Origin of the sequence: Acinetobacter sp. NIPH 542, from assembly GCF_000369825.1 — a bacterium.
Lineage (GTDB): Bacteria > Pseudomonadota > Gammaproteobacteria > Pseudomonadales > Moraxellaceae > Acinetobacter > Acinetobacter oleivorans.
On the sequence record NZ_KB850209.1, the window covers coordinates 203,465 to 261,135 of the forward strand.

52 protein-coding genes and 3 pseudogenes (2 of these 55 running past the window's edge) are annotated in these 57,671 nt (G+C 39.1%); 31 read left to right on the plus strand and 24 right to left on the minus strand.

Annotation, left to right across the window (positions count from 1 at the left end):
• A protein-coding gene (locus F886_RS19205) for a two-component system sensor histidine kinase PmrB (protein ID WP_005309951.1) crosses the window boundary here: on the plus strand, positions 1-340 show its end. 995 nt of this gene lie to the left of the window's left edge; only the last 340 of its 1,335 coding nucleotides appear in the window; the start codon falls outside the window, past its left edge; its stop codon occupies positions 338-340.
• 1 nt (position 341) lies between these two features.
• Here the strand turns inward: F886_RS19205 and F886_RS19210 are convergent.
• From F886_RS19210 to F886_RS19220, 3 genes and pseudogenes are all read right to left on the minus strand, one after another.
• A pseudogene (locus F886_RS19210) lies at positions 342-1,050 on the minus strand (phosphatase PAP2 family protein).
• Positions 1,051-1,274: 224 nt separating this feature from the next.
• On the minus strand, positions 1,275-2,462 hold the full coding sequence (locus F886_RS19215) for an ammonium transporter (RefSeq protein ID WP_005309960.1): 1,188 nt from the start codon (positions 2,460-2,462) through the stop codon (positions 1,275-1,277).
• A gap of 302 nt (positions 2,463-2,764) precedes the next feature.
• Positions 2,765-3,649 carry a LysR family transcriptional regulator gene (locus F886_RS19220; protein WP_005309962.1) on the minus strand — a complete coding sequence of 295 codons (885 nt, stop codon included), beginning with the start codon at positions 3,647-3,649 and terminating at the stop codon, positions 2,765-2,767.
• Between the two features lie 115 nt (positions 3,650-3,764).
• On the opposite strand from F886_RS19220, the gene F886_RS19225 reads away from it, so the two are divergent.
• The 3 genes from F886_RS19225 (at position 3,765) to F886_RS19235 (ending at position 6,601) form a co-directional block, all read left to right on the plus strand.
• A complete protein-coding gene (locus tag F886_RS19225; RefSeq protein ID WP_005309964.1) occupies positions 3,765-4,670 on the plus strand; it encodes an AEC family transporter in 906 nt (301 codons plus the stop codon).
• Positions 4,671-4,798: 128 nt separating this feature from the next.
• Entirely contained in the window at positions 4,799-5,815 is a 1,017-nt protein-coding gene (locus tag F886_RS19230; RefSeq protein ID WP_005309967.1) for a hypothetical protein, read from the plus strand.
• A gap of 183 nt (positions 5,816-5,998) precedes the next feature.
• Positions 5,999-6,601: a hypothetical protein gene (locus F886_RS19235; protein WP_005309970.1), complete on the plus strand. Its 603-nt coding sequence runs from the start codon at positions 5,999-6,001 to the stop codon at positions 6,599-6,601.
• A gap of 187 nt (positions 6,602-6,788) precedes the next feature.
• Here the strand turns inward: F886_RS19235 and F886_RS20715 are convergent.
• Positions 6,789-6,935, minus strand: a pseudogene (locus F886_RS20715) (hypothetical protein); the annotation flags it as partial.
• A gap of 85 nt (positions 6,936-7,020) precedes the next feature.
• Between F886_RS20715 and F886_RS19240 the strand changes: the two are divergent.
• Positions 7,021-7,599 (plus strand): methyltransferase domain-containing protein, encoded by a 579-nt coding sequence (locus tag F886_RS19240; RefSeq protein WP_005309973.1) that lies wholly within the window; start codon positions 7,021-7,023, stop codon positions 7,597-7,599.
• 64 nt (positions 7,600-7,663) lie between these two features.
• Here the strand turns inward: F886_RS19240 and F886_RS19245 are convergent, their stop codons facing one another.
• Positions 7,664-10,561: a valine--tRNA ligase gene (locus F886_RS19245; RefSeq protein WP_005309976.1), complete on the minus strand. Its 2,898-nt coding sequence runs from the start codon at positions 10,559-10,561 to the stop codon at positions 7,664-7,666.
• 196 nt (positions 10,562-10,757) lie between these two features.
• On the opposite strand from F886_RS19245, the gene F886_RS19250 reads away from it, so the two are divergent.
• The 3 genes from F886_RS19250 to F886_RS19260 are packed head-to-tail and all read left to right on the plus strand — an operon-like array spanning position 10,758 to position 12,752.
• Positions 10,758-11,429 (plus strand): hypothetical protein, encoded by a 672-nt coding sequence (locus F886_RS19250; RefSeq protein WP_005309979.1) that lies wholly within the window; start codon positions 10,758-10,760, stop codon positions 11,427-11,429.
• 27 nt (positions 11,430-11,456) lie between these two features.
• Complete coding sequence (locus F886_RS19255; protein ID WP_005309982.1) at positions 11,457-12,263, plus strand: SDR family NAD(P)-dependent oxidoreductase; 807 nt, start codon at positions 11,457-11,459, stop codon at positions 12,261-12,263.
• 54 nt (positions 12,264-12,317) lie between these two features.
• Complete coding sequence (locus F886_RS19260) at positions 12,318-12,752, plus strand: nuclear transport factor 2 family protein (protein WP_004789364.1); 435 nt, start codon at positions 12,318-12,320, stop codon at positions 12,750-12,752.
• Here F886_RS19260 and F886_RS19265 read toward each other — a convergent pair.
• The 8 genes from F886_RS19265 to sdsA form a co-directional block, all read right to left on the minus strand.
• Positions 12,749-13,183 (minus strand): YbjQ family protein, encoded by a 435-nt coding sequence (locus tag F886_RS19265; protein ID WP_005309986.1) that lies wholly within the window; start codon positions 13,181-13,183, stop codon positions 12,749-12,751. The genes F886_RS19260 and F886_RS19265 overlap by 4 nt on opposite strands.
• A 7-nt stretch (positions 13,184-13,190) precedes the next feature.
• On the minus strand, positions 13,191-13,541 hold the full coding sequence (locus tag F886_RS19270) for a YbjQ family protein (RefSeq protein ID WP_004789368.1): 351 nt from the start codon (positions 13,539-13,541) through the stop codon (positions 13,191-13,193).
• Positions 13,542-13,650: 109 nt separating this feature from the next.
• Entirely contained in the window at positions 13,651-15,105 is a 1,455-nt protein-coding gene (adeK, locus tag F886_RS19275) for a multidrug efflux RND transporter outer membrane channel subunit AdeK (RefSeq protein ID WP_005309989.1), read from the minus strand.
• Positions 15,105-18,281 carry a multidrug efflux RND transporter permease subunit AdeJ gene (adeJ, locus tag F886_RS19280; RefSeq protein WP_005309992.1) on the minus strand — a complete coding sequence of 1,059 codons (3,177 nt, stop codon included), beginning with the start codon at positions 18,279-18,281 and terminating at the stop codon, positions 15,105-15,107. Before adeJ ends, adeK begins: the two co-directional genes overlap by 1 nt.
• Positions 18,282-18,293: 12 nt before the next feature.
• Positions 18,294-19,541, minus strand: a complete 1,248-nt coding sequence (gene adeI, locus F886_RS19285; protein ID WP_005309994.1) for a multidrug efflux RND transporter periplasmic adaptor subunit AdeI — start codon at positions 19,539-19,541, stop codon at positions 18,294-18,296.
• A 23-nt stretch (positions 19,542-19,564) separates the two neighbouring features.
• On the minus strand, positions 19,565-20,191 hold the full coding sequence (locus F886_RS19290; RefSeq protein ID WP_005309997.1) for a phosphatase PAP2 family protein: 627 nt from the start codon (positions 20,189-20,191) through the stop codon (positions 19,565-19,567).
• 183 nt (positions 20,192-20,374) lie between these two features.
• Complete coding sequence (locus F886_RS19295; protein ID WP_005310000.1) at positions 20,375-22,435, minus strand: site-specific recombinase; 2,061 nt, start codon at positions 22,433-22,435, stop codon at positions 20,375-20,377.
• A gap of 14 nt (positions 22,436-22,449) precedes the next feature.
• On the minus strand, positions 22,450-23,427 hold the full coding sequence (gene sdsA / locus F886_RS19300) for an All-trans-nonaprenyl-diphosphate synthase (RefSeq protein ID WP_005310003.1): 978 nt from the start codon (positions 23,425-23,427) through the stop codon (positions 22,450-22,452).
• 443 nt (positions 23,428-23,870) lie between these two features.
• Between sdsA and rplU the strand changes: the two genes are divergently transcribed.
• The 7 genes from rplU to F886_RS19335 all read left to right on the plus strand — a co-directional run bounded on the left by rplU (position 23,871) and on the right by F886_RS19335 (position 29,659).
• The gene (gene rplU / locus F886_RS19305) at positions 23,871-24,182 is read left to right on the plus strand and encodes a 50S ribosomal protein L21 (protein WP_004639133.1); all 312 of its coding nucleotides are present in this window, start codon (positions 23,871-23,873) and stop codon (positions 24,180-24,182) included.
• Between the two features lie 18 nt (positions 24,183-24,200).
• Positions 24,201-24,458, plus strand: coding sequence for a 50S ribosomal protein L27 (gene rpmA / locus F886_RS19310; RefSeq protein ID WP_002116037.1), 258 nt, complete (start codon positions 24,201-24,203; stop codon positions 24,456-24,458).
• A 240-nt stretch (positions 24,459-24,698) separates the two neighbouring features.
• Positions 24,699-25,394, plus strand: coding sequence for an outer membrane lipoprotein periplasmic chaperone LolA (gene lolA / locus F886_RS19315; protein WP_005310008.1), 696 nt, complete (start codon positions 24,699-24,701; stop codon positions 25,392-25,394).
• Between the two features lie 116 nt (positions 25,395-25,510).
• Positions 25,511-26,311, plus strand: coding sequence for an RsiV family protein (locus tag F886_RS19320; RefSeq protein ID WP_005310010.1), 801 nt, complete (start codon positions 25,511-25,513; stop codon positions 26,309-26,311).
• Positions 26,312-26,429: 118 nt separating this feature from the next.
• Positions 26,430-27,701: a serine--tRNA ligase gene (serS, locus tag F886_RS19325; protein WP_005310013.1), complete on the plus strand. Its 1,272-nt coding sequence runs from the start codon at positions 26,430-26,432 to the stop codon at positions 27,699-27,701.
• 67 nt (positions 27,702-27,768) lie between these two features.
• Positions 27,769-29,142, plus strand: coding sequence for a siroheme synthase CysG (gene cysG, locus F886_RS19330; protein WP_005310016.1), 1,374 nt, complete (start codon positions 27,769-27,771; stop codon positions 29,140-29,142).
• 43 nt (positions 29,143-29,185) lie between these two features.
• Positions 29,186-29,659, plus strand: coding sequence for a tRNA (cytidine(34)-2'-O)-methyltransferase (locus F886_RS19335; protein ID WP_002116042.1), 474 nt, complete (start codon positions 29,186-29,188; stop codon positions 29,657-29,659).
• Positions 29,660-29,718: 59 nt separating this feature from the next.
• Here the strand turns inward: F886_RS19335 and F886_RS19340 are convergent, their stop codons facing one another.
• Positions 29,719-31,284, minus strand: coding sequence for a PT dipeptide repeat lipoprotein (locus tag F886_RS19340; protein WP_005310020.1), 1,566 nt, complete (start codon positions 31,282-31,284; stop codon positions 29,719-29,721).
• A 101-nt stretch (positions 31,285-31,385) separates the two neighbouring features.
• On the opposite strand from F886_RS19340, the gene F886_RS19345 reads away from it, so the two are divergent.
• From F886_RS19345 to F886_RS19355, 3 genes are all read left to right on the plus strand, one after another.
• On the plus strand, positions 31,386-32,576 hold the full coding sequence (locus F886_RS19345) for a cupin-like domain-containing protein (RefSeq protein ID WP_005310023.1): 1,191 nt from the start codon (positions 31,386-31,388) through the stop codon (positions 32,574-32,576).
• Positions 32,577-32,661: 85 nt separating this feature from the next.
• Positions 32,662-33,471 (plus strand): DUF6502 family protein, encoded by an 810-nt coding sequence (locus F886_RS19350; RefSeq protein ID WP_034591634.1) that lies wholly within the window; start codon positions 32,662-32,664, stop codon positions 33,469-33,471.
• Between the two features lie 16 nt (positions 33,472-33,487).
• A complete protein-coding gene (locus F886_RS19355) occupies positions 33,488-34,120 on the plus strand; it encodes a hypothetical protein (protein ID WP_081402329.1) in 633 nt (210 codons plus the stop codon).
• Between the two features lie 70 nt (positions 34,121-34,190).
• On the opposite strand, the gene F886_RS19360 is transcribed toward F886_RS19355, so the two are convergent.
• Positions 34,191-34,571: a winged helix-turn-helix transcriptional regulator gene (locus tag F886_RS19360; protein WP_005310032.1), complete on the minus strand. Its 381-nt coding sequence runs from the start codon at positions 34,569-34,571 to the stop codon at positions 34,191-34,193.
• A 116-nt stretch (positions 34,572-34,687) separates the two neighbouring features.
• Between F886_RS19360 and F886_RS19365 the strand changes: the two genes are divergently transcribed.
• Positions 34,688-35,248: a flavodoxin family protein gene (locus F886_RS19365; protein ID WP_005310035.1), complete on the plus strand. Its 561-nt coding sequence runs from the start codon at positions 34,688-34,690 to the stop codon at positions 35,246-35,248.
• A gap of 37 nt (positions 35,249-35,285) precedes the next feature.
• On the opposite strand, the gene F886_RS19370 is transcribed toward F886_RS19365, so the two are convergent.
• From F886_RS19370 to rpoD, 6 genes are all read right to left on the minus strand, one after another.
• Complete coding sequence (locus tag F886_RS19370; protein ID WP_013196978.1) at positions 35,286-36,671, minus strand: APC family permease; 1,386 nt, start codon at positions 36,669-36,671, stop codon at positions 35,286-35,288.
• A gap of 266 nt (positions 36,672-36,937) precedes the next feature.
• Complete coding sequence (locus tag F886_RS19375; protein ID WP_004789399.1) at positions 36,938-38,122, minus strand: iron-containing alcohol dehydrogenase; 1,185 nt, start codon at positions 38,120-38,122, stop codon at positions 36,938-36,940.
• Position 38,123: 1 nt separating this feature from the next.
• Positions 38,124-38,657: a hypothetical protein gene (locus tag F886_RS19380; protein ID WP_004789401.1), complete on the minus strand. Its 534-nt coding sequence runs from the start codon at positions 38,655-38,657 to the stop codon at positions 38,124-38,126.
• 81 nt (positions 38,658-38,738) lie between these two features.
• Positions 38,739-39,392, minus strand: a complete 654-nt coding sequence (gene lipB, locus F886_RS19385; protein ID WP_005310047.1) for a lipoyl(octanoyl) transferase LipB — start codon at positions 39,390-39,392, stop codon at positions 38,739-38,741.
• Between the two features lie 206 nt (positions 39,393-39,598).
• Positions 39,599-39,886: a YbeD family protein gene (locus F886_RS19390; RefSeq protein ID WP_002116017.1), complete on the minus strand. Its 288-nt coding sequence runs from the start codon at positions 39,884-39,886 to the stop codon at positions 39,599-39,601.
• 97 nt (positions 39,887-39,983) lie between these two features.
• Positions 39,984-41,867 carry an RNA polymerase sigma factor RpoD gene (gene rpoD / locus F886_RS19395; RefSeq protein ID WP_005310050.1) on the minus strand — a complete coding sequence of 628 codons (1,884 nt, stop codon included), beginning with the start codon at positions 41,865-41,867 and terminating at the stop codon, positions 39,984-39,986.
• A 358-nt stretch (positions 41,868-42,225) separates the two neighbouring features.
• Here rpoD and F886_RS19400 point away from each other — a divergent pair, with 358 nt between their 5' ends.
• Complete coding sequence (locus F886_RS19400; RefSeq protein ID WP_002116495.1) at positions 42,226-42,432, plus strand: PA3496 family putative envelope integrity protein; 207 nt, start codon at positions 42,226-42,228, stop codon at positions 42,430-42,432.
• Between the two features lie 74 nt (positions 42,433-42,506).
• Positions 42,507-43,031, plus strand: coding sequence for a YecA/YgfB family protein (locus F886_RS19405; protein WP_004789407.1), 525 nt, complete (start codon positions 42,507-42,509; stop codon positions 43,029-43,031).
• A gap of 296 nt (positions 43,032-43,327) precedes the next feature.
• On the opposite strand, the gene F886_RS19410 is transcribed toward F886_RS19405, so the two are convergent.
• Positions 43,328-44,260 (minus strand): oxygen-dependent tRNA uridine(34) hydroxylase TrhO, encoded by a 933-nt coding sequence (locus F886_RS19410; RefSeq protein WP_005310055.1) that lies wholly within the window; start codon positions 44,258-44,260, stop codon positions 43,328-43,330.
• Positions 44,261-44,371: 111 nt separating this feature from the next.
• Here F886_RS19410 and F886_RS19415 point away from each other — a divergent pair, with 111 nt between their 5' ends.
• A complete protein-coding gene (locus F886_RS19415) occupies positions 44,372-44,857 on the plus strand; it encodes a DUF1289 domain-containing protein (protein ID WP_005310058.1) in 486 nt (161 codons plus the stop codon).
• 80 nt (positions 44,858-44,937) lie between these two features.
• On the opposite strand, the gene gltA is transcribed toward F886_RS19415, so the two are convergent.
• Both gltA and F886_RS20720 read right to left on the minus strand, forming a co-directional pair.
• Positions 44,938-46,212: a citrate synthase gene (gene gltA, locus F886_RS19420; RefSeq protein ID WP_004789414.1), complete on the minus strand. Its 1,275-nt coding sequence runs from the start codon at positions 46,210-46,212 to the stop codon at positions 44,938-44,940.
• Between the two features lie 364 nt (positions 46,213-46,576).
• Positions 46,577-46,657 (minus strand): annotated as a pseudogene (locus tag F886_RS20720) (hypothetical protein); the annotation flags it as partial.
• A gap of 497 nt (positions 46,658-47,154) precedes the next feature.
• Between F886_RS20720 and sdhC the strand changes: the two are divergent.
• The 9 genes from sdhC to sucC all read left to right on the plus strand — a co-directional run.
• Positions 47,155-47,556, plus strand: a complete 402-nt coding sequence (gene sdhC, locus F886_RS19425; protein ID WP_081399112.1) for a succinate dehydrogenase, cytochrome b556 subunit — start codon at positions 47,155-47,157, stop codon at positions 47,554-47,556.
• The gene (gene sdhD, locus F886_RS19430; RefSeq protein WP_003655454.1) at positions 47,556-47,921 is read left to right on the plus strand and encodes a succinate dehydrogenase, hydrophobic membrane anchor protein; all 366 of its coding nucleotides are present in this window, start codon (positions 47,556-47,558) and stop codon (positions 47,919-47,921) included. Before sdhC ends, sdhD begins: the two co-directional genes overlap by 1 nt.
• 12 nt (positions 47,922-47,933) lie before the next feature.
• Positions 47,934-49,769, plus strand: a complete 1,836-nt coding sequence (sdhA, locus tag F886_RS19435) for a succinate dehydrogenase flavoprotein subunit (RefSeq protein ID WP_005310063.1) — start codon at positions 47,934-47,936, stop codon at positions 49,767-49,769.
• 14 nt (positions 49,770-49,783) lie between these two features.
• Positions 49,784-50,494, plus strand: coding sequence for a succinate dehydrogenase iron-sulfur subunit (locus F886_RS19440; protein ID WP_005310066.1), 711 nt, complete (start codon positions 49,784-49,786; stop codon positions 50,492-50,494).
• 283 nt (positions 50,495-50,777) lie between these two features.
• Positions 50,778-50,906, plus strand: coding sequence for a hypothetical protein (locus F886_RS19445; RefSeq protein ID WP_002116082.1), 129 nt, complete (start codon positions 50,778-50,780; stop codon positions 50,904-50,906).
• Positions 50,907-51,063: 157 nt separating this feature from the next.
• Entirely contained in the window at positions 51,064-53,904 is a 2,841-nt protein-coding gene (locus F886_RS19450) for a 2-oxoglutarate dehydrogenase E1 component (RefSeq protein ID WP_004789422.1), read from the plus strand.
• Positions 53,904-55,094 (plus strand): 2-oxoglutarate dehydrogenase complex dihydrolipoyllysine-residue succinyltransferase, encoded by a 1,191-nt coding sequence (gene odhB / locus F886_RS19455; RefSeq protein WP_005310070.1) that lies wholly within the window; start codon positions 53,904-53,906, stop codon positions 55,092-55,094. Before F886_RS19450 ends, odhB begins: the two co-directional genes overlap by 1 nt.
• 61 nt (positions 55,095-55,155) lie before the next feature.
• The gene (lpdA, locus tag F886_RS19460; RefSeq protein ID WP_005310073.1) at positions 55,156-56,589 is read left to right on the plus strand and encodes a dihydrolipoyl dehydrogenase; all 1,434 of its coding nucleotides are present in this window, start codon (positions 55,156-55,158) and stop codon (positions 56,587-56,589) included.
• Between the two features lie 147 nt (positions 56,590-56,736).
• Positions 56,737-57,671 carry the 5' portion of an ADP-forming succinate--CoA ligase subunit beta gene (sucC, locus tag F886_RS19465; protein WP_003655470.1) on the plus strand. The gene runs 232 nt beyond the window's last position, so the window shows 935 of its 1,167 coding nt (coding positions 1-935); its start codon is at positions 56,737-56,739; its stop codon lies off the right edge, out of view.

Sequence of the window (57,671 nt, forward strand, 5' to 3'; positions counted from 1 at the left end):
CTCAATTATTTTTAACTTAATTGATAATGCAATTAAATACACGCCTCATGAAGGAATGATTAACATCTCAGTCTTTACTGCTAAAGATGGCGATGCGTGTATACAAATTGAAGATAGCGGTGCAGGGATTGACCCTGAACATTACGATAAAGTTTTAAAACGTTTTTATCGTGTACACCACCACCTTGAAGTGGGTAGTGGTTTAGGTTTATCAATTGTTGACCGAGCGACTCAGCGTTTAGGTGGAACTTTGACACTAGATCGAAGCTTAGAGCTTGGCGGACTTTCAGTTTTAGTTAAATTGCCTAAAGCTCTACATATTCATGAAGCAAGAACTTGATTTAAGCAAGCTCTTGTTTGATTCGTTTTTCAAACTCAAAGCGGTGAATACATATTTTATAAAATAGAATATTCACTGCCCAAACGATCCAGCCTGTCCATAAATTGTGGCTCAGGAAATGGGCGCCACGCATCATTTGTCCCCAGCCCATTAGAAAGCCTAAGATAATGCCAGCGATCAGATAAAAATAGGCACGTTTAGGTTGCTCAAGGCGATAAACAAAAAAGCCTGTCATTAAAATAAAGCCTGCACTTGCGTGACCACCTGGAAAACAATGGCCATGCGTAGCGGTAAAGTCCCATACATAACTTAAAGCAGTCGGATGAACCATGTTCCAAGGGCAAGCGTGAGCAGATTGCGATTTTAATAGGCCAACTACACCGCTACCAATCATGCTCACAAAAAACATATAGCCATATTGCCAGCGATAAAGCTTCAATTTTTCTACTTTAAATGACGCAATCCACAGAAATAAAAAGATCACATAAACGGTGGTAATGATCTGTTTTACGATTTCATGGTTAACTCTGACAAGGTACCAATTGTCCCGATTAAAGAAATGACCCGTTGAATCCATCCAAGGCTGGATGAAATACATATCAATTTTCCCACCCACTGGAAATATAAATAAAATTATAAAAAAACTAAGGGCAAGAAAAATAAGCTGAAGTTGAAAAAATTGTTTTTGTTGGTTCATTGCCATGCAACATCAATTTGAGTGTGAGTTGAAGGCATTACATAAAATAAAACTTAAATTGTTCTTAAACTAAACAAAATTTAATGTTGAAATAAAGTTGCGACTTAAAAAATAATATTGATGATTCATAGATATATATTATTTATTTGGAATTTTTTTTTAATTAATTTGAGTAGTTAAGGACTTTAAAACTTAATGATAAGCAGGATATTTTGATCCTGCTTATCAGCTGTTGAATTAGAACATGCCTTCTTCAGAATTTGCAGAAATTTTATGAATAGATAAATCCGCACCTCTAAACTCATCTTCTTGAGATAAACGAATGCCAATAGTTGCTTTGAGTAAGCCGTAAACAATAAAGCCGCCAGCGAGCGCAATAGCAATCGCAAGTACTGTGCCAATGAGCTGTGAAGCAAAAGATACACCGCCTAAACCACCAAGCCACTTTTGACCAAATAAACCCACTGCAATACCACCAAATGCGCCACATACGCCGTGTAAGGGCCATACACCCAGCACATCATCAACTTTAAGCTTGTTTTGGGTGTAGGTGAATAGATACACGAACATTGCACCAGCTGCACCACCAATAACAAGCGCACTGACTGGATGAACAATGTCAGAACCCGCACAGATTGCAACTAAGCCCGCAAGTGGTCCGTTATGTAAGAAACCAGGGTCATTTTTCCCAATCGCATTTGCTGTAATGGTTCCGCCGACCATAGCCATGAGTGAGTTAATGGCAACCAGACCAGAAATAGCATCAACACGCTGTGCACTCATCACATTAAAGCCAAACCAGCCGACAATTAAAATCCATGAACCGAGCGCTAAAAATGGAATAGAAGATGGCGGATGAGCACTTACACGGCCATCTTTCTTATAACGACCAGAACGTGCACCCAATAAAATCACGGCAGCAAGTGCAATCCAACCACCCATAGCATGCACCACGACTGAACCTGCAAAGTCATGAAAAGCTGCACCAAAAGTTACTTCTAACCATTTTTGCAGACCGTAGTTACCATTCCAGACCATGCCTTCGAAAAATGGATAAACCAGTGCAACTAAAGCGAGTGTCGCAATTGCTTGTGAACGCATTTTTGCACGTTCAGCAATACCACCCGAAATAATGGCAGGAATAGCCGCAGCAAACGTCAGTAAAAAGAAGCAACGCATTAAGTTGTAGCCATGATCACTTGCGAGGCTTGTGCCATCATGGAAGAAGTGCTGACCATAGGAAATGTAGTAGCCAACAAAGAAATATGCGATTGCAGAAAGGGCAAAGTCAGTCAGAATTTTACTAAGTGCGTTCACCTGATTTTTATGGCGAACCGTACCAAGTTCCAAGAATGCAAAACCTGCGTGCATGGCAAGAACCAAAACAGCACCAAGTAATAAGAAAAATAGATCTACATTTTGCATAGCATGCTCGAAAAAAGTGCTAAATCCCATTTTGGAACAAATCTGGGTCTGTAAATTGCACCAAAATAGATTTAAGGAATCTAAAAACCTAAGTTTGTCGAAACAAACTCAATTGCATAAAAGTGAATATGCAATAAGTGCACCAATTTGAATTGGAAAAGTGGTTTTTGGCGATAAATGGTGCGTTGGTTTGGTTAAGATAGGGCGGTTATGGCGCTTTTTACGTTACAAGTCATCTAATGCGCTTATAAATTGACCTGAAAAAGTTCGTTATCAAATTCCTAAAAATTATTCGTAATCATTTAATGATTTGACCAAACCGATTGGGCAACTTCAATAAATGCTTTCACAGCGGGACTCATGTGCTTTTTATTTTTGACTGCGAGACCAATCGAACGTTTAAGGTTCGGTTTAAAAGGGCGTTTAACTACGTTTGGATAAAGTGAGAGTAACTCTTTGGTGATGACCATATCAGACACAATAGACACCCCTAATTGGTTGTGAACCATGCTAACGATACTTAAAATTTGTGACACATAAAATTTGATGTCTGGTTTCACATTAAAGTTTTTTAAAATTAATTCGACCTGATATCGACTCCCAGCCATTGTCATGATGAAAGGACAGTTTTCTAGTTGTGCTGGATCAATATAGAGTTGTTGCGCGAGTGGAAATTGATTGGGAATTAAGGCAACAAAACGATCTTCAATTAGAGGGAATGTATCAAAACGCTCATCTGGCATAATCAAAAAACCAACCTCTATGCGCCGTTCTAATAACCACTGAGCAACTTCTTTATCTTCACCTTCATCAATATAAATTTCGATTTTAGGATAGCGCTGCCGAAAGGTTTCTAAAATTTCAGGCAATAGATAAATAGATGATGATGCCCCAAAAGAGCCGATACGTAATGTGCCTTCGTTTAAACCGTGGATGGCTGCCACTTCTTTTTCTAATGTATCGGAAATACTCAATAACTCTTTTACATGAGTAAGTAGCTGCTGACCTGTTGTGGTGAGCTCAATATCACTCTGGGTTCTTGAAATCAGGTTAATGCCCCATTGTTGTTCTAATGATTTAAGTGCATGGGAAACTGCCGACTGTGAAATTCCCAGCTTTTCTGCGGTAGCTGTAAAACTTTTCAGTTCGGCAATGAGTGCGAAAATTTCAAGCTGGGTAAATGTCATGTTGTATTTGTTATGAGCAAAAACTCATTTTATCATGAGTTCTCATTATCTTTAATATATGAGTAAGCCAAGGTAGTTGCCAAACAGCAAGCCCCCACAAAACTCGAGTAAAGAAATGAATAGCATTGTTTTATCTCTTTTTCCTTTAGTTGCATTAATTGCATCGGGATACTTATTTAAAAAATATCGTTTTTTTAGCGATGAGTTTTGGGCTGGGGCAGAGAAGCTCAATTACTATATTTTATTTCCTGCTTTGCTTTTTAGTACGTTATCAACCGCAAAAATTGACTTACAGAGCTTAAGTACAGCCATTATTGCGATGTTGATTGTGGTTTTGGCAGTAACCGTCTTTTTATACATACTTCGAATGTTTTGGCACATACCGCCTGCACGTTTTGGTGTACATGTACAAAGTATGGTTCGCTTTAATACCTATATTGGTTTGGCTTTAGTGACTTCGCTTTTTAAAAGTGAAGGAATGGCAATTCTGGCAATTTTATTGGCGCTTTGCATTCCGCTTGTGAACATTATTTCGGTGCTTGCTCTCACCTCTAAAGAACACATGGCAATTAAACCTGTTTTGATTGCACTGCTTAAAAACCCTTTAATTGCATCGTGTGTAGTCGGGGCCGCAGTAAATGCGCTTCATATTCCTATTTGGGAAGGCTTTACTCAATTTATTAAGCTTTTTTCATTGTCGAGTTTGCCTTTGGGTTTGTTATGCGTGGGTGCAGCTTTACAGTTTATGCAAATTAAAAAAGACATTGTGGTATTGGCAGTAGACACGTTTGCACGACTTTTAGCAGTGCCTGCTTTGGCTTACGCGGTCTGCATGTGGTTTGGTTTACCAAGCTTACAAACACAAATTTTAGTCATTTTCTTTGCATTACCGACTGCTTCTGCATCATACATTTTAACCAAAGTTTTGGGTGGCGATAGTCAGCTCATGGCAGCTGTGATTAGCTTCCAAACTTTATGTGCTGCCGTGACTTTGCCATTAGTGATTTGGTGGATCTCTTAATGTATAAACTTTAGTTAAGTCGCATTTTATTTTCTAAAAATGAATAGGCTGATTCTGACTTAAAGAATGCTTTGCTACCTTACTCATCTGATTATTGCTACACTTTTTTCTTTTTCAGGTAGATGAGTATGTCCTTTGATCTTAAAGTCAGCTTACAGCAAAGGTCTGAACCATCTGCACAGCAGAAAAAAATGAATCGCCTGATTGATAAAATAGAGCAACAAAAAGTTAGCCTGAGCACATGGCAAAATGCACAAGCTGAGATTCAACAGCACATACGCCAAAAACTGATGCCTGTGTATGGCGATTTGCACGAGGTCTTATTTCAACAGTTAGAGCAACTCTGGAATATGTTGCATAGCCATGAGTTTTCCAAAGCAGACATGCAACAATTAGATGAAAAAATTGCCCAGCTTGCACAAATGTTGAAGCGCTCCAAAATGCTATCTGCTGAACAGTTAGAGTTGGTGAAGCAGATTGATACCTTTTATCAGCAACATGCGGGGGAGTCGGTAAAAAAGAATAAAAAAGTTCAGCCAATAAAATCTGAATATGATGAAAGTGCTGAGCAAAGTGCAGAGTTAGAAGAAGACTTTGAGCGATATGCTGCCGAGCAACAACAAGCGCGAGAACAAGCCAAACAGCAAAGACAGCAACAGAAACGTGAACAAGCCGAGCAAATGGCAACGCAGTCGTTAAAAACAGTTTATTTAAAAATTGCTGCGATGATTCACCCAGACCGTGAGCAAGATGAAACCAAAAAAGAAGAAAAAACCGAATTGTTTCAACAGGCAAGTCAGGCCTATGAAAAGCAGGATTTGTTTTATTTACTCAAACTCCAGTTACAGCTTGAACAGAATAAAGGGCTAGGCGCTAAAGAACTATCTGCTGAGCAGTTGCGGTTTTATAAACTTGCTTTAGATGCACAAAGTCAGCAGCTTGAAAGTCAAATTGCTGAGATTTTGGACTCTTTTCAGTTAGCCAAGAATGTAAAAGCAGAGCATGTACACATTAGTGATGTTTATAAAACTGTAGATGCTGACTGTGCTGAGCTAAAGCAGCAGGTGAAGTGGGAAAAGGAACGTTTAAAGCATATGAAAAAAGTGAGTGGAATAGAGATGTTGTTGGGGCATGGGATGCTTTAGTTTCTTTGGCAAACTCTCTAAAATTATTAATTAATAACACCAATAATTAACTTTCAGAATTTATATGGTGCTGTGAGATTAGTAGTGATGATTTGGGGAATTTTAAAAAATTGGGGGCTATTTAATATAGCTGTAAGAAATTAGGCCTATGGGGGCCTTTTCTAGTTTTGAAGTTGAGTTTTTATGCTAAAAAATTTTTTAAGTATAATTTTAATGTTAGTAATTTATGTCTTTATTTCAATTGTAAGTTTTTTAATTGTAATAATTTTTTTAGTATGTATGGCGGATAATTTTTTTGAAGAGAGTTTAAATAAGAAAAGATTGAAAAATAGTATTTTATATGATCATAAAATCTTTCCTAATCTGACAAAATCAATATTTTTTTATCAAAGGCTAGATTCATCTGACGATGGTTATTGGATTGTAGTCTATCCCTTAGATAATAAAACTAAAGTAAATTTTTTATCTAAAAAGCAGTTGCAAGGCCAGAAGAAAATTACCTATTCAACAGTTGAATGTATTAAGCCAACTATAAAAAAACGTTGGAAAACATTTAACTCCAACATTCATTATGTTCAACCACCTGAATTGCTAAGGGATCATGATGATTTTGAAAGACATGATTCTTTTAATGTGTATGGTTCAGAAAAAAATATTGGTTTAGTTGAACAAGTTTGCCAGCAAAATAAATTCATTATTTTAGAAGAAAGTCAGAAAAATGATCACTTATATTGGGCAATCTCTGCAAATGGAAAACTATTATTTAGTGTGTATAAAATTGATTGATATTTTTAAGACATTAAATTAATAGGTTAAGATTTTATTGAATTTATATTTTTGATCAATATTTGACTTAGTTATCTAATAGGTTTATATCAAAGCTTGAAAATATATGTCTTTCTGAACTGAGTTGTAATTATTTCCAACAAAAATCCCCTCACTAAGAGGGGATTTTTTGAATCAAACTACTGTATTAAAGCGCAGCAATCTGCTCCATATTCGCCTTAACTTTCTCTAACTGGGCAGCAAACTCAGCAAGCTTCGCTTTTTCACCTTCAACAACCGCTGCCGGTGCTTTAGATACAAAGCCTTCATTTGCAAGTTTGCCCGTGATATGGTCGGCAGCTTCTGAAATAAGAAATCGTTGAGATTGGATTTTTTATAAAATATAGTGTGGGAATTATAAAAATTAAAAGATCGGATTTATGAATGAAAAATTTATTCAATTATCAAAAGAACTTAAACATAGACCTATTTTAGAGAAGGCTTTAGGTCATTTTCCTAACTTACCTTTAATTGCTATAGATTGCGGCTGTGGCGCTGGCAATGAATCTGCTTATCTACTCTCAAAGGGATTTAATGTTCATGCTTTTGATATTTCAATTGATGCACAAAAAGTCTGTGCTGAGCGATTCAAAGATGACTCTAAATTTATTTTGTATCATGAATCTTTTGAAGACTTTAATTTCCCGTCTGCAAGCTTAATTATTGCCTCATCAAGTCTATTCTTTTGTGAGCCAAGCTATTTTTATAGTGTAATTAAACGAATTATAAATGCGCTTCCTGAAGGCGGAATTCTGGTAGCTGATTTATTGGGGACTCAAGATGAATGGGTTATGAGCGAACCTGAAAAATTTATAGGATTTACTTATCAAGATATTGCCGATTTGTTTTTATGCGAGTTTAATTTATTGTTTCATAAAGAAATGAATGAAAATTTACCTTTATTGAATGGTTATATAAAAGCATGGCATCTTCATATGCTGATTCTACAAAAAAAGTAATTTTTAAATATAGAAAACCCAGAACCTGTTTGCACAGATTCTGGGTTCATTTAACTAAAAAAGTTTAAAGCGCAGCAATCTGCTCCATATTCGCCTTAACTTTCTCTAACTGAGCAGCAAACTCAGCAAGCTTCGCTTTTTCACCTTCAACAACTGCTGCTGGTGCTTTAGATACAAAGCCTTCATTTGCAAGTTTGCCCGCGATTTGGTCGTGTTGCTTTTGGATTTTATCCAAGTCTTTTTGCAAACGAGCAAGCTCAGCTTTAGGGTCAATTAAGCCTTTCATTGGTACAAATACCGATGCATGGCTAACAACGCTAGAGCAAGACAAAGGTGGTTCTTGGTCTTTATTCAAGAATTCAATGCTTTCAACTTTAGCCAATGCTTTGAACAATGCTTCAATACGAATGATTTGTTCACGTTCAGCGTCAGATGTGTTTTGAAGTAATACTGGCAACAAGCGCGCATTACCTAAGCCTAATTCACCGCGAATGTTACGTACTGCGCCAATCAAACCTTGAAGCCATTGCATGTCTGCTTCAGCTTGTTCATTGATTTTTGCTTGCTCAGGAATAGGGTATTGAGCAGTCATAATCGTTGGGCCACCTTGACCAAGCATTGGTGCAAGCGTTTGCCAGATTTCTTCTGTCAAATACGGCATTAACGGATGAGCCAAGCGTAAAGAAGCTTCCATTACAGCAAGTAATACACGACGTACTTCAGCTTTACGCTCTTCTGAAACTTCTGCATCGTTCAGAACTGGTTTAGTTAACTCAACGTACCAGTCACAGTATTCATTCCAGATAAAGTCATAAATCGCTTGTGCAGCAAGGTCTAAACGGTAAGTTGCAAATGCTTGGTGTACAGCAGCTTCAGCTTTTTGCAGACGGCTCATAATCCATTGTTCTGGAAGTTCCCATAGATCAGGGCGAGCTTGTTGACCAACAGTTTGACCTTCAACATTCATCAGAACGAAACGAGTTGCGTTCCAGATTTTGTTACAGAAGTTACGGTAGCCTTCAACACGTTTTAAGTCGAACTTGATGTCACGACCAGTGTTTGCAAGCGCACAGAACGTGAAACGAACTGCGTCAGTACCATAAGCATTAATACCTTCTGGGAACTCTTTGCGCGTTGATTTTTCAATCTTCGCAGCATCTTTCGGGTTCATTAAGCCAGTTGTACGTTTTGCAACTAAGCTTTCTAAATCAATACCGTCAATCAAGTCTAATGGATCAAGCACGTTACCTTTAGACTTCGACATTTTTTGACCTTCACCATCACGTACCAAGCCGTGAACGTAAACAGTCTTAAATGGAACTTGAGATGAACCATCTTCATTTTTCATGAAGTGCAGGGTCATCATAATCATGCGGGCAACCCAGAAGAAAATGATGTCAAAACCAGTCACCAACACATCTGTTGGGTGGAAAGTTTTTAAGAAATCATTTGCTGCATCTTTTTGTGCGTCGCCAGTCCAACCTAAAGTTGAGAATGTCCAAAGTGCAGATGAGAACCATGTATCAAGAACGTCTTCGTCTTGTTTAAGTTCAACGTCAGCAGCGATGTTGTTTTTCGCACGTACTTCTTCTTCGTTACGGCCAACATAGATATTGCCATTTGCATCGTACCAAGCTGGAATACGGTGACCCCACCAAAGCTGACGTGAAATACACCAGTCTTGAATGTCACGCATCCATGCCATGTACATGTTGCTGTACTGCTCTGGAACAAACTTAATACGGCCATCTTGAACTGCTTCAATTGCAGGCTCCGCAAGCGGCGCAATTTTTACGTACCATTGGTCAGTCAGTAATGGCTCAATGATTACGCCTGAACGGTCGCCACGTGGCGCTTTTAAGTCATACGGTTGGATTTGATCTAACCAGCCTTCCGCTTCCGCTTGAGCAACTAATTTTTTACGTGCTTCAAAACGTTCTAAACCAGCGTATTCCGCAGGTGCAGTAATAGTTTTAGAAATTTGTTCGCCCGCTTTTGCAATATATTCAAACTCACCTAAAACTTCGGCGTTTTTGTTGAAGATATTAATGATTGGCAAGCTATTGCGTTTACCTAAGTCATAGTCGTTAAAGTCGTGAGCAGGCGTGATTTTTACACAGCCAGTACCGAAGTCTTTTTCAACGTAGTCGTCAGCAACGATCGGAATTAAACGACCAGTAATTGGTAATACAATGTTTTTACCAACAAGGTGTGCATAACGTTCATCTTCTGGGTGAACAGCAACGGCAGTATCGCCCAGTAATGTTTCAGGACGAGTTGTTGCAACGACTAAATAGTCTTTGCCATCTTGAGTTTTAACTGATTTGTCTTCAAAGAAATATTTAAAGTGCCAAAGTGAGCCTTTTTCTTCTTTGCTTTCTACTTCAAGATCAGAAAGTGCTGTTTGAAGTTTAGGGTCCCAGTTTACAAGGCGCTTACCGCGGTAAATTAAACCGTCTTCGTGCAAACGAACGAATACTTCTTTAACTGCGTTTGATAGACCTTCGTCCATCGTGAAGCGTTCACGTGACCAGTCTACAGATGAACCTAAGCGACGAATTTGTTTCGTAATTGTGCCGCCAGATTGCTCTTTCCATTCCCAAACTTTTTCGATGAACTTATCACGGCCTAAGTCATGACGAGTCACACCTTGTAAGCCAAGTTGACGCTCAACAACCATTTGCGTTGCAATACCAGCATGGTCAGTACCCGGTTGCCACAAAGTGTTTTTACCCATCATACGGTTATAACGGGTGAGGGCATCCATAATGGCATTGTTAAAGCCATGGCCCATGTGCAAACTACCTGTGACGTTTGGTGGCGGAATCATGATACAGAATGATTCACCGTGACCAGAAGGTTTGAAGTAACCTTGTTCTTCCCACGTTTGGTACCACTTCTTTTCGATCTCGGTTGGATCGTATGTGGTCGCAATATTTTGAGCGGTTTGAGCGTCAGTCATAGTAGCTTAGATCGAATATGCATAAAAAATTGCACCTATTGTAGCAAAAAAATGCCTCGAAATTAATGTGCTGAAAACAGATAAACGGTTTTGTATTTTTTTCAAAAAACGGTAGATTTATGAAAGATGGATCACAATTTAATCGTGTAGACACACGGCACAAAAATTACAAACGAATTGAAAAAGGATGTTGCTCATGAGTTATGAAGTTTTTTTGAAAATTTCCGATTCAACTTATACCCAATTCGAGACCATTCGACAGAAACTGCATGATGGGATAAGTCAAAGTCAGGCAAAGCCTTTAGGCGATGTACTCTCTGATCTTTCTTGTGAAATTATTGAGCAGGTTTTTTCTGTGCTTTTACAGTCAGGAAATGCAACCATGTCTCCAAAACAACAAGCTGAGTCTGAAAAAGTGGTTCAGCAGGTTTTAGAGACTTTTCGAAAATATATGCCATGGTCAGTTTCATTTTTTGGAAATGAGCGTCTTTTGCCTTTAGTCGATTACATGACATCTCTGATGAAAGAACAGGGGCAACAAGTTTATATTACCTACCCAGTTACCCTGCAGCTCGTACAACAAGCTCAAAACCTTACGCAGCAAATTCGTGACGGTAATATGCAGAGTGTTGCAGCTGCTTTTGAGACCCTCATTCAAATTGTAGATTTAGGCGTAACAAGCCTAGTACGTGAACCTAAAAAGCGTTTAAAATTTAATTTAGTTGTCGATAAAACCCTGAATGGGGTGATCAACATGACGACGCATTTAGGCTATAAACGTTTGGAAAAGTTAGGTACACAGGTCGATCAGACCACAGCAACTCATTATATCAACCACTTTTTGGCCTTCATGCATCAAGCAGCATAATTTAAAAAGATAATAGGAACATAAAGCATGGCCAAACTTGATACTTTGCAAAATAAAGTGGTATGGATTACGGGAGCATCTTCTGGTCTGGGTAAGGCCTTAGCCGGTGAGTTGGCTTTGCAAGGGGCCGAAGTGATTTTGACCTCGCGTCGTTTTGAAGAATTAGAAGAAGTCCGGGTTGGCTTGTTAAACGCTGACCGTCATTTGTCGGTGGTTGCTGATATTACTGATGAAAAACAAGTAAACGAAGCTTATAAGCAGATTTTAAAAGCGAAAGGGCGAATTGACTGGCTCATCAATAATGCAGGTTTAAGCCAACGTGCTTTAATTAAAGACACGACAATGGCAACTGAACGGGCCATTATGGAAGTCGACTATTTTTCTCAAGTGGCATTAACCAAAACTGTGCTGCCGACCATGCTAAAACAAAAGTCTGGTCGAGTTGTATTTGTGTCGAGTGTAGCGGGTTTATTAGGGACTCAGTACCGTGCAAGCTACTCTGCTGCTAAGGCGGCAATTCACATGTGGGCAAATAGTTTACGTGCTGAAGTCTCAGATCAAGGTGTTGAAGTTTCGGTTATTTTCCCAGGCTTTGTAAAAACTAACGTTTCGTTCAATGCGCTAAATGGTGCTGGGCAACCTCAAGGCCATCAAGATGAGGCTATCGAGAATGGTTTAGAGGCAGATGTATTTGCAGAGCAATCTGTAAAAGCATTAATGCAGGGTCAAGAATATATTGTTGTTGGTGGAGCAAAAGAAAAACTGGGTGTGATGGTTTCTCGGATGTCACCAAAACTTCTTTATAAAATGATTCGGAAAACAAAAGTAAAATAAAAAAGTGATTTCGCCGTGCTAAATTGATGGAAAAACCCGCATAGAAGGTTCACCATGGATCAAGATTATCACCGTATTTTAGACGTCATTACGCGTTTTCAATTGGTCTTTGACCAGAAAAATTGGGACGCTTTTGATGAGTTATTGGCAGATCAACTTGAGGTGGACTATTTCCAGTTTAGGGGAGAGCCTTTATGTGTCGTGTCTTGTCATGAATATAAAGGTTCTCGGCAACAAGCTTTATCGCATTTACGGCTACAGCACAATTTGAGTAATCCTCTGATTCGTATTGAACAAGATCAAGCATGGTTAGAATGTAATTATCAAATTTATCGTTTTTCGGAAAATGATTATTTTCATTCGTTTGGTCGTTATTATTTTACTTTGGCAAAACAACAAGAGAGTTGGAAAATTACCGGAATTTGCCAACACTTGACTAAAAATATTGGCAATCCGCGCATTCATTTTTCTGCTATGGGGCAGTGCTAGTCTTTTACTGCTGTACCGTATGCAAATACTTCGACCATTCCTCCCTGCATACCAAGTTCGGTTGTACTCAGCCGAACTCCCATAATATGGTTAGCTCCTGCGGTATGGGCTTGTTGTTTTAAGCGAACAATAGCTTCACGGCGAGCACGCTCAACTACACTCTCATAACTGGTGAGTCTTCCGCCCAAAACATTCTTAATGGATGCCAATACGTATTTAAAGTAGTCATGAGAAATCACGACATTACTACTAATCAAATGACCTAGCTGATCACTCGTTGCAAAACGATTGGTATCAATTCTGATATGGGCAAATTGCTGTTCTTTTTCTTGAAGTTCTTTCAAATGTTTTTGTTCAATATGGCGGCCAAAACCCCAACCAATACTGAAAAGAATCAGAAAAATAACAAGCTGAAAAATAAGATTGTCCATTTTCTACCTATGCACTAAATGGATCTGGTAGATGGGGCGCTTGAGGTTGAACAACCACAGCCGTACCATATACGAATAATTCAGAAGCACCTTGAGCAATATTTGAAGTTGAAAACCGAATACCAACAATTGCATTCGCACCAAGTTGCTGAGCTTTGGCAATCATGCGATCCATGGCTTCTTGGCGGGATTCTTCTAATAATTCGGTATAGCCTGTAAGTTCACCACCTACAATATTTTTTAAACTTGCCATCAAATCACGGCCAACATGCTTACTACGGACGGTACTTCCATAAACAACATCAAGTTGCTTTACAATCTGGTGGCCCGGAACACTTTCTAAATTACTCAGTAACATTGTTTTTTATCAATCTAAATTCTTAAAGTTTCAAGATAAAAAATATTCACATCAGATGCAATAAAAAAGCCCACCGAAGTGAGCTTTTATAAATTAAGTTATTTAAAACTTATTGCTTTTTAAGTTCAGCACTTGATGGTTGATTAACCACTGTATCTGAAGTATTTGCTTTTAAACCACCGCCTAGAGTTTTATATAACTCGATTTGGTTATTTAAGTTAGCTTGTTGAAGCAACAATAAACCTTGTTCTGCTGAATAAGATGAACGCTGTGCATCAAGAACTGTCAAGTAACTGTCAATACCAGCACGGAAGCGGGCATTTGACAGTGTGTAGTTGCGGTTAGTTGCTTCTACTAGACGTTGTTGAGCTGTTAAACGCTCACCAATATTGGCACGAGTTGCAAGCGCATCATTAACTTCGCGGAACGCAGACTGAACTGATTTTTCATAATCAGACAATGCAATTTTCTGATCGGTTTCAGAAATTTTCACATTGGCTTTACGTGTACCCCAGTCAAAGATTGGTAAGTCTAAGCTTGGACCAATTGACCAAACAAAACCACCAGACTTAAATAGATCACTTAAGTCAGTTGATGCATAACCAGCAGAACCCGTTAAGCTAATTGTTGGGAATAAACGTGCTTTTGCAGCACCAATATTCGCACCAGCAGCGCTTAAGTTATATTCAGCAGCTTTTACATCTGGACGGTTGTTAAGCAAGTCACTCGGTAAACCAGCTGTATATACATTTTGTTGAGTAATGCGTTTTACAGGTTGGTTTGGCAACAAGTTTTGTGGAACCGATTGGCCCACTAACAAGTTCAACAAGTTTTGTGCTTGAGCAATCTGTGTTTTGTAGTTCGCTACATCATTACGCGCAGTTTCTACAGAAATCTGTGCTTGACGTAGTGGAACTTCACTGTCGATGCCCACATCAAAACGTTTTTTGTTGAGATTGTAAGAGTCTTGTTGTGCTTTAAGCGTTTGCTCTGCAAGTCTTAAATTCGCAGTTGCGAAAGAATAGTTTAACCATGCTTGAGCAACTTGGCTGATAAGACTGATTTGAGTCGAATCACGTGCACTTTGCGTTGAAAGATAACTATCTAGTGCAGCATCTTTTAAGCTACGTACACGGCCCCAAAAATCGAGTTCATAGGCAGTTACACCCAAACCTACTTGATAAGTAGAGTAGGGGTTATTCGGATCACGGCTTTGAGAAACCTGACGAATTGCACTACCACTTGCTCCGATTGTTGGAAGCTGGTTGTTTTGCGTAATTCGATATTGCTGTTGGGCACGTTCAATATTGAGCGTTGCTGTACGTAAGTCGCGGTTGTTGGCAAGAGCCAAATCAATCACTCCGAGCAAACGAGGATCGCTAAAGAACTGTTTGTAACCCTGTTCAGCAATAGACGTACCAGAAGCGCTGTTATATGCATAGCTTTCTGGAATATCGGTTTTCACGACTGGTTCTGGGCCGCGCATGCTTTGACAAGCTGACAAAGCAAGCGCAAGTGCAGATACCGCAATGCTACGACCTGAAATAGACCATACTTTTTGCATCACGATTTATGCTCCTGAGTGTTTATGGTTTTTGGTTTGTACTTAAAGATACTACGAATCCACACATAGAATACAGGGATAAAGAAGATACCTAAGAACGTTGCACTGAGTACGCCACCGAGTACACCGAAACCGACTGAGTGCTGACTTCCTGCACCAGCACCTGTTGAAAGGGCAAGTGGAAGTACACCGAAACCGAAGGCAAGGGTAGTCATGATAATTGGACGTAAACGCATTTTTGAAGCATGTAAAGTTGCCTCAAGTAGGTCTTCACCTTTTTCCTGCAACTCTTTTGCGAACTCAACAATCAAGATCGCATTTTTTGCAGAAAGACCAATGACCGCGATCATTGCTACTTGGAAGTAAATGTTATTTGAGAGATTTGGATCTCCTTTAATAATCATACCCAAGTAAGTCAATACGATTGCACCAATAATACCAAGTGGTACTACAAGTAAAACCGAGAACGGAATAGACCAGCTTTCATATAATGCAGCTAAGCAAAGGAAAACGATTAACAATGAAAGCGCATATAAGAATGGAGCTTGAGCACCAGACTCACGTTCTTCAAGTGATAAACCTGTCCATTCATAGTCGAAACCTTGTAAGCCCATAGATGGTAACTTAGCAATAATTTCTTCCATGGCTTTCATAGAGTCACCAGAGCTCACGCCAGGTGCAGGTGTACCTTGAATGTTAACCGATGATACGCCGTTATAACGTTCAAGACGAGGAGAACCATATGTCCATTTGCCTGTAGCAAATGCAGAGAACGGTACCATTTCGCCTTTGCTATTACGTACATACCACTTGTTTAAGTCCTCAGGCATCATACGGCTATCCGAATCACCTTGAACATAAACTTTTTTCACACGACCACGGTCAACGAAGTCGTTAATGTATGAGCCACCCCATGCAATACGCATAGTGTTGTTAATGTCAGCAATGCTAACGCCCATAGCACCAGCTTGAGCCTGATCTACATCAATTTGATACTGAGGTGTATCTTCTTGACCATTAGGACGTACCCCTACAAGACGTTTATCTTGTGAAGCCAAACCTAAGATCGTATTACGTGCTGCAATAAGTTTCTCATGACCTTGACCACTTGAATCTTTAAGTTGCAAGTTAAATCCAGCTGTTACACCAAGTTCAGGCATTGCAGGAAGCTGTAATGGCATGATGTAAGATGCGTCTTTGACGATCATATTTAATGCCATACCGCGCTGAATTAAAGCACCGATTTGAGACTCTGGTGAAGTACGTTCACTCCAGTCTTTCAACTTAACGAAGCCAATACCAGCATTTTGACCAACACCCGTGAATGAGAAGCCCGAAACGGTGAAAATAGATTCCACAGTATCTTTTTCATTCATGAAGAAGTTTGTCATGGTGTCAATCACTTTACCTGTACGGTCAAGCGTTGCGTTTGGTGGTAATTGAACAAGTGTCATAACCACACCCTGATCTTCTTCTGGTAAGAATGAAGATGGGAGTTTCTGGAACAAGAACACGAGTAGGCCAATCACTACAGCGTAAAGTACGCCAGAGAAGATTTTGCCTTTAAGCATGCGGCTAACACCATTTTGGTAGCTATGCGACATGCGGTCAAAGCCGTTGTTAAATCCTCTGAAGAAACGAGCAAAAATATTATTGCTTGGTTCTTTGTTAGGATCATGCTGTTTTAAAATGGTTGCACAAAGTGCAGGAGTGAAGGTTAACGCTACAATTAACGATAGAACCATTGCTGTTACAAGGGTAATCGAGAATTGACGATAAATTACACCTGTTGTACCACCAAAGAATGCCATTGGTACGAATACCGCTGTCAATACGCTTGTGATACCAATTAACGCACCAGAAATCTGTTGCATTGATCGTGAAGTCGCCGTGACCGGATCGGTATGCTCTTCACTCATCACACGCTCAACGTTTTCCACTACAACAATGGCGTCATCGACCAGAAGACCAATTGCCAATACCATAGCGAACATGGTTAAGGTGTTAATTGAGAAACCAAAGATATTGATGACAGCAAATGTACCTAATACAACAACAGGTACAGCAAGTGTTGGAATAATCGTTGCACGCCAGTTCTGCAAGAACAAGAACATAACAATGAACACTAAAATTACAGCTTCAATTAATGTGTGTACAACACTTTCAATTGAAAGACGAATAAATGGAGTCGTGTCATAAGCCAGTTTATCTGCAAGGCCTGTTGGATAGTTCTTACGTAATTCAGCTAAACGGTGTTCAACAGCGTCAGCGGTGTCAAGTGCGTTAGCACCAGTTGCAATTTTAATTGCGAGACCGCCAGCAGGTTTACCATTAAACTTCGAATCGAACTGGTAGTTATCAGAACCTAACTCTACACGAGCAACATCTTTTAAACGAACTTCAGCACCTGATGCTGTGTTCTTTAAGAAGATATTTTTAAATTGTTCAGGTGTTTGTAACAAGCTTTGCGCATTTACTGTTGCGTTAAGCACTTGACCTTGAACCGCTGGTGCACCACCTAACTGACCTACAGCAACTTGTGAGTTTTGCGCTTGTAAAGCAGTCGCAATATCACTTGGTGTTAACTGATAGTTGGTAAGTTTTGCAGGGTCAAGCCAGATACGCATTGCGTATGAACCACCAAAGACTTGTACCTCACCAACACCAGCAACACGGCTAAGTGGTTCTTTAATTGACGAGTTTACGTAATCTTTAATGTCTGAGTCTGACAGGGTATTGTCTGGTGAATAGAATGCAATAACTTGCAAGAAGCTTGCACCAGATTTAGTAACCGTCACACCTTGGCGTTGAACGTCTTCAGGTAAAAGCGCAGTTGCAGATTGCAGTTTGTTTTGAACCTGAACCTGTGCAATATCCGGATCAATACCTTGTTCAAAGTTTAATTGAATAGAAGCTTGACCGTTACCCGCACTGTTAGATGAAATATAACGTAAACCATCTAGACCATTCATTTGTTGTTCAATGATCTGGGTTACAGTATTTTCAACAGTCTCAGCCGATGCACCAGGATAAGTTGCAGCAATTGTAACTGTCGGTGGTGCAATCGTCGGATACTGTGCAATAGGCATTTTAGTTAGCGTGAGAATACCCGCCAACATAATGACTAATGCAATCACCCACGCAAAAATGGGGCGATGAATAAAAAATTGTGCCATTCAATCTACCCCTTATGCATTAGATGCTTTCTGTTCTGCTTGAGGTTTACCTGATTGAGCCGGTTTTGTAGCATTTGGAGCTGCACCTTGAGGATTCGTTGGTTGAGCTTGGTAAGGTTTTGCTGACACTTCTTGCCCTTCTTTAACTTTGGCAACACCATCAACAATCACTTTTTCACCAGCTTTGAGACCATTAGTCACAATCCAGTTTTGTCCTTGAACACCAGAGGTTTCAACAGGACGACTCTCAACAGCGCCTTTAGCATTAACAAGCATTGCTACAGCTTGACCTGTCGGTAAACGCGTAATTGCGGCTTGAGGAATCAGATAAGCATTTGGAACTACACCTTGAACAATCTGCGCAGTTGTATACATACCCGGAAGTAACAGATGGTTCGGGTTCGAGAATACGGCACGTAAAGTAATCGTTCCTGTATCCTGATTTACAGAAGCATCAGAGAAAGCAAGTTGTCCTTCGATTGGATAAGTCGAACCATCTTCAAGCTTCAACTTTACTTTCGTGTTGTTACTGTTGTTTAAACTGCCTTTGCTGAGTTGTTGGCGTAAACGTAATAACTCGGCACTAGACTGGTTAATATCAACATAGATTGGATCTAACTGTTGAATCGTCACTAAAGGATCAGTTTGGTTTGCTGTAACTAAAGCACCAGCTGTTACAGAAGAACGTCCAGACTGACCAGAAATTGGTGAGCGAATTGTAGAATAACCAAGATCTACATTTGCATTCGTTACTTGAGCTTTTGCAGCAGAAACTTGTGCTTCAGCAACATTAACCTGACCAAGTAAGTCGTCATATTCTTGTTTAGATACAGCATTACTCGAAACAAGTTGCTTATAACGGTTTAGCTTGGTACGTAGTGAAGCTAGATTTGCCTGTTGTTGTAAAAGAGATGCTTTTGCATTTTCAAGCGTTGCACGGTTTGTTCGAGAGTCCAGTTCATAAAGAGCCTGACCTTCACGCACATAACTTCCTTCAGCAAACAAGCGTTTTAAAATTACACCACTTGTTTGAGGACGAACTTCAGAAATTTGATATGCTGAAGTACGGCCAGAAAGCTCAACGCTTTGTTCAACACTTTGTGGTTGAGCAACAATAACACCTACCTCAGCAGGCGGCATTTTCTGAGCAGCAGCAGCTTGCTGTTTCTCATCGGAGCCTTTGCCACAACCAACAAGTGCGATACTTGTTGCTAATGCGCAAGCAGTAAGGGCAGGAGCCCAAAGCTTAGCCGACATCATTGTTCCACCTCGTTAGATAAAATCTAAAAATATATTTGTTTTTTACTTAACCTACTTTGTGTTTGTAATAACCAGAGCCAAAGCAGTGCAATCCAAATAAAACCTATGCCCCAACCGGCGAGTACATCTGTTGGAAAATGAACTCCTGCATATATTCTTGAAAGCCCCATGCAGATAAACCAAAGGCAAGAAATCAAAATGATATAAGGAGAGTTAATGTTGGGCTTATGGCATAACATTATCATTGCCAGACAAGCCAGTGTTGATGCATAAACACTGTGTGCACTTGGGAATGATGCACCGTAACTTTCGACAATATGATATACCTGTGGGGGTCTTGGGCGATCAACACACCACTTGAGCAGCCAACCCATGGTGATACTGCCAAGAACTCCCACGCTAATGAAAATAACAGTAATATATTTTTTATACCATGCCTGATATATACACACCAGAAAGGATAAAAAAAGTACAAAAGGCATACCGCCTATCCGTGCTAGGAAGATCGTAATAGAGTTAAGATAATCTGAACGATATTCACTCAATATTTGAATGCTGAGAAGATCCAAAGACTGAAGTCTTGGTACAAAAAGACCAAGAACACCTAATCCTAAAAAAATACAACCAATAAAAAGCAACAAATAGGGCATATAAATACCTTTGCTTATTCAAGCAGTGTCCACTACTGAAAGCCGTTAAAAGTGTACTTGCCAGTACACTTTTTTTCAAGCCTGATAGATCATCGTAAATTCATTTTGAAAAATTTTTAACATTTGGAAAAACAATCACAACAAAATTGACGGAATTCACATTTTGTGTACAAAGCAAAATTCTTAATGTTCTATCTTTTTTCCATTATTTGTAGTCGTATTTTCTTCAAGTTCTAGCGGCTGTTTTGGGGGCCAGAAAAAATCGCTTGGGCGAGTTAGAAAATGGGTCATAACGAGTTTGGCTAAAGGTTTCCATTGTTCGAAGCGAACACGACGTGCACGTAGAGCCACAATAATCGTTAAGGTGAAACTAACGAATAAGTTAGTGAGACCAATACATAACACACCTAGAAAGGACACAATAATCAGTCCAATGTCTGGACTGCCGTTAATGGTCATTAAACCTTGAATAAAGTTAGCCGAAGCAAAGGCAATGTGACGGATATCTAAAGGTAAACCTAAAATAAACCCTATGGTACCCATACTTCCTAACATAATCCCGAATAAGAAGTTACCCGCTAACGCTCCTAAGTTACGTTCAATATACTCAGCAAAACGGTTGAGGCGATCTTGCCCAAACCAGTTTGCTAAGCGGCGATGCGCTCTTAGGCGTGGACCGACTTTTCGGTAAACAGCCAGGTTATCGAAGTATCCAGCAATGAGACCCGACAAAAATAAACACACTCCGGCAATCGCTGCATGTGGAACTGCTAATGAAGTGAAGGGGTTTAAGCTGTGCAACAAATACGTTGCTTTAGTATGAGTTAACAAGGGCTCATCAAGATAGAACTGCCAAGCAAAAGTAATGAGTGCGGCAGTAGGAATCGCAATTGAAATATTGCCTAAAATAGCAATGAATTGTGTTCGAATAATATTAATAATCAGCGCTGCTAACTCTGCAATTTGAGCTGTTTTAGAGCCTTTACGCTGTTGCACAGTGGCTGCGAGGGCCGCTGCTGTCATTGCGGGTTGTTTGGTTGCAACTGTGAAATGCAGTACATGAATCAGAATGAATCCTAGAGAATAATTCATACTGAAAGTAAAGGCCTGCATGAGCGGAGCCATTGTCATTCTTGCAGCAAGAATTTTTAAAGATGCCATACAGGCGATAATAACGCCCGCTCCAGCAGCAGCTTTATACATGCCCCAAAAGCCTTTGGTATCAGTACTTACATAATGTTCACCTGTTCGGCTGGCATTTTCAGTTACTTGAAAGGCAATAAGTTCACTTGTTGTGCTTAATAAAGAGCGGACACTTTTTTCACTGTAGTGCGCCTTGGTTAAATCGGAAATCAGATGTCCTAAAGAGACATATTTTCCTTTAGTGTTATCTACAACCAAATAAAGCAGTAATTCAATTCGATCGAGGCACTGCTCAAGTAATGACAATAAGTAAGTCAAACTTAAGCTGACCCCAATTCTTTTGGTAGCACGGCGAATTTTTAAAACGACATCCCGACACTGTTCCAGCATAACAAATGCTTGTGAAGCATCTGGAGGGGAGGTCACCGCAATTTCATGCTCAAAAAGTTCTTGTTTTTTGTACTTCTCGATAAATTCAACAATTTCACGGTTTTGAACTAAAAATGGTGATTCATATTCAGTTAATTCTGGTTGAGCATTAATAAATTCTGGGTAAAGACCAATTCCACTAATTCGATAAGATAAAACGGTAATTGCTTTAATCATTTCACTTTGAATGACAAGCTTTTCATCTACATTACTTTGGCTTTGTCCAATAAGACCAAATAGATTTGCCCAATCTTCCTCATCAATATTATTGAGCCAAATTTTGTCACTTTCTAAATAGAAAATTCTACCAATTAATATTTTGAGTTGGCTTGCATCTTCGATTAACGGTAAAAAATGTGCTCCGAGTCTTTGTCCTAGCTGGTTCCAAAAACCATCTAAAGACAAAATTCCGCTATCAGCATATAAGCTGACTTGTTTATAGCGATTAATTAGACGTAATAAAAAAGTTTGTAGCAGGAAGGGAGCTGTAGGTGTGCGTAATAGGCTTTCAATGAAAGCCTGAATTTTTTGCTTTATCTCATCCGTATTTTGAGGATTGGATGGACGAATAGCATTGACTAACTCAATGAGTAGATTTTCGTCAATGACAGCTTGAGAATCCTCAAGCTGTTTCTGTATTTTTAAAAAAAGATCTGAAAAATTTATATGCATAGGCAAAATAATATCTATTGTATTCGATGTAACGCAAGCTGAGTTAAGTTAATCAAAGCCTGACGATACGGTGTATCGGGTAGGTTTGATAAGGCTTGCAGTGCTGCTTCTGTTTCTTCTTGGGCACGTTGGTGACAATAATCTAAAGCACCAGACTTCTGTACAATTTCTATGACCTGAGATAATTGGTCCACTCCACCAGTTGCAATGCTGCGACGAATAATCGCATGCTCTTCACCTGTTGAGTGTGCTAATGCAGAAATTAACGGTAAAGTTGGCTTACCTTCCATTAAATCATCACCAATATTTTTACCTAATGTTTCAGCATCTGAAGTGTAGTCTAAAATATCATCAATAATTTGGAATGCATTACCAAAATGACCGGCAAATAATCTCAAAGGTTCACGATACGCCTCTTGTCCAGCCAAAATAGCAGCGCCTTCTGTAGCCAACTCAAACAGGCGAGATGTTTTACCGTGAATAATTTTTAAATAAGTTTCTTCTGTTGTATCTGGTTGGTGTTGCGATTGAAGTTGTAATACTTCACCTTCAGCAATTTCACATGTACCTGTTGAAAAGTCTTTCAATAAAGTCATGTTATTTAAATCGACCAGTAAATCAAACGCACGTGCGATGAGGAAGTCACCGACTAATACGGCTGTTTGATTGTTCCATGTCGCATTTGCTGTAGGTCGACCACGACGAAGCCCAGATTCATCTACCACATCATCATGGACTAATGTCGCGGTATGCAACATTTCAATGATTGCAGCCAGACGTTGTGCATTTTGCATGTTGTCTAAACCACAAGCGCGAGCTGCCAGTAAACACATAATCGGACGCATACGCTTTCCGCCAGCTTCAACCACATGTTTGCTGACAGACATGACTAAACCGACTTTTGAGCTAATTCCTTCATTAATCAAGTGATCCATCGCAGCAAAGTCTGAGGCAACAGGCGCAAGAATGTCTTGCTTGAAATCGATGACCATATGAAGAAAAACCCCGTATTGGTAGATAAGTGGCGTTAGTGTAACAATTAAAGATGTGTTGCACAGGTAAACAAGTGGCTGATATTAATCATTTCTATTGTCTTTATGCGTTCTTTGTTCTTTATTTAAGCAAAACATGATATTTCCGGCAAAACAATAAATTTAATGACATCAGCATTAATACAACTTGTTCTTGTCGCAATTTGTGTCTGGAACTGTATTTTAATTTTCATTCAGAATCAATGAAAACTGCTAAATTCCAATCTAAGCTGTCTGTTGTTTTTGTAAAAAGAGGGGAATAGGAGTCACTGATAAATAGAAAATACTTGTCGTTTGATCAAATTTCACTTAAAATCTGTCGCCTTATATAACCCCAGTGGCGAGCGTTTTAAGATCGATATATCCCTTATCGGCACGACGACACGGGCTAATTGGAGTACATTATGTACGCAGTAATCCAAAGCGGTGGTAAACAGCACCGTGTAGTTGAGGGTGAAACCCTTAAAGTTGAATTATTGAAAGCTGAATCTGGCGCAACTATTACATTTGATGATGTATTAATGGTTGTAAACGGTGACAGCATTCAAATCGGTGCTCCAGTTGTAGCTGGCGCTAAAGTAACTGCAGAAGTGGTTGGCCATGGTCGTCACGACAAAATCCGCATTATCAAAATGCGTCGTCGTAAACACTACCGTAAACAACAAGGTCACCGTCAATGGTTCACTGAGTTGAAAATTACTGGTATTTCAGGCTAATCACGAGGAGTAAGAGACATGGCAACTAAAAAAGCCGGTGGATCGACGAAGAACGGTCGTGATTCAAACCCAAAAATGTTAGGTGTTAAAGTTTACGGTGGTCAAGCTGTAACTGCTGGTAACATCATCGTTCGTCAACGTGGTACTGAGTTCCACGCTGGTGCAAATGTTGGTATGGGCCGTGACCATACTTTATTTGCTACTGCTGACGGCGTAGTAAAATTCGAAGTGAAAGGTCAATTTGGCCGTCGCTACGTAAAAGTTGAAACTGTATAAGTTTTAGCTTCAAAAAAAGCCCACATTTTGTGGGCTTTTTTTATGGAATTTAATCTGGTGTATCTTCATCATGATGAATGAAATTCTACAAACAACATGAATAACATAACAAAATATCTTATTTTCTCAATGATTAGCACAGAGTTTGTCGGTTAATATGAGTCTTGAATTAAGAGCTTGCTAAGTTTCATAACTTTGGAAGATGGCAAGTTGTCTTACAGCAACTAAAAAGGTGATGACATGAATATGCTTCGTAAAACTATGTGTGCTATTACACTCAGCGCGTCAGTGCTTGCTCCTGTAATGAGTACTACAGTGTTTGCTGCGCCTGTAGCAGCACCGGAGCAACAGGCAATTGGGAACCTGGTTAATCAGTTATCAGGATTACAGCGTTTGACTGCCGATTTTGAACAAACAACTAAAGCCAATACAAAAACTGTGGCACAGAAAAAGAGTTTAAGTGCACAGCATATGAACCAGACATTCAAAGGCTCAATGAAAGTTGAACGTCCGGGGAAATTTTATTGGGAAACAGTAAGTCCTGCTAAACAAACGATCGTAACGAGCGGAAAAACAGTTTGGATCTATGATCCAGATTTACAACAAGCGGTCCGCCAAAGCTTAGATGATCAGGTCGCAGATACACCAGCGTTATTACTCTCTGGTAATACCAATCAAATCATGAAATCTTATCGTGTAACGCAACCCGATAAATCAAAACTTTATTTCACATTATTCCCTAAAAAAGAAGATGGTGCTTTCCAAAGCTTAACGATTAGTTTTGGAGCAAATAAAGCACCTACGCTTATGGTGTTACAAGACTCATTAGGTCAGACCACCTATGTGCGCTTTAAGAACGTGAAAGTAAATGCTTCAATTCCAGCATCTGTCTTTAACTTTACGCCACCAAAAGGCACCGACATTATTGACCAATAATTAAAGCCTCTTCAAAAAAGCTACCTTTCACGGTAGCTTTTTTTATATAAGAGAGATAGATACATTTTTTAACCCCACCTCGATCGGACGCTTTGTATAGTGATAGAGGTAAATTCATGGGGATTATTATGCGACTTTACGATAAAAAAATTATTTGTATTCTTCCATTAATGGCTGCAATGGCAATTGTGAGTGGTTGCCAACCAAAGTCGACAGCCAAAGAAGAGCAGGCTGCTTCGACTGCAAAAGTTAAAGAAACTAAAGAGGCTGGTGTTCCTGTAATTCAGGCAAAAGTAATCCCAGTAAAATTGCCAAAATCAAAAGTTTGTTTAGAAGATGGTTGTACTGAGTATGACTTTCAAACAGTACAAACCAATCAGAAGTGGATTAATGATTACTTCACTAATCGAATAAAGAAAGCAGATCCGAATGCTTTTGCAAATTTGGCTGATCAGCCAGTCGAAGTGCCTGAAGGCGAGCCTCGTTCGAGTCAAAGTGCAATTTATGTTCGCTATTTAGGGCAAAATTATAATCTTGCAACCTTTGCATTACAGACCTATTCGTATTCTGTTGGTGCAGCACATGGTATGTCACATCAAGAGTTCGTGACTTTTGATTTATTAAATAAAAAACATATTACTGTTGCTGAGCTCATTCAGCCAGATGTTGAAAAACAATTAGTTGATGCACTTTTTGATGCGAATACAAATTGGCTTCAAGAGCACAATATCAGCCGTGAAAAACTGCAATTAAGTGATAATTTCTACTACGGCGCAAATGGGATTGTTTTTGTCTATCCAATTTATGAGTTGGCTTCTTATGCTGAAGGGATGTCTGAATTAACGCTGCCATATTTTGAAGCGAGTAAATTCATTAAACCTGAGTATTTACCGAGTGTGCCAAACTATAAGTTCTGAAATAGGTGATCTATTCTAACAATTGTGTGAAAGCTATTCGTTATGAAGATGATCACTATATTTTTTAGTGTGAAGGCCTTACACTATAGCCAGTTTTTTACCCATATTATGATTGATTATGATCGACCCTAAGTTACTCAGAAATAATATTGAAGCTGTTAATGCAGCTTTGGCAAAACGTGGTGTTCAATTAGATGTTCAAGAATGGGCTTCTTTAGAAATTCGCCGTAAAGACTTGCAATCAAAAACTGAAAAATTGCAGGCAGAACGTAATGCCGGTGCAAAACAAGTGGGTCAGATTAAAAAATCCGGTGGTGATGCTTCTGAAATCATGGCGCGTATGCAAGCGATTGGTGATGAAATCAAAGCTGCTGAAGTTGCTTTGTCAGAGCTCCAAAACGAGATTGAACAAAAAGCGCTTAGCATCCCTAACTTACCAGATGAGTCTGTTCCTGCTGGTAAAGATGAAGATGATAACGTTGAAATTTCAAAATGGGGTACGCCTCGTCAGTTTGATTTTGAAATCAAAGATCATACTGACTTAGGTGAGTGGATGGGCGGTTTAGAGTTTGAAACTGCGACTAAACTGACTGGTTCACGTTTTAGTGTGTTGAAAGGTTCTTTAGCGCGCCTACAACGTGCTTTAACGCAGTTTATGCTTGATACCCATACTTTAAAGAATGGGTATACAGAAGCTTATGTGCCTTATTTGGTAAATGCTGATTCACTTCGTGGTACTGGTCAGTTACCAAAATTTGAAGAAGATTTGTTCAAACTTCAAGGTGAAAAAGAATATTACCTCATTCCTACAGCAGAAGTTCCTGTTACTAACTTCGTTCGCGATGAGATTATTGATACAGAGCGCTTGCCATTAAAATATGCAGCGCATACACCATGTTTCCGTAGTGAAGCTGGTTCTTATGGTCGCGATACCCGTGGTTTAATTCGTCAGCATCAGTTTGATAAAGTTGAGATGGTGCAAATCGTTAAACCTGAAACTTCTATGCAGGCACTTGAAGACCTTACTGCACATGCTGAGGGCATTTTGCAGGCACTTGGTTTGCCGTACCGCAAAATTTTGCTCTGTGGTGGAGATATGGGCTTCGGTGCGACTAAAACTTACGACTTAGAAGTTTGGGTTCCAAGCCAAAATACTTATCGTGAAATCTCAAGCTGCTCTAATATGGGTGATTTTCAGGCACGCCGTATGAAAGCACGCTACAGAATGGATCAAAAGAAGACTGAATTAGTGCACACACTAAATGGTTCAGGTCTTGCAGTTGGACGTACTTTGCTTGCTGTAATGGAAAATTACCAACGTGAAGACGGTTCTATCGAGATTCCAGAAGTATTACGCCCATATATGGGTGGTTTAACCTTTATTGACTAAGCTTTGCATCTAAATTGTGCACGGTTTTTGCTTAACCCAAATCAGATGATTAATGTAGAGGTTTAAGGTGGATATTTTTCCAATCTCTTTAAAGTTGCAACAGCAACGTTGTCTGATTGTGGGTGGTGGGCATATTGCTTTGCGCAAAGCAAATCTTTTAGCCAAAGCTGGAGCCGTAATTGATATTATTGCTCCAGCAATTGAAGAGCAGCTTTTAGAGTTGGTTCAGGCGAGTGGAGGGCAGTATTTTGCTGAGGCCTTTGCCGAAATTTTTTTAAATACCCCTTACAGATTAGTCATTGCTGCGACTAATGATGCGCAAGTGAACAAAGCTGTTTTTGAGCAATGTGAAGCGCGTAATTTACTGGTAAATAGTGTTGATGATATTCCACACTGCCGCTTTATGGTTCCAGCAATTATTGATCGTTCTCCATTAATTATTTCTGTTGCCTCAAATGGCGCATCACCAGTTTTATCGAGACAACTTCGTACTCAAATAGAAACGATTGTTCCACACGGCATGGGGAAACTTGCTGAGTTTTCTGGTCAATGGCGTAAGCAAGTAAAAGAAAAGATTAGTAACCCAGACGAGCGTCGAATCTTTTGGGAAAACTTATATGCTAGCCCATTAAAAGAACAAGTTTTTAATGACAATTTAGAAGTTGCAAATGATTTGATTCAGCAAGCCTTAACAGAATGGACTGCACCTAAAGGTGAAGTTTATTTGGTGGGAGCTGGACCGGGTGATCCTGAGCTACTGACATTAAAAGCATTGCGTCTTATGCAGCAAGCAGATGTCGTGATTTATGATCGTTTGGTGTCTGCACCGATCTTAGAACTTTGCCGTCGCGATGCGACCAAAGTTTATGTAGGTAAAGCCCGTTCAAATCACTCTGTTCCCCAAGATGGTATCAATGCTTTACTGGTTGAATATGCTCAAAAAGGAAAGCGTGTTTGTCGTCTAAAGGGTGGTGATCCATTTATCTTTGGGCGTGGTGGTGAAGAGATTCAAGAGCTAGTTGAGGCAAATGTCACTTTCCAAGTTGTGCCAGGAATAACAGCAGCATCTGGTTGTTCAGCTTATGCAGGAATTCCATTAACTCATCGTGACTATGCACAAAGTGTACGTTTCTTGACTGGGCATTTAAAGGAAGGTTCACCTGAACTCCCTTGGAATGAACTAGTTTATGAAAATCAAACTTTAGTCCTCTATATGGGGTTAGTTGGTTTAGAACGCATTTGTGAGCAACTTATTGCTCATGGTCAACGTGCTGATATGCCTGTAGCTTTAATATCTAAAGGAACCACACCAGAACAGAAAGTTATTGTTGGAACATTAGCTGATATTGCAACTAAAGTGTCTGAACATCATATCGTAGCACCGACTTTAACCATTATTGGTGAAGTGGTGAATTTACGTGAACAGTTAAAATGGCAATAAATTTATCTGAATTTATTGCTGGTTATTAAAGTCGAGAAAATTTGTGATTCATGTTGTCCTATACGAGCCTGAAATTCCTGCCAATACAGGCAATATCATTCGTTTATGTGCTAATACGGGCGCACAGCTACATTTAGTCAAGCCACTAGGTTTTGAATTAGATGATAAAAAGCTCAAACGAGCAGGTCTTGATTATCATGAATGGGCGCGTATGCAGATTTGGGACAACATTGAACTATGCCTTGCAGACTTAAAAGCTAAAGGTGTTGAGCATGTTTTTCCACTCACCACTAAAGGCTCAGCGACTCCACATACAGTCGATTTGAATCGACCTGTGGCTTTACTGATGGGGCCAGAAACACGTGGTTTGCCTGAGCATGTCCGCTTAATGTTTCCACAAGAACAGTGGATCCGTTTGCCAATGGCCGAAAACTCAAGAAGTTTAAATTTATCTAATGCAACCGCCGTGATTGTTTATGAAGCATGGCGTCAGCAGGGCTTTAAAAACTTAGGATAAGTTATCTAATTTTAAGTAAGAATAAGGCCACAGTTGTGGCCTTATTTGTTTTAGATGTCTTATTTAGGGAAAATTACACCACTTGCTAAATCATAATTTGTTGGTGAGTTGGTATAGACCGATCCAAGTCGAACTGCAAAGAACCAACCTAATTTACCTTGGTCTTGAATTCGATTTTCAACGAGATATGGCTCATCTGTTTCGGATGCAGCATCTTCAATAAATACTTTATATTCAATAGGCCCTGTATTTTCACTATCACGCTCAAATAGATAACCATCAATATTAAAGAAGCCTAGATTATTGTTCGCATCCACCAATCTATAACCTTCAGCTGCCTGCTCTTTAAGAAGTTTTTCAAGTTTTATTGCATCTTCCTTGTTAAACGGAATATGTTGTGGAACTTCAAAATAACGATACGCATAGGTTCCGTTATGTGTACTGCTATTTACACAAGTAGGTACATAGAAGGTTCCATTCGTTGTGCCGTTATTGGTGAATTCTGAGTTTGCGTAAATTAGCTTACAACCTTGTGCACCAAGTTCATTGAAGGCATTCAAAATACTCGTGCGAGAAGTGTTGGTTAAGAAGCGATTAGAATAAGAATATGTTGCTGGTTTCTTATCATTTTTAACAAATAAATATTTATCTGTATTCGAAGTTACTTCTCCAAATGAAAGTTTATATATATAGCCTAAGCTACCTTGTTTATTTAACTCATTTACCCATAGTAAATAACGGTTTGCCACTGAATTAGTTTTAACATCAACTGTTTTATAGGTGTATGTATCAGTGGTTTTATTGTTTTTGACATATAAATTTTTATATAGGGCAAAGCTACTATTAGGATTATCCAAACTGACTGATGGTGTGAGAAGGGCGTAGCCTTGGCGTCCTTGATCATTAAGTTGGGTTAATAGATCTGCCCAAGATTCTTTATTGTCCGCTAGTCTATAACTTGCTGTTGCCAATACTTGTGTCGGCTTTTGCATGCTTGCTGGTGGAGTTGTTTTTGTGAAGCAAGTATTCATGAGATCAAAGTTTGCTTGCTGCAAATAATTATGTATCGCATTTGGTTCATTCGTAGGGACTAGGCAGAATTGATTTGCATTTTTAAAACCTAAAATAGCAGATTGTTTTTGCTCCAATTCTCCAGCTACAACAAGCTGCCAATCTACTTTATTATAGCTTGAGGTTTGTATTGTCTGAGGTGCTCCAATATTTGAAACCAGACTAAAATCTTCAGCTTGGCGGTAACTTGCAACGATGTTACCTGTGCAGTTTGATTCATTCTCATAACGTACTGTTTCACTGGCAAATCGAACACTGTTATCAGAAACCTTAATAATGTTCATTTTTAGAGCAGAACCGTTAATACAACCTCCTTTGCCCGCTAACCAACTTCCAACAAAGCGATCCGCTACACTTGTTGGTGTTGGTGTTGGTGTTGGTGTTGGTGTTGGTGTTGGTGTTGGTGTTGGTGTTGGTGTTGGTGTTGGTGTTGGTGTTGGTGTTGGTGTTGGTGTCGGTGTCGGTGTCGGTGTCGAATCATTATCGTCAGACCCGCACCCACTTAAAGCTATAAAAATCAAAGCAATGCTGCTTCCTTTTACTATGTTATTCATCACATGAACCCTTTTTTTATTAAAAATGTGAAAATTTAACATTTTTAAAATAGATCAATTATAATGCAGTTGTAAAGATCAAATTTGAAAAAAGGTTCAACATGGCAGCTTATAATCAAATTGAAATATTCGAACAAAGCCAAAAATGGTTTGACCAGTTGCCATTAGAATGGAAAAACTGGCTTGAAGAAAATTTAGAAAAAGGGTGTGGAATTGAACAATTAGTCGATGTATTAAAAGCAAATGGATTTGAGCCAAGATTTGAAATGAATGATTTGAAATTTCAGATTTTATCGGATCATGATCAAGAGTGGATAATTGAACAAGTTTTAAATAAGGTCACGTCTGCGGAAATTATAAAAATATTAATAGAGCAGGGGCATGATGGTTTAAAAGTAAAAGAGTATTTAAATAATTTAGAAAATAATCAGTTATATAAGATTTTGAAGAAAAAGCATCATCAACTTAAAAAACGTGAATGGTTAATAGAAACTGTAGACCAATTGGCACAGCTAAACTCTGGCTATAGTGAAGAAATTCCTTCAATTACTGCTCCACAGTTCTCTGTTTTTATAGAGGATTACTATAGTCAACATCGCCCTGTGATTTTAAAAGAAGGAATCGAACATTGGCCAGCTTTGCACAAATGGTCTCCGCAATATTTTGCTTCTAAATTTGGCCATCATTCAGTTGAAGTTCAGATGAATAGAAATTTAGATGAACAGTTTGAAAGACATTCTCCATCACTAAAACAGAAAATGAAGATGTCTGAGTTTGTGTCAAAAGTTATAGCAGTTGATGCTAGTAATGATTTTTATATGACTGCAAATAATGCGACCAACAGCCATCAGATGCTTCAAGAACTATTTTTAGATATTGGTGATTTTGCAGAAGGTTATTGTGACTCGGCTTTAAAAGATGAGCGTAGTTTTTTATGGTTTGGACCTAAAGGAACTTTCACGCCATTACATCATGATTTAACGAATAATATGTTAGTTCAAATTTATGGGCGCAAAAAAGTAACTTTAATCCCTGCCTTGCAAGTTCCTCATCTATATAACGATCATTGGGTGTTTAGCGAATTAAGTAATGCAAAAAAAATTGATTTTGAAAAATATCCTTTGGCAAGATCAATCACTCCAGTGGAATGTATTTTGAATGCAGGGGAAGCTTTGTTTATACCAATTGGTTGGTGGCATAGTGTAGAAAGTTTAGATGTCTCAATCAGTATTTCTTTTACCCATTTTAATGCGCCAAATCATTATGTTGATCGGTTTCCAAAAGAGGTCTAAGAATGAAAATTGCATCTTAAACCGTTCAGTGTGACAATTGCTCGGCCCATACTGTTTTTCAAATATGAAGGAAAATTGTTACCCTATGACCACACTCCAAACGAACAATGCAGAACTTAATCAGAAGCAGGTATTAATGTTAATGGAATACCTGACGCAATGGTTAATTCGTTCAGGAGTGGGATATAACGACTTTGTGACTGCTTTGAAACCTGTTTTCTATCAACAGGCTTTAACTGAGCTAGAGCGTATAGAACAAAAGCCAACTGATTCAGCGGTCAGTTTACTTTCAGGGTTACATCGCAAAGATGTGAATGCCTTTAAAAAGGCGATGCAGGCTGGGCAGCCTTTAACAGAAGCAAAAGTAGCAGAGCCCGTAAGTGTTCCTGCTCGGGTGATTGGCTTGTGGCTTGCAGAGGGATTGGCAGAAAAAATTCCTTTTATTAGCGAAGATCAGATTAGCTTTGAAAGTTTGGTAAAGAAAGTTTCAACCGAAAAACATCCAAGATCTATTTTGAATGAACTTGAGCGTCTGAACATTGTGAAAGAACAAGATGGCCTTGTGGTGTTGCAGCAGCGTAGTTTTATGCCTGATGTTGAGCAATTCGAAGTTCGAAAATTATTAACGAATAACTTAGAGGCACATTTAGCTGCTGGAGTTCATAATTTATTTCAACCAGAAAAAGAACCCTATTTAGAACAAGCAATTTTTGCTGATGAACTAACAGATGAATCGATCACTTTACTTAAAGAAGCAAGTTTACGCTTGTGGGAAGATCTATCATTACAAGTACTCAAGTTAGCCATTGAACGTTGTGCACTCGATGAAGGAAAAGAGGGTGCAACCAAAACTTTCCGTTTCGGAGCTTATCAATATGATGAAAATAACTTATAAAAAACTAATAATATCCATGAGTTTCATTTTGATGGGTGGTCTTTTGACTGCTTGTGGAGAGGATTTATTCGCAGGTGGTGCCAGTTTAGGTGGATCGGGAAATCCGACTAAACCCGGTAAACCAGGTGATTATGAAACACCTGCCGATGGTGAGAAAGGTGATTCAAAAGATAATGAAATCTGGTTACCCGCACCTGTTGAAGATGACTGTAATGGCTTGCATCGTAAATTACAGTTCCTGAATAATGTAACGCGTGAACCCATCGAAAAAGAAACAGTTTTTAAATATGCACAGCAGTTAACTTTAAACGGTACTCTGGCTTTGCAGATTACTCAAACCAATAAGGGATTAGAGAAAATACAAGAACGACAACCTGCGTGTTATGTGCCTTTAGAACTCTATTTATTTGGAAATACTAAACGTTCTTATCCAGAAAATGAGTGTAAAGAGACTCAAATTTACGAATATCAGTCTAATGAAACCAAAACTTTTATTGTCAATTATCCTGCATTTGAAGTTATGAATGGTACTTGGAAATATGGTCTAGAAAGCACCTATTTGAAAAATGAGCAGGAGTTAAAACAATGCGAACCTTTAACTATTCAATTTAAAATAAGTGCGCCACCTGAATCGATTAAAATTAATTAAGTTGAGCTGCCTTTAAGCTAAGAACAAAGCTTAACCGTAAGATTCAATAAAATTTTAAAGGATGTATGGGTTAAGCTTGCTCTAGCACTTTTCCATCATAAGTCATTTGGGCTGCTAAAACTTGCTCAATATTGGTTTCAGCCCATTCCTTTAATTGAAATGCCATGGAAGCTACATTTTGCCCTAAAGCGGTAAGTGAGTAATCAACACGAATTGGGGATGTATTCTGAATTTTACGCTCAATAAAACCGTCTCTCTCCAGCATTTTTAACTTCTGTGATAAGACCTTAGGGGAGATACCTTGAATATTCTTTTTGAGCAAATTGAAGTGCTGAGTTTCTTCCTCAAGAACATTTAAAATCAATAAAACCCATTTATCTGCAATTTTTTCAAAAAATAAACGAGCAGGGCAATGTTGTTGAAAAATATTATATTTTAGACATTCATTCATACCATTTACCTATAATTTTTTGAAAAATTACCCTAGTTACCAACTAGTAACTAATTGACACCTAGTTTCTAAAATATATCATAAAGTGGAATTTAATAAAACAAAGGTTTGCTCCCATGTCTAACTCTAATATCGCGGTTGTATATTTCTCTGGTTATGGTCACACTAAAGTCGTGGCTGAAACGTTTGCAAAAGAAATTAATGCTCAGCTCATCCAAATTGATCAAGAGGGAAATATTACTGATCAAGATTGGCAGACATTAAATGATGCGAAGGGGATTGTTTTTGGTGCGCCTACTTATATGGGTACAGCGCCATGGCAGTTTAAAAAGTTTGCTGATGCAACTTCAAAAGTGTGGTTTACACGTGGTTGGCAAGATAAAGTATTTGCAGGTTTTACAAACAGCGCGAGCTTAAATGGTGATAAGCAAGTAACTCTTATTCAACTACAAACTTTAGCATCACAGCATGGTGGCATTTGGGTGAGTCTTGGTTTATTGCCAGCAAATACGAAAGATGCAACACGTGAAGATGTAAACAACTTAGGCGGCTCAGTTGGGCTTTTAGTTCAATCGCCTTCGGATGCAAGTGTGGAAGAGGTTCCAACAGGTGATCTTGAAACAGCAAAACTTTATGCTCAACGTGTACAAAGCATTGTAAATAAAATTTTTGGTTAATTTAACCATAAAAAAGGCGCTTTAAGCGCCTTTTTTATTACTCATGTTCATTATGCTGTGGAGCATTATATTTAAAGCCTTTGGTTTTATAGGCCAAATAACCTACACCAATAACGGCCCAAGCTAAGCCAATTTGTAAGGCAAGCTTATCAATCTCTAACCACATCATAAACACACTGGCAAAACCAAGCGTTGGTATAGCAATATAATTAATGATGTCTTTAAGCGTTTTATTCTTGCCATCTCTTAATGCATAGCGAGAAACTACAGAGAAGTTAACAAAACTAAAAGCAGTTAAAGCACCAAAACTAATCAAGTTAACAATATGTTCAAGATCTAAAAAGCCAGCAGATAAAGCAACCACACCAACAATAAGAATGTTATAAGTTGGAGTATGCAATTTTGGACTGATATGACCAAATAATTTCTTGTTGATGACTCCATCTCGTCCCATCACATACATTAAGCGTGATACGCCCGCATGTGCAGAAATACCTGATGCCATCACAGCGACTACAGCAAAATATAAAACCAAAGTTTTAAACATCAAACTACCAATCGCAGCGACCATCACAGGTTGTGATTCATCTAAAGGATTGAAGTAAGTGTTTGGGTTGCTTGGGAAATATAATTGGATAAAGTAAGTACTTACAATGAAAATAATACCTGCAAGTAATGCTGTAGAAAAAATAGCTTTTGGTAGCGTTTTTTCTGCATCTTTTGTTTCTTCAGCAAGAGAAGATAAAGCATCAAATCCGGTAAAAGAGAAGCAGAGTACAGTCGCGCCAGCAATTAAAGAACTGACAGATGTCATATCGTTCCAAAACGGAGTTAATGACCACAATGCCGCTTTATCTGGATTTAAAGTTCCATCTGCATATACACCTTGAGTAAGTAAGATATATACTTGATAAACAAAATAAAAAATTACGCCAAGCTGAATAACAACAATCGTACTGTTAAAACGTGCAACGAACCGTGCACCAAATAAATTAATAACAGTCATGAGCGTTGTTAAACCAATCACCCATAACCAGTTATTTACTTCTGGAAAAAGAGCTCTTAGATAAATATCTGCCAAGATAATATTAACAAGCGGTGACAATAGATAGTCTAACCAAGAAGACCAACCCACCATAAAGCCAACATTAGGGTGAATTGATTTTTGAGCATACGTATAAGCCGACCCAGAAGAAGGGTAGCGCTTAATCATATGTCCATAACTGATCGATGTTAATAAGATTGCGACTAATGCAAAAATGTAGGAAGTTGGTACATGACCACCACTTCGTTCTGACACTAAACCAAAAGTATCAAATAACGTTAATGGCTGAATGTAAGCTAAACCAATAATAACAATATGCCAAAGTACAAGATTCTTTTGAAGCTTGCCTGTTGGTTTAGTCCCAGATAAATTTGTCAACGGCGTTATCCTCATAATCGTTGATCAAGGATCAGCTTGGTGTTAAGGATCGTTTGAGACGAACGATCCCCCCTACAGAAAAAGATAAAGTGCGCCAATCTATCCTAAATTGATATAAATTGTCAGTACTTTCATCTATTTTTTAGCAATTTTTTTGCCATATGTTTCAAATAAAATAATCAATAAAAATGCTTAGTGATAAAAAAGGTCTGATTCAATATATAAATCAGACCTTTATGGATTTTCTTGGAGTTTAACTTATCGAATTACCAAGCTTTTTCTAAGATATCTCGGATATCTTTTAAGCTTGCTTCTTTCGGGTTGTAAATAATTGAGCCATCATTTAGTGCTTTTTCTGCAACTTCATCAAGCTGAGCTTCAGTTACTTTACCTGTTTCACGTAGAGTGCGTGGTAACTTTGTTAAAGTAAATAGGCGATCACGCATTGCTAAGATAGTCGTAATTGCTCTATCTGCACGCTGTGTTGCAGGTGTTTGTGCATAAATATCTGCACCAGCAAGCGGTAATAGTAACTCACCAATTTTCTGACCATTTACTTGTTTATTATATTCAAGTACATAAGGTAAGAATAAATTCATGCATAGACCGTGGGGTAGATGAGCAACAGCACCTAAAGCATGTCCTAAAGAGTGAACTAAGCCGACCATTGAATTAGAAAATGCAATACCCGCCATTGTTGAAGCTTGAGCTAACTCTAAGCGGCCTTGTGAGTCATTTGGGTTTTCTAAGACATTAAAGAGATTTTCACTAATCTTTTTAATTCCGGCACTTGCATAAGCATCGCTCAATGGATTGGCAGCCATACATGTATAGGCTTCAACACAATGCGTTAATGCATCCATACCAGTCATTGCAGTTAAATGAGGCGGTAATGTAAGCGTCATGCGTGGATCTAAAATCGCTGCATGTGGCATTAAATAATAAGAAGCAAATGCTAACTTAACATTCTTTTGAGTATCTGAAACCACGGCAACCATGGTTACTTCAGAACCAGTGCCAGAAGTTGTTGGAATCACAAAAAATGGTTTTAATGGTTTCGGTAGGTTATGAGCACCTGCATATTGCAATAAGTCATTTCCACCTTCAGAAACTAAAATATTAGTTGCTTTAGAAGTATCTATAACTGAGCCACCACCTACAGCAATGATCGCATCACATTTGTTTGCACGATAAGCTTCTGCTGCAAGACGAACGACCTCTAAACTCGAGTCGGGTGGAACATCATCAAAAACATGGCCAATGACAGCATCAGTTGTACTAAATGCAGCTTCAATTGGATTTAATAAGCCGTTTGCACGTACACCCTTATCTGTAATGATAAGAGGGCGTTTTGCACCCAAAGTTGCAAGCTCAAAGGGAATATGTTCTAGCGCAGCATTACCAGCAATGACTTTTACAGGACAAAAGAATTCGTAATATGGTTTGGCCATGTTATGCGCTCCGCTTGAAATAGGACTTGGCTACTTTTAGATAAATATTTGCAGCCTCGTTGAATTTTTCTTTTAGGCTCAGTTCGGTTGGGTATTCTTTGACTGCTAGTGAAGCAACCAATTTAGGTAAAATAAGAGCTTCCATTTTATTTAGGCAGCGTACTAAGCGGATAGCAGCAGATACATCACCATCGGCAATCATTCGGTCATTGGCAAATGCTTGAGCAGTACTTTCTTGAAAAGAAAACACTAAAAAGGCATGGGTGACATGTTTGAATGTAATCGTTAAGTCTGGTTTTCTTTCAGCTCTTTGAAGTAGTTCTAACTGTTTGTCTTCTGTCACTCGAGCAAAAAATGCTGGTCCATTCGGGAAAACATTCATTGAAAGTACAAAGTGAACAGGAAATTTAGATACTTCCTCTTGTATTTCAGTGTCCACTTGACTTGCCATGACCAAGCCACGCCCAATAACATCCATCATGAGCTTAACGTAGGCAAGTTGCAGAGTCGGCTTTACCGCTTTTGTCGAAATCACTCGCGTATCCCTTGTTAAAATTATGCGAAAGCAAATTTAGAGTAATTACTCTAATCCATTTTTATTTCATCGCAAAGCGATTTATTCATATTTGACTTTAGGGTCATTAAAGTACCCAGTACTATTAATATACTCAATAAAGTCCTGACAAAGTTGACCAAATGATGGATAAGGAGTCACTAAATCTTGTATACGTACCATTTCTAAGCCTGCATAGCCGCAAGGGTTGATGGTCTGGAATCCATCTAAGGCACAGTCCAAGTTTAATGCTAATCCATGATAACTACGACCACGACGAATTTTAAAACCTAAAGAACCGATCTTGCGGCCATCTACATATACCCCAGGTGCATCGGGCTTGGCATAAGCTTCAATTCCATATTTTTTTAAAACATCTATCATGAATTGTTCAGCAAAACTGACCAATGTACGTACGTTCCATTTTAGACGATTAAGATCAAACATGAAGTAAGCCACAAGTTGACCGGGTCCATGCCAAGTCACTTGTCCGCCACGATCAGTTTGCACTACAGGAATATCTGAAGAAATTAGGATGTGCTCAGGTTTACCAGCTTGACCTTGTGTTAAGACATTATGATGTTGAAGTAACCATAACTCATCAGGCGTATCTTGATCACGCTCGTTTGTTAAGAGTTTCATGGTTTCGAACTTGCTTTGATAATCTTGTAAATCGTTCCATTGGCGAATGATCAAGTTTGGTTTATCAAGGCTCATCACAATATCTTCCTATAAGTTGGTTTCTGCGGCACCCAGTTAATATCTGCAAGATAGAAGCCGAAAACCCTGTAATTTTAAAGGATTTTATAATAGGGTTTCTAAATATTTGTATTGTTTTTTCACTGTTTGATAGCTTAAAAATTTCTCAAAAAAAATACCACAGTAAGAGTGTCTGACTGTGGTATTGATTGAAGAACTGAAAATTAAAGCGCAGTTCTAATCTGCGGGCAAGCAGCCAAGTCGGCATAAAGTGCATGAACTTGTTCTAATTCTTCAAAGCGCAATTGTGCTGTTAAAGAATGATACTTGCCGGTGCGAGATTCTTGAACTTTTAATGTTGAGTGGTCGAAGTCTGGGAAATGTTTCACCAAAATGTCGACTACAGCAACACGTAATTCTTCACCCGCATCGCCAATAAGTTTAATTGGATAATCCATCGGAAATACCCAAAGATGTTCTTGTAGTTCGCGAGATGGAGTGCGGTCTAACATAAGTTACCTCATGATTTGAAACGCCTGCATTATCGCAGGCGTTTATAGCTCTTTCTATTAAATGGGGCTTGGTTTTGAAATTTCAAGCCTTCAAAACTTAGTCATTTTCCAAGAAAGAACGTAAGTGTTCAGAACGAGAAGGGTGACGTAATTTACGCAATGCTTTCGCTTCAATCTGACGAATACGTTCACGTGTTACGTCAAACTGCTTGCCCACTTCTTCTAGTGTGTGATCGGTTGGCATATCAATACCAAAACGCATCTTCAATACTTTTGCTTCACGTTCAGTTAAGTTTTCCAATACTTCGCGTGTTGCTTCTTTTAAGCCTTCTGAAGTCGCAGCATCAATTGGAGAAGTGATGTTTTGATCTTCAATGAAATCACCAAGATGCGAATCTTCATCATCACCAATAGGTGTTTCCATTGAAATCGGTTCTTTGGCAATCTTAAGTACCTTACGAACCTTAACTTCGTCCATTTCTAAACGTTCACCTAATTCTTCAGGTGTTGGTTCACGGCCCATTTCTTGTAACAATTGACGAGATACACGGTTGATCTTGTTAATCGTTTCAATCATATGTACAGGAATACGAATTGTACGAGCCTGATCGGCAATCGAACGGGTAATCGCCTGACGGATCCACCAAGTTGCATAAGTCGAGAATTTATAACCACGACGATATTCAAACTTGTCTACCGCTTTCATCAAACCAATGTTCCCTTCTTGAATCAAGTCAAGGAACTGTAAACCACGGTTGGTATATTTCTTCGCAATCGAAATTACCAAACGAAGGTTGGCTTCTACCATTTCTTTCTTAGCACGGCGTGCTTTCGCTTCGCCAATCGCCATACGCTTAGAAATATCTTTAATTTCAGCAACGCTTAAACTAAGTTCTTTCTCAATATCTGCAATTTTTTGCTGGAATGCTAAAACATCTGGGCGAACTTTTTCTAAATGCGCCTTGATTTCAGCAGGAGCTTTAGCAATCTGTTCATCTAACCAAGCTGGATTAGATTCTTGCTTAGGGAAAGATGTACGGAATTGAGTACGGTCCATACGGCCACGACGTACTGCATAACGCATGATTTCACGTTCATTGGCACGAATTTGTTCATGTGTGCCACGAATCATTTCAGAAATGATATCGAATAAACGTGGTGTAAATTTAAACATCATGAATACAGTAGCTAAAGCTTCTAAAGCTTCATCTGCTTCAGGGCTATTACGGCCATGTTTCTCAATAATACCTTTTGTCTTAGTCCATGCAGATTCAAGTTCATTAAAACGAATCTTTGCAACTTCAGGGTCTGGACCAGACTCACCTTCAGAATCATCGTCGCTTTCTGACTCTTCGTCTTCTTCGTCATCGTCAAGCTTAACTTCTTTTGCTGGTGTAGCTGGCGCATCATCTTCTTCAAGTTCTGTTTCTTCTTCTAGAACTTCAGGAATATCTTCGTCAGTTTCCGGATCAAGATAGCCAGATAAAATATCGGCAAGGCGACGTTCGCCAGTCAAGAAATCATTATATTCTTTTAATACAACTTCAACAGCATTTGGCCAGTACGCAATTGAGTTAAGGACATCACGAATCCCTTCTTCAATACGTTTTGCAATGCTGATTTCACCTTCACGGGTTAACAGTTCAACTGTACCCATTTCACGCATGTACATACGTACAGGATCTGTCGTACGTCCAGGCTCATTTTCAACCGATGCAAGTACGGCAGCAGCTTCTTCTTCAGCAACTTCATCGGCTGTGTCAGTTGACTCACCGAACATGGTATCGTCAGATTCAGGTGCACGCTCGTGTACAGGAATACCAACGTCTTGAAGCATTTGAATAATGTCTTCAATCTGTTCGCTTTCAGTAATCGAGTCCGGCAGATGATCGTTAACCTCAGCGTAAGTTAAGTAACCTTGTTCTTTGCCTCGGCTAATCAGAGCCGCTACTTGAGAAGTAGGGGAATGCATATCGCTCATCTTTGCTTACTCTTCGTTGAATCTGTGGCAGTGAAAAACCGTGCATGATAGCACAATTTGCTTGAAATGTTTTGGGTTTGATCGGTAACCGTTAAATAAAAAATATCTTTGAATTCACGTCTGTTTTTTGAATATTGGGCTAAAATCATTTTTTTCAAGCTTAAACCATAGAAAAGATCATAGAATTTTTTCTTGATCAAAAAAATAGTTGAGTTTTATAAATACACAATTTTTCGGGTGAAAAAAAGTACAAATATGCAGTTTAATGAAAAAAATATAAATAAAACTTGACATGATTCTGTAAGAGAGATAAATAGCGCCTAGACCCATTCACATTTTTTCATTAGAGGTAGTTTTAGTGTCTTCTACAGATTTTGAACTAGATGATAACTACGGTGATGATGATGATGTCGGTTTTGATGAGTCATCAGGCAAAATCACTGCGAAAGAATCATTAGAAAAACGTAGATTAATTGATGATCTATTGGCTCAACGCCGTTTAGAGCGTGAGTTGAAAGATTTTGATTACGATTTAGACGATGATGATCTTGATGATGAAGACTAATCAAATCTGAATAGGGCATCGTCGGCTTAAATGCTATGCTATCGTAGATTTCTTTTTTATAGTCAGGTAACACAATGAGTGCGTTAGATTTAGACCAATTAAGTGAATATCTAGATGGAGACCACAATGAGTATGGTCTAGATTTCGCTGCAACTCATGGTTTTCTGTGTGCAATTGCAGTAGGCCCTCAGTTTGACCGTTGGTTAGATGAGCTGTTTGATAATAACCATAAAAAGGTTCCTGCTGAAATTATTCAGCAAATCAAGGCGTGGTTAGAGTCAATTCGACAAGACTTAGCAAATGAGAATGGAATTGTATTTCCATTTGAAATTGAAGAAGCTGATGTTGAATCTAGCTTAGGCGACTGGAGTGTGGGATTTGTTGATGCAATGTTCTTAAATGAAGAGGCATGGTTTGCCCCTGAACATGAAGAACAATTAATTGATTTAACTTTACCAATGATGGTATTTAGTGGAATTGATGAAGAAGATCCGCAGATGGAATCTTTCCGTCGTAATGGACAGTTAATGGATGAACTGGCAGAAGAAATTCCAGATAATTTGAATGAATTATACTTGATGTATCATACTCCAAATTAATTTATTAGAAGAAATAATAAATAACGTCCTTTCTAGGGCGTTTTTTATTATTTGGCTTTTTTAATTGTTTAAAGAATGAAGCAGTCTTTTTTTAAGGTTTATCTTAAATTTGTAGCTTTAATCAGGATGTTGAATGAGTTGTTTTCATGATCTGGTGGAGCTTGATGTTGAAAGTTCTAAAACTAGCTTTTAGTGAATGAATCGGTTTTTGAAGGGCTATGTAGTCAAAATATTTTTATTATTTAGTATTTCTATAAAAAAGGCATTTAGAAAACTAAATGCCTTTTCATTAAAAATTATAAACGTTTACGCTTTGCAGCTGCAATTTGCGACTGGCGCATACGGAAGCCAGCTTTTTGTTTTTCAGTTGTCTTGTCGATGCAATACACACATGAAACACCATGTTCATAACTCGTTAAAGCTGACTCTTCTGGAGTTAATGGCCAACCACACGCATGACATTTAATATTTACGCCTTCTTCAACGCCATGAGTTACAGCTGTACGTCCGTCAAATACGAAACATTCGCCTTCCCATAAACTTTCATCGGCTGGGGTTTCTTCTAAGTATTTAAGGATACCGCCTTTGAGGTGATAAACCTCTTGGAAGCCTTCTTGAAGAAGTAAAGATGTTGATTTTTCACAGCGAATACCGCCTGTGCAGAACATCGCAATTTTTTTATCTTTATGTTGCTCTAGCTCTTTTTTGACATATTCTGGGAACTCGCGGAATGTCTCGGTTTTCGGGTCGATTGCACCTTTGAAAGTACCCGCCTTATATTCATAGTCATTACGCGTGTCGATTAAAATTACATCATCACGTGCAATTAAATCATTCCATTCTTTTGGATCAAGGTAGTGGCCCACTAAGTCGCGGGGTTTAACCTCAACACCTAAAGTCACAATTTCTTCTTTAAGTTTAACTTTCATTTTACGGAAAGGTTTGTCAGAGCTATGGGATTCTTTGTATTCCATAGAAGCAAAACCTTCATTAAGCAAAAATTGATAGAGACTATCAATTGCTACACGATCGCCCGCAACAGTACCATTAATTCCTTCACCTGCTACAATCAGAGTTCCACAAAGGTTAATTGTTTTCACTAAGTCTAATAGACGTTGCTGAAGATCTGCAGGATCTTGAACTTCTTTAAATTGATATAGTGCTGCAACAACCCAACCCGCGGTCGCTTGCTGTTCTACAGGTGCAAGCTGTTCTACAGTAGCGTTCATGGAAAACTCCAAATGTATTAAGATATAAATTTAAGGCGCATATTTTAGCGCGAAAATGTGTAATAAGCGAGAAAACCATAAAAAGTATATGGTTTATTTAAGGAGTTTGTTTTGAGTAATGATCATCGAATGCTCTCTCTCACCCCATGTGCAGGGCGTTGTTCAACAGTTTTTGGTGATCAGGTGTGCCGTGGTTGTCGCCGTTTTAACCATGAAGTGATTCAATGGAATACGTATACAGCAGAGCAACGCTTGGCTGTGTGGAAGCGCTTAGATGATCAGTTGAATCAAATCCTAGTACCTATGTTGCCTCATGCGAACTTACAGCATGTAGAGGGATTTATTTTAAGTAAGCGTGTTCGGTTGATGGAAGGGGCGAGTAAAGGTCGCAAGCTTTATCATGCTTTAAAAATATGTGAAAAAAATAAGCATCTGGCAACAGAAAGTGGTTTGGGTATTTCAGAACCTCAAGTCAAAACAATCTGGGTTGAATTTGAAAGACGTGTTCTAGCTTTGGCTAAAGCGAGTTATGAGTTGGCTTGGTTAAGAGCTGATGGAATTAGTCATCATTTATTAAGTGTGTTTGATGAAGAATAAGTTTTTAAATTGAATTGAAAATACCACAATAAAAAAGCTGCCAGAAGGCAGCTTTTTTATCATTAATTTTCTTTCGAATATTAACGTTTGATGTCGCGCTGAGTCGGGCCAGTGTAAAGCTGACGAGGACGACCGATTTTGTATGGTGCGCTGTGCATTTCTAACCAGTGGCTGATCCAACCTACTGTACGTGCAAGAGCAAAGATTACTGTAAACATTTCTGTTGGGATACCAATCGCTTTAAGGATGATACCTGAGTAGAAGTCTACGTTAGGGTAAAGTTTACGTTCAACAAAGTACGGGTCGTTCAATGCAATACGTTCAAGTTCCATAGCAAGCGCTAATTGAGGATCATTGATATTTAATGCTTCAAGAACTTCGTCACAAGTTTGTTTCATGACTTTAGCACGTGGGTCGAAGTTTTTGTACACACGGTGACCGAAGCCCATGAGTTTAACTTCTTTACGTTTTACTTTTTCCATGAACTCAGCAACGTTTTCTACACTGCCGATTTCATCAAGCATCTTAAGAACAGCTTCGTTTGCACCACCGTGAGCAGGTCCCCAAAGCGCAGAAATACCTGAAGAGATACATGCGTATGGGTTTGCACCAGTAGAACCAGCAAGACGTACTGTAGATGTCGAAGCATTTTGTTCGTGATCAGCGTGAAGCGTGAAGATACGATCCATTGCACGAGCAAGAACAGGATTTACTTTGTAATCACGGTCAGCAGGAGTAGCAAACATCATGTGTAAGAAGTTTTCCGCGTAATTTAAGTCATTACGTGGATAGATGAATGGTTGGCCTACTGTGTATTTGTAACTCCAAGCAGCAAGTGTTGGAATTTTTGCAATTAGACGAATCGCAGTGATTTCACGGTGATTGATGTCTTCAATGTCAAGATTGTTGTGATAGAACGCAGATAATGCACCAACAACACCAACCATGATCGCCATAGGATGAGCATCACGACGGAAACCATTGAAGAAACGGCTAACTTGGTCGTGAACCATAGTGTGAGCACGAACTTTGGCATCAAATTCTGTTTTTTGTTCAGCAGTTGGGAGCTCGCCATTTAATAATAAATAACAAGTTTCAAGATAGTCTGCTTGAGTTGCTAACTGGTCGATTGGGTAACCGCGGTGTAATAAAATACCTTTGTCACCATCAATGAACGTAATTTTAGACTCGCATGCAGCTGTCGCCATAAAACCAGGATCGAAAGTAAAATGACCTTCTTTCAATATGCTGCTGACATCAATTACATCTGGACCTAAAGTGCCACTGTAGATTGGTAAACCAATTTCTTTGCCATCAAGATGTAATACGGCTTTTTTGCCATTTGCTTCAGACATTCAATAGATCTCCTGTCCTGGTGAATGTTGATCTGACTCGAAATCCTAATGTTCTCATGTGCGAATCAGACGGTGTCAAAATTTGCTATAAGATTAGTGAGTACTGAAATTTTGTCAATTATACTTATGGATAAAAAATAACGTTCTCACAGAGAGTTAGTCATCAAGACCCGAGCAAAAAAGTCAGTAAAATCACTGCATCGGGATGGTATAATAAGTCAATTCAACAACAACGTGCAGAAAAAAAATGAAGTATCAGTACAATTGTAAGCAAATTTTTAAATTAAGATTGGGAATGGTAAGTCGGTAGAAAATGCCAATCCAATTAAAAAAATCATAAAACTCATGGTGTAATTTAAAATTGCTAATCAAAAAAAACTCTATTTTTATTTAGTTGTAACAAAGAATGTTGATGTTTTTTTAAGTTTAATTGTATAAAAAATAGCTAATTGAACAGCTTTAAAATAATTAAAAATTTTATTTTCAATAAAAATTGCTTTCTCAAATGTATTTTAGATTGACTGATTTGTATTGAATCCAACTAACTTCACTTAGTTGAATTGTAGCTTTTATTGAAAATATGACCAGTTACTAACATTTTTCTATTTATATGATGAATTTATGACTTTATCTTTAGTCTAAAATTTGCTTATTTAAAAGAAATTGCAGAAAAAATGAAATTAAATAAAAAGTTATTTTAAACAATAACATGATGGAACTCTGCATGCCATTTTAACAGGGTTAATAGGGTGATATCATTGTTAATGATTCTTATTTAATTGTTTTTTGCTTAAATGGGAAAGTGGATTGTTTGTATTTTGATACTTCGCGTTTTATAATTCAGTGTCGTTTATAGGTTAGGCATGAGCTGTGCTTGCCTAACAATGCCAGCTTTCCTTGGAATTAATTCAACAAACTCCGGTCGGAGTTTCTACCTACAGGATGCCCGCTGTGAAAAGCAACAGACCTGTCAATTTGTCCATGGGTCAGGTGTTAGCGGTAAATTTACGCTCACCCGTGGCTATTGCATCAATTTTACACCGTTTATCAGGTGTCATCGTTTTCTTATTAGTACCAGTTCTATTATGGATTTTAGATAAATCATTATCTTCACCAGAAGGATTTGACTACGTTAAAAATGTCGTGTTTGGAAATATCCTTGTACGTTTTATCGTTTGGGTATTTGTAGCCGGCTTGTTATTCCACTTTATTGCTGGAGTAAAGCACTTACTTGCAGATTTAGGTTTTGCTGAAGAACTGCAAAGTGGTCGTATAGCAGCGACAATTTCATTGATCTTATCTGTGGTAGCTATTATCGCAGCCTTTATATGGATTATGTTCTAATGAAAAGTGCTACAGGTTTAACTGGTTCAGGTTCTCGTGATTGGTTTATCCAGCGTGTAAGTGCGGTTGTACTTGCAGCCTATACTGTTGTTCTTTTGGGTTGGATTCTCTGCAAAGGTGGATTTGACTATCAACAATGGGCTGGTTTCATGATGACATTACCAATGAAGATTTTCTCTTTATTGGCAATTTTATCGCTTATCGCACACGCATGGATTGGTATGTGGCAAGTTTTTACTGACTATGTCACTACTCGTCAAATGGGTCCTTCAGCGAAAGGTTTACGCCTTGTACTGACGACGGCTGTCATTATTGCAGTGTTTGTGTACGCAATCTGGGGTATCCAGATTTTCTGGGCGAATTGATAGGAAGACATCATGGGCGCGATAACCCCTAAAGAAGATTATTCAAATATTCAAAACCTCACTTTCGATGCAGTTATCGTTGGTGGTGGTGGTTCTGGTATGCGTGCATCTTACCAACTTGCTCAAGCAGGTTTGAAAGTTGCAGTACTCACTAAAGTTTTCCCAACACGTTCGCACACTGTAGCTGCTCAAGGTGGTATCGGTGCGTCGTTAGGTAATATGCAAGAAGATAACTGGCATTTCCATTTTTACGATACAGTAAAAGGTTCTGACTGGTTAGGTGACCAAGACGCAATTGAGTTTATGTGTCGTGAAGCACCAAAAGTTGTATATGAACTTGAACACATGGGTATGCCGTTTGACCGTAACGCTGATGGTACAATTTACCAACGTCCGTTCGGTGGTCACTCTGCTAACTATGGTGATAAACCAGTTCCACGTGCTTGTGCAGCTGCGGACCGTACAGGTCATGCATTATTGCACACGCTTTATCAAAGCAACGTGAAAATGGGTACTCAATTCTTCGTTGAGTGGATCGCTCTTGATTTGATTCGTAACGAAGCTGGTGATGTTCTTGGTGTAACAGCAATTGACCAAGAAACTGGTAACATTTCAGTATTCCAAGCAAAAGCGACATTATTTGCTACTGGTGGTGCTGGTCGTGTTTACCGTGCATCAACAAATGCTTATATCAACACTGGTGACGGTCTTGGTATGGCTGCTCGTGCTGGTATTCCATTACAAGATATGGAATTCTGGCAATTCCACCCAACAGGTGTTGCGGGTGCTGGTGTATTGTTGACTGAAGGTTGTCGTGGTGAAGGTGCAATCCTTCGTAATAAAGACGGCGAACCGTTCATGGAACGTTATGCACCGACTTTAAAAGACTTGGCTCCACGTGACTTCGTTTCACGCTCTATGGACCAAGAAATTAAAGAAGGTCGTGGTTGTGGTCCAAAAGGTGATTATATCTTACTTGATATGACTCACTTGGGTGCTGACACAATCATGAAGCGTTTACCATCTGTATTTGAGATTGGTAAAAAATTCGCGAACGTTGATATCACAAAAGAAGCGATTCCTGTAGTACCAACAATCCATTATCAAATGGGTGGTATTCCTACGAATATGCATGGTCAGGTGTGTTTACCTGAAGTGGGTACAGACAACTACACTAAACCTGTAAAAGGTTTCTATGCAATTGGCGAATGTTCTTGTGTATCAGTGCATGGTGCAAACCGTTTAGGTACGAACTCACTTCTTGACTTGGTTGTATTTGGTAAAGCTGCTGGTGAGCACATTATCGATTACGTAACTAAGCATCATGGTGATGAATATGCACCACTTCCAACAGATGTATTGGGGCAAACATTAGCTCGTGTACGTAAGTTGGATGACTCAACTTCTGGTGAAAATGCTCAAGAAGTTGCTGATGCAATTCGTGATATCGTTCAAGATCACGCTGGTGTATTCCGTACTCAAGCATTGCTTGATAAGGGTGTAAAAGAGATTCTTGCTCTTGAGCCACGTGTGCGTAATATCCACTTGAAAGATAAATCTAGAGTATTTAACACTGCGCGTGTTGAAGCACTTGAAGTTGAAAACTTGTATGAAGTTGCAAAAGCAACTCTGATTTCAGCTGCTGCGCGTAAAGAGTGTCGTGGTGCGCATACTGTAGTTGATTATGAATTACCAGCTGATCACCCAACTTATTCATACGGTCGCCGTGATGATGAGTGGATGAAACATACGTTATGGTATTCATCAGATAACCGTTTGGAATATAAGCCAGTGCGCTTCAAACCGTTGACTGTTGATGCAATTCCGCCAGCACCACGTACATTCTAATCGGGAGTATAAAGATGAGTAGAGGTACTCGTACATTCGAAATCTACCGCTATGATCCTGATAAGGATAAAGCGCCGTACATGCAAACTTTCAAGCTTGAATTGACTGATAAGCACCGTATGTTGCTTGATGCATTACTTGCATTGAAAGTTCAAGACGAAACGTTAACATTCCGTCGCTCTTGCCGTGAAGGTATTTGTGGTTCGGATGGTGTGAATATCAATGGTAAAAATGGTTTGGCTTGTCTAGAAAACCTAAATGATTTACCAGAGAAAATCGTAATTCGTCCATTACCAGGTTTGCCGGTAGTTAAAGATTTGGTTGTTGATATGAACCAATTCTATGATCAATATGACAAGATTCAGCCATTCTTGATCAATAACCAACCAGCTCCACCTAAAGAGCGTTTACAATCTCCTGAAGAGCGTGAACACTTAAACGGTTTGTATGAATGTATTCTTTGTGCATGTTGTTCAACTTCATGTCCATCATTCTGGTGGAACCCTGACAAGTTCTTGGGTCCTTCAGCTTTGTTGAATGCATACCGTTTTATTATCGATTCTCGTGATACTGCAACTGCAGACCGTTTGGCTCGTCTTGACGATCCATTCAGTTTGTTCCGTTGTAAAGGTATCATGAACTGTGTGTCAGTATGTCCTAAAGGTCTAAACCCTACAAAAGCAATCGGTCACATCCGTAATATGCTATTAGATCAAGCGGGTTAATTCTGCACAAATAGAGAACGCACATCCTTGATGTGCGTTTTTTTTTAACTTTATAATGTAAACTTTAGACTTTGGTCGAAAAAGATGAGGTTTTTATATATTGCACCATATATTAAAAGATAAAATCGCATATGTATTTCGCCAATTTATAGGTGGTATGTGTCAAAAAAATCAATCGTTCGTTAAGAACATGATACGATTTGCCACAAAGTTATAGGTGAAAAAAGCGTATACTAGTGAAATTAATTTAAGTAGCACAATCTTAGATCTGTGCTTAATTTTTATGGTTAAAGTCATTTTAGAAAAGTTAATTTTAAAGTTAATTTTTCTAAAAAGATTTGCAAAAAATTGCTCGGTTTTAATCGAGTATAAGGTGAGTGATGATGCCATTGAGGGTGTTGTGATTCATTAATTACCTATGGAGTTTCCTCTCTAGGTAGTATGACGCCCCATGGTCGTAAAGACCTGTTGGGTAAGTAATGCCTTTTTTACCAATTTGGCATTATGCATCATGGGTGTGCTTAAAAGGCAGCCTGTAATATTTTTTGCAATAGGAAATGGGTCCACAAATGCAAGAAGTTGCTGACGCATTGCGTCTTGACACTGAACTTTCCGCTGATAGTGCAGCGTATATTGAAGAACTTTACGAGCAGTACCTGTCTTCCCCAACCTCTGTAGCTGAGGACTGGCGCCAATATTTCGATAAATATCCAAAGGGTGACCAACCACACGGCGCTGTGCGTGAGCAATTCCTATTACTAGGACGTAATGCTAATCGTGTTCAACCTGTTGTACAAAGTACGGTAAGTACTGAGCATGAACGTCGTCAAATTGGCGTTTTACAACTTATTGCTGCTTATCGTAATCGCGGACATCAAAAAGCTAAGTTAGATCCATTAGGTCTTGCTAAGCGTGAAGAGATTCCAGATTTAGAGCTTTCAGCTCACGGTTTAACCAAATCAGATCTAGACACAGTATTCAATACCGGTAATCTTGAGATCGGTAAGAGCGAAGCGACGCTTGCTGAAATGATTGAAGCAATGGAAGCAATCTATTGTGGTTCAATCGGTGTTGAATATATGCATATCGTGGACACAAAAGAAAAGCGTTGGATTCAACAACGTCTTGAAAGTGTTCGTGGTCAGCTTAATTTTACAAATGATCAAAAGAAAGGGTTCCTGGAGCGTTTAACTGCTGCAGAAGGACTTGAAAAATACCTAGGCAATAAATACGTTGGTGCTAAGCGCTTTGGTGTAGAAGGTGGTGAATCTTTTATTCCTATGGTGAATGAAATCATTCAACGTGCTGGTGCTGTTGGTTGTAAAGAAGTTGTTATTGGTATGCCACACCGTGGCCGTTTAAACCTTCTTGTTAATATTATGGGTAAAAACCCTGCAGACTTGTTTGGCGAGTTTGAAGGCAAAGCTATTCATAAGAAAGGTTCTGGCGACGTTAAATACCATCAAGGTTTCTCAAGTAATGTAATGACTCCTGGTGGCGAAGTTCACTTGGCATTAGCATTTAACCCATCTCACTTGGAAATCGTTGGTCCTGTAGTTGAAGGTTCTGTGCGTGCACGTCAAGTGCGTCGTAGAGACATCGGCGGTGATGATGTATTACCAGTGATTGTTCATGGTGATGCTGCATTTGCAGGTCAAGGTGTGAACATGGAAACCTTCCAAATGTCACAAACTCGTGGCTATACGGTTGGTGGTACTGTACACATTATCGTGAACAACCAAGTTGGTTTTACAACTTCTGATCCACGTGATGCGCGTTCTACTGAATATTGTACTGACGTTGCAAAAATGATTCAGACGCCAATTTTCCATGTGAATGGCGATGATCCTGAAGCAGTAATCTTTGCTACTCAATTAGCACATGATTTCCGTCACGAATTCCGTAAAGACGTAGTACTTGACTTGTTCTGTTACCGTCGTCGTGGTCATAACGAAGCAGATGAGCCGTCTGGTACACAACCATTGATGTATCAAGTGATTGCTAAAAAAGCAACAACTCGTACACTCTATGCAGATCAACTTGTTCAAAACAAAGTAATTGATCGTGCTGAAGCAGACCAAATGGTTGAAGATTACCGTGCAGATTTAGAAGCCGGAAACCATGTGGCAAACGCTTTAGTGCTTGAACCAAATACAAAAATGTTTGTTGATTGGACACCTTATTTGGGTCATGACTATACAGACGATTGGGATACTTCATTTGACTTAAATCGCTTAAAAGAATTAGGCGAGGGCATGAGCAAACTTCCGGAAGGATTTGTTATGCAGCGTCAAGTGCAAAAAGTAATTGAAGACCGTGTGAAAATGCAAACTGGTGAAACTGCATTGAACTGGGGTGCTGCTGAAACTTTAGCTTACGCAACCTTGATTGATGAAGATTACCTTGTTCGTATTACTGGTGAAGACGTTGGGCGTGGTACATTCTCGCACCGTCATGCAAAATTGCATAATCAGGTAGATGGCTCAACATATATTCCACTTTGTCACGTTAAAGAAAACCAGCCTCGTTTTGCAATTTACGATTCTTTATTATCTGAAGAAGCTGTTCTTGCATTTGAATATGGTTATGCAACTACAATTCCTAAGAGCTTAATTATTTGGGAAGCACAATTTGGTGACTTCGTAAACTGTGCTCAGGTTGTAATTGACCAGTTCATTGCTTCTGGCGAGACTAAATGGGAGCGAGTTTGTGGTTTAACAATGTTGTTACCACACGGTTTCGAAGGTCAAGGTCCAGAGCATTCATCAGCTCGTTTAGAACGTTTCTTACAGTTATGTGCTGAAGATAACATGCAAGTGATCACTCCAACGACACCTGCACAGATTTTCCATGCATTACGTCGTCAAGCTGTACGCCCAATTCGTAAGCCATTGATCGTAATGTCACCGAAATCTTTACTTCGTCATAAACTTGCGACTTCTACTTTAGAAGAGCTTGCAAATGGTTCATTCCAAACTGTAATTGACGAAATTGACCAAATTAACAAGTCAGATGTAACTCGTCTTGTACTTTGTGGTGGTAAAGTTTATTACGATTTACTCGAAAAACGTCGTGAACAAAACTTAACTAACGTCGCAATTGTACGTATTGAACAGTTATATCCATACCCAGAACAACGTCTTGCGGAAATCTTAGCTGCATATCCAAACGTGAAAGAACTTGTTTGGGCACAAGAAGAGCCGAAGAACCAAGGCGCTTGGTTATTTATCGCACCGCGTTTATACGACGATATCTTAAAATCTGGCAAACAAATCCGTATCAGTTTTGCAGGTCGTGAAGCTTCTGCTGCACCAGCTTGTGGCTCACCGTACTTGCATGCAAAACAACAAGCTCAGCTAATTAATGATGCATTGGCAATCGAAGCTGAACAATCAGGAGATTCTCAATAATGGCAACCGAAATTAAAGCACCGGTATTCCCAGAGTCTGTTGCAGATGGAACCATCGCAACTTGGCACAAAAAGGTGGGTGAACCTGTATCACGTGATGAAGTGATCTGTGATATTGAAACCGACAAAGTTGTTTTAGAAGTGGTTGCTCCTGCAGATGGTAGCTTAGTTGCAATCATTAAAGGTGAAGGCGATACAGTTCTTTCTGACGAAGTGATTGCTCAGTTTGAAGCTGGTGCTGGTGCGGCAGCTGCTCCTGCAGTAGAGCAAGCAGTTGCTCAAACTCAAGCTGGTGCAGCTCCTGTTGTTGAGCGCACTGAAGCTGTATCTGGCCAAGCTCCTGCAGTTCGTAAAGCTTTGTCTGAAACTGGTATTGCTGCTGCTGACGTACAAGGTACTGGTCGCGGTGGTCGTATCACTAAAGAAGATGTAGCAAACCATCAAGCTAAACCAGCTGCTAACGTTACTCCGTTAAGCGTAGCTGTTGGTGAGCGCATCGAAAAACGCGTTCCAATGACTCGTTTACGTAAGCGTGTAGCTGAGCGTCTTCTTTCTGCAACTCAAGAAACTGCAATGTTAACTACATTTAACGAAGTTAACATGAAGCCAATCATGGAATTGCGTAAGCAATATAAAGATGCGTTTGAAAAACGCCATGGTGCTCGTTTGGGCTTCATGTCATTCTTTGTTAAAGCTGTAACTGAAGCACTTAAACGCTATCCTGCGGTAAATGCGTCAATTGATGGCGACGATATTGTTTATCACGGTTACTATGACATCGGTGTTGCTGTATCTTCTGATCGTGGTCTTGTTGTACCAGTATTACGTGATACTGATCGTATGAGCTATGCAGAAGTTGAAGCTGGTATTGGTGCGTATGCTGCTAAAGCACGTGACGGTAAATTATCTATCGAAGAAATGACTGGTGGTACTTTCACTATTACTAACGGTGGTACTTTCGGTTCATTACTTTCAACTCCAATTTTGAATCAGCCGCAAACTGGTATCTTGGGTATGCACAAAATCCAAGAGCGTCCTATGGCTGTAAATGGTCAAGTTGAAATCTTGCCAATGATGTATTTAGCACTTTCTTATGACCACCGTATGATCGATGGTAAAGAAGCAGTAGGTTTCTTGGTAGCAATCAAAGAATTGTTAGAAGAGCCAGCTAAACTCATCCTTGATCTTTAATTTCTTCGAATAATATTACCGAGATAGAGTGATCCTCTATCTCGGACCATGGAGATAAATAATGTCTCAACAATTTGATCTTGTTGTTATTGGCGGTGGTCCTGGTGGTTATGAAGCTGCAATTCGTGCTGCTCAACTAGGTTTTAAAGTCGCTTGTATCGAAAAACGTATTCACAACGGTAAGCCATCTTTAGGTGGTACATGCTTAAACGTAGGTTGTATCCCTTCTAAAGCATTACTTGACTCTTCACATCGTTATGAAGATACAGTGCATCATTTAGCTGATCACGGTATTACTACAGGTGAAGTAAATTTTGATCTTGCTAAGCTTCTTGCTCGTAAAGACAAAATTGTTGACCAATTAACTGGTGGTATCGATCAATTGCTTAAAGGCAATGGTATTGAGTGGTTAAAAGGTACTGGTAAATTACTTGCTGGTAAAAAAGTTGAGTTTGTTTCACACGAAGGTGAGACTCAAGTTTTAGAACCTAAATACGTAATTCTTGCGTCTGGTTCTGTACCTGTAAATATTCCAGTAGCTCCTGTAGATCAAGATATTATTGTTGATTCAACTGGCGCGTTAAACTTCCCAGAAGTACCTAAACGTTTAGGTGTTATTGGTGCTGGTGTAATCGGTTTAGAACTTGGTTCTGTTTGGCGTCGTCTTGGTGCTGAAGTTGTTGTATTTGAAGCAATGGATGCATTTTTACCAATGGCTGATAAAGCTTTGGCAAAAGACTACCAAAAACTTTTAACTAAGCAAGGTCTTGATATTCGTATTGGCGCTAAAGTTGCTGGTACTGAAGTTAATGGTCGTGAAGTGACTGTTAAATACACTCAAGGTGGCGAAGAAAAAACTCAGACTTTTGACAAATTAATCGTTTGTGTAGGCCGTAAAGCTTATGCAGAAGGTTTATTGGCTGATGATTCAGGCATTAAATTGACTGAACGTGGTCTAGTTGAAGTAAATGATTACTGTGCAACTTCTGTAGAAGGTGTATATGCGATTGGTGACTTGGTTCGCGGTCCAATGCTTGCTCATAAAGCAATGGAAGAAGGTGTAATGGCTGTTGAACGTATTCACGGTCATGCAGCTCAAGTGAACTACGACACAATCATTTCTGTTATCTATACACATCCGGAAGCGGCATGGGTTGGTTTAACTGAAGAACAAGCTAAAGAAAAAGGTCATGAAGTTAAAACTGGTCAATTCGGTTTTGCTGTAAATGGTCGTGCTTTAGCAGCGGGTGAAGGTGCTGGTTTTGTTAAGTTTGTTGCTGATGCAAAAACTGACCGTTTATTAGGTATGCATGTCATTGGACCTGCTGCATCTGATATCGTACACCAAGGTATGATCGCTCTTGAATTTGTATCTTCTGTTGAAGATCTTCAGTTAATGACATTTGGTCATCCAACATTCTCTGAAGTTGTTCATGAAGCTGCACTTGCTGTAGATGGTCGTGCAATTCACGCGATTCAACGTAAGCGTAAATAAAATAAAGAGCGGTTCTCCGCTCTTTTTCACATTTGATGGTGTGATTAAAAAAACATCAAGGTGATAGAGGTAGACAGCAATTTGCATATACAACATGAGAATGTTGCGCAAATTGAAGACAACAAACAAAGTTAAGTAGGTAACTAAATGAACTTACATGAGTATCAAGCTAAAGCGTTATTGAAAGAATATGGTATGCCGGTACAAGAAGGTATCTTGGCAACCAATGCAGACGAAGCAGTTGCTGCATTCGAACAGCTTGGTGGTAAATTCGCTGTAATGAAAGCGCAAGTTCATGCTGGTGGTCGTGGTAAGGCTGGTGGCGTTAAAGTTGCAAAATCTAAAGAAGATGTTATCGAGTTTGCAAATAACATTATTGGTACTCGTCTTGTAACTTATCAAACAGATGCAAATGGTCAACCAGTAAACAGCATTATTGTTGCTGAAGACGTATACCCAGTTGAGCGTGAGCTTTACTTGGGCGCGGTTGTAGACCGTTCTAGCCGTCGTATTACTTTCATGGCTTCTACAGAAGGTGGTGTAGAAATTGAGAAAGTTGCAGAAGAAACTCCAGAAAAAATTATCAAAGTTGAAGTTGATCCATTAGTTGGCTTACAACCATTCCAAGCGCGCGAAGTTGCGTTTGCTTTAGGTTTGAAAGACAAGCAAATCAGCCAATTTGTTAAAATTATGGCTGCTGCTTACCAAGCATTTGTAGAAAATGACTTTGCATTATTCGAAATTAACCCACTTTCAGTTCGTGAAAATGGCGATATTTTATGTGTAGATGCAAAAGTTGGTATCGACTCTAACGCGCTTTACCGTTTACCTAAAGTTGCTGCTTTACGTGACAAATCTCAAGAGAATGAGCGTGAATTAAAAGCATCTGAATTTGATCTTAACTATGTTGCTTTAGAAGGTAACATCGGTTGTATGGTTAACGGTGCTGGTCTTGCAATGGCAACTATGGACATCATTAAACTTTATGGTGGTCAGCCTGCAAACTTCCTTGACGTTGGTGGCGGTGCAACTAAAGAGCGCGTAATCGAAGCGTTCAAAATCATCCTTGCTGATACATCTGT

Excerpts from the sequence above, each read along its gene's own strand:
- F886_RS19340 (WP_005310020.1), bottom strand. The coding sequence starts at position 31,284 with ATGAATAACATAGTAAAAGGAAGCAGCATTGCTTTGATTTTTATAGCT.
- F886_RS19260 (WP_004789364.1), top strand. The coding sequence starts at position 12,318 with ATGGATCAAGATTATCACCGTATTTTAGACGTCATTACGCGTTTTCAA.
- F886_RS19410 (WP_005310055.1), bottom strand. The coding sequence starts at position 44,260 with ATGAACGCTACTGTAGAACAGCTTGCACCTGTAGAACAGCAAGCGACC.
- F886_RS19215 (WP_005309960.1), bottom strand. The coding sequence starts at position 2,462 with ATGCAAAATGTAGATCTATTTTTCTTATTACTTGGTGCTGTTTTGGTT.
- lipB (WP_005310047.1), bottom strand. The coding sequence starts at position 39,392 with ATGAGCCTTGATAAACCAAACTTGATCATTCGCCAATGGAACGATTTA.
- sdhC (WP_081399112.1), top strand. The coding sequence starts at position 47,155 with ATGCCCGCTGTGAAAAGCAACAGACCTGTCAATTTGTCCATGGGTCAG.
- rpmA (WP_002116037.1), top strand. The coding sequence starts at position 24,201 with ATGGCAACTAAAAAAGCCGGTGGATCGACGAAGAACGGTCGTGATTCA.
- sdhA (WP_005310063.1), top strand. The coding sequence starts at position 47,934 with ATGGGCGCGATAACCCCTAAAGAAGATTATTCAAATATTCAAAACCTC.
- F886_RS19245 (WP_005309976.1), bottom strand. The coding sequence starts at position 10,561 with ATGACTGACGCTCAAACCGCTCAAAATATTGCGACCACATACGATCCA.
- adeK (WP_005309989.1), bottom strand. The coding sequence starts at position 15,105 with ATGCAAAAAGTATGGTCTATTTCAGGTCGTAGCATTGCGGTATCTGCA.
- F886_RS19355 (WP_081402329.1), top strand. The coding sequence starts at position 33,488 with ATGAGTTTCATTTTGATGGGTGGTCTTTTGACTGCTTGTGGAGAGGAT.
- sdsA (WP_005310003.1), bottom strand. The coding sequence starts at position 23,427 with ATGGTCATCGATTTCAAGCAAGACATTCTTGCGCCTGTTGCCTCAGAC.
- F886_RS19250 (WP_005309979.1), top strand. The coding sequence starts at position 10,758 with ATGAGTTATGAAGTTTTTTTGAAAATTTCCGATTCAACTTATACCCAA.
- F886_RS19220 (WP_005309962.1), bottom strand. The coding sequence starts at position 3,649 with ATGACATTTACCCAGCTTGAAATTTTCGCACTCATTGCCGAACTGAAA.
- F886_RS19270 (WP_004789368.1), bottom strand. The coding sequence starts at position 13,541 with ATGTTACTGAGTAATTTAGAAAGTGTTCCGGGCCACCAGATTGTAAAG.
- F886_RS19375 (WP_004789399.1), bottom strand. The coding sequence starts at position 38,122 with ATGGCCAAACCATATTACGAATTCTTTTGTCCTGTAAAAGTCATTGCT.
- lpdA (WP_005310073.1), top strand. The coding sequence starts at position 55,156 with ATGTCTCAACAATTTGATCTTGTTGTTATTGGCGGTGGTCCTGGTGGT.
- F886_RS19450 (WP_004789422.1), top strand. The coding sequence starts at position 51,064 with ATGCAAGAAGTTGCTGACGCATTGCGTCTTGACACTGAACTTTCCGCT.
- F886_RS19235 (WP_005309970.1), top strand. The coding sequence starts at position 5,999 with ATGCTAAAAAATTTTTTAAGTATAATTTTAATGTTAGTAATTTATGTC.
- odhB (WP_005310070.1), top strand. The coding sequence starts at position 53,904 with ATGGCAACCGAAATTAAAGCACCGGTATTCCCAGAGTCTGTTGCAGAT.
- sdhD (WP_003655454.1), top strand. The coding sequence starts at position 47,556 with ATGAAAAGTGCTACAGGTTTAACTGGTTCAGGTTCTCGTGATTGGTTT.
- adeI (WP_005309994.1), bottom strand. The coding sequence starts at position 19,541 with ATGATGTCGGCTAAGCTTTGGGCTCCTGCCCTTACTGCTTGCGCATTA.
- F886_RS19445 (WP_002116082.1), top strand. The coding sequence starts at position 50,778 with ATGGTTAAAGTCATTTTAGAAAAGTTAATTTTAAAGTTAATTTTTCTA.
- F886_RS19390 (WP_002116017.1), bottom strand. The coding sequence starts at position 39,886 with ATGTTAGACCGCACTCCATCTCGCGAACTACAAGAACATCTTTGGGTA.
- rplU (WP_004639133.1), top strand. The coding sequence starts at position 23,871 with ATGTACGCAGTAATCCAAAGCGGTGGTAAACAGCACCGTGTAGTTGAG.
- gltA (WP_004789414.1), bottom strand. The coding sequence starts at position 46,212 with ATGTCTGAAGCAAATGGCAAAAAAGCCGTATTACATCTTGATGGCAAA.
- F886_RS19320 (WP_005310010.1), top strand. The coding sequence starts at position 25,511 with ATGGGGATTATTATGCGACTTTACGATAAAAAAATTATTTGTATTCTT.
- F886_RS19365 (WP_005310035.1), top strand. The coding sequence starts at position 34,688 with ATGTCTAACTCTAATATCGCGGTTGTATATTTCTCTGGTTATGGTCAC.
- F886_RS19225 (WP_005309964.1), top strand. The coding sequence starts at position 3,765 with ATGAATAGCATTGTTTTATCTCTTTTTCCTTTAGTTGCATTAATTGCA.
- F886_RS19440 (WP_005310066.1), top strand. The coding sequence starts at position 49,784 with ATGAGTAGAGGTACTCGTACATTCGAAATCTACCGCTATGATCCTGAT.
- F886_RS19360 (WP_005310032.1), bottom strand. The coding sequence starts at position 34,571 with ATGAATGAATGTCTAAAATATAATATTTTTCAACAACATTGCCCTGCT.
- F886_RS19345 (WP_005310023.1), top strand. The coding sequence starts at position 31,386 with ATGGCAGCTTATAATCAAATTGAAATATTCGAACAAAGCCAAAAATGG.
- lolA (WP_005310008.1), top strand. The coding sequence starts at position 24,699 with ATGAATATGCTTCGTAAAACTATGTGTGCTATTACACTCAGCGCGTCA.
- F886_RS19350 (WP_034591634.1), top strand. The coding sequence starts at position 32,662 with ATGACCACACTCCAAACGAACAATGCAGAACTTAATCAGAAGCAGGTA.
- F886_RS19290 (WP_005309997.1), bottom strand. The coding sequence starts at position 20,191 with ATGCCCTATTTGTTGCTTTTTATTGGTTGTATTTTTTTAGGATTAGGT.
- F886_RS19230 (WP_005309967.1), top strand. The coding sequence starts at position 4,799 with ATGTCCTTTGATCTTAAAGTCAGCTTACAGCAAAGGTCTGAACCATCT.
- rpoD (WP_005310050.1), bottom strand. The coding sequence starts at position 41,867 with ATGAGCGATATGCATTCCCCTACTTCTCAAGTAGCGGCTCTGATTAGC.
- serS (WP_005310013.1), top strand. The coding sequence starts at position 26,430 with ATGATCGACCCTAAGTTACTCAGAAATAATATTGAAGCTGTTAATGCA.
- F886_RS19265 (WP_005309986.1), bottom strand. The coding sequence starts at position 13,183 with ATGGACAATCTTATTTTTCAGCTTGTTATTTTTCTGATTCTTTTCAGT.
- F886_RS19240 (WP_005309973.1), top strand. The coding sequence starts at position 7,021 with ATGAATGAAAAATTTATTCAATTATCAAAAGAACTTAAACATAGACCT.
- F886_RS19255 (WP_005309982.1), top strand. The coding sequence starts at position 11,457 with ATGGCCAAACTTGATACTTTGCAAAATAAAGTGGTATGGATTACGGGA.
- F886_RS19405 (WP_004789407.1), top strand. The coding sequence starts at position 42,507 with ATGAGTGCGTTAGATTTAGACCAATTAAGTGAATATCTAGATGGAGAC.
- F886_RS19295 (WP_005310000.1), bottom strand. The coding sequence starts at position 22,435 with ATGCATATAAATTTTTCAGATCTTTTTTTAAAAATACAGAAACAGCTT.
- adeJ (WP_005309992.1), bottom strand. The coding sequence starts at position 18,281 with ATGGCACAATTTTTTATTCATCGCCCCATTTTTGCGTGGGTGATTGCA.